56 protein-coding genes and 1 tRNA gene (1 of these 57 running past the window's edge) are annotated in these 57,671 nt (G+C 45.4%); 28 read left to right on the plus strand and 29 right to left on the minus strand.

Annotated features, from left to right (window positions below):
• Positions 1 to 475: TetR/AcrR family transcriptional regulator (locus tag LGT40_RS08955; protein WP_226343193.1), on the plus strand; the 475-nt coding region annotated here is incomplete at its 5' end.
• Between the two features lie 144 nt (positions 476 to 619).
• The gene (locus LGT40_RS08960; protein ID WP_226075572.1) at positions 620 to 967 is read left to right on the plus strand and encodes a hypothetical protein; all 348 of its coding nucleotides are present in this window, start codon (positions 620 to 622) and stop codon (positions 965 to 967) included.
• 72 nt (positions 968 to 1,039) lie between these two features.
• On the opposite strand, the gene LGT40_RS08965 is transcribed toward LGT40_RS08960, so the two are convergent.
• Positions 1,040 to 3,154, minus strand: a complete 2,115-nt coding sequence (locus LGT40_RS08965) for a TonB-dependent siderophore receptor (protein ID WP_226075575.1) — start codon at positions 3,152 to 3,154, stop codon at positions 1,040 to 1,042.
• Positions 3,155 to 3,457: 303 nt separating this feature from the next.
• Between LGT40_RS08965 and bfr the strand changes: the two genes are divergently transcribed.
• Both bfr and LGT40_RS08975 read left to right on the plus strand, forming a co-directional pair.
• Positions 3,458 to 3,937, plus strand: a complete 480-nt coding sequence (gene bfr, locus LGT40_RS08970) for a bacterioferritin (protein WP_226075577.1) — start codon at positions 3,458 to 3,460, stop codon at positions 3,935 to 3,937.
• Between the two features lie 109 nt (positions 3,938 to 4,046).
• Positions 4,047 to 4,349, plus strand: coding sequence for a YMGG-like glycine zipper-containing protein (locus LGT40_RS08975; protein WP_226075579.1), 303 nt, complete (start codon positions 4,047 to 4,049; stop codon positions 4,347 to 4,349).
• A 73-nt stretch (positions 4,350 to 4,422) separates the two neighbouring features.
• On the opposite strand, the gene LGT40_RS08980 is transcribed toward LGT40_RS08975, so the two are convergent.
• The 18 genes from LGT40_RS08980 to mnmG all read right to left on the minus strand — a co-directional run bounded on the left by LGT40_RS08980 (position 4,423) and on the right by mnmG (position 21,517).
• Positions 4,423 to 4,899 (minus strand): cupin domain-containing protein, encoded by a 477-nt coding sequence (locus LGT40_RS08980; protein WP_226075582.1) that lies wholly within the window; start codon positions 4,897 to 4,899, stop codon positions 4,423 to 4,425.
• Between the two features lie 848 nt (positions 4,900 to 5,747).
• Positions 5,748 to 6,392 carry a hypothetical protein gene (locus tag LGT40_RS08985; protein WP_226075584.1) on the minus strand — a complete coding sequence of 215 codons (645 nt, stop codon included), beginning with the start codon at positions 6,390 to 6,392 and terminating at the stop codon, positions 5,748 to 5,750.
• Positions 6,393 to 6,424: 32 nt separating this feature from the next.
• Positions 6,425 to 6,574, minus strand: a complete 150-nt coding sequence (locus tag LGT40_RS08990; RefSeq protein WP_226075586.1) for a hypothetical protein — start codon at positions 6,572 to 6,574, stop codon at positions 6,425 to 6,427.
• Between the two features lie 14 nt (positions 6,575 to 6,588).
• Entirely contained in the window at positions 6,589 to 7,956 is a 1,368-nt protein-coding gene (gene glmU / locus LGT40_RS08995) for a bifunctional UDP-N-acetylglucosamine diphosphorylase/glucosamine-1-phosphate N-acetyltransferase GlmU (protein WP_226075588.1), read from the minus strand.
• A 95-nt stretch (positions 7,957 to 8,051) separates the two neighbouring features.
• Complete coding sequence (locus LGT40_RS09000) at positions 8,052 to 8,474, minus strand: F0F1 ATP synthase subunit epsilon (RefSeq protein ID WP_226075600.1); 423 nt, start codon at positions 8,472 to 8,474, stop codon at positions 8,052 to 8,054.
• An 18-nt stretch (positions 8,475 to 8,492) separates the two neighbouring features.
• Entirely contained in the window at positions 8,493 to 9,869 is a 1,377-nt protein-coding gene (gene atpD, locus LGT40_RS09005) for a F0F1 ATP synthase subunit beta (protein ID WP_226075603.1), read from the minus strand.
• Positions 9,870 to 9,919: 50 nt separating this feature from the next.
• Positions 9,920 to 10,786 carry a F0F1 ATP synthase subunit gamma gene (gene atpG / locus LGT40_RS09010; protein WP_226075606.1) on the minus strand — a complete coding sequence of 289 codons (867 nt, stop codon included), beginning with the start codon at positions 10,784 to 10,786 and terminating at the stop codon, positions 9,920 to 9,922.
• Between the two features lie 14 nt (positions 10,787 to 10,800).
• Positions 10,801 to 12,342, minus strand: a complete 1,542-nt coding sequence (atpA, locus tag LGT40_RS09015; protein ID WP_226075607.1) for a F0F1 ATP synthase subunit alpha — start codon at positions 12,340 to 12,342, stop codon at positions 10,801 to 10,803.
• A 24-nt stretch (positions 12,343 to 12,366) separates the two neighbouring features.
• Entirely contained in the window at positions 12,367 to 12,897 is a 531-nt protein-coding gene (locus LGT40_RS09020) for a F0F1 ATP synthase subunit delta (RefSeq protein WP_226075610.1), read from the minus strand.
• 12 nt (positions 12,898 to 12,909) lie between these two features.
• The gene (locus tag LGT40_RS09025) at positions 12,910 to 13,380 is read right to left on the minus strand and encodes a F0F1 ATP synthase subunit B (protein ID WP_226075612.1); all 471 of its coding nucleotides are present in this window, start codon (positions 13,378 to 13,380) and stop codon (positions 12,910 to 12,912) included.
• A gap of 45 nt (positions 13,381 to 13,425) precedes the next feature.
• Entirely contained in the window at positions 13,426 to 13,659 is a 234-nt protein-coding gene (gene atpE / locus LGT40_RS09030; RefSeq protein WP_007144166.1) for a F0F1 ATP synthase subunit C, read from the minus strand.
• Between the two features lie 57 nt (positions 13,660 to 13,716).
• Positions 13,717 to 14,616, minus strand: a complete 900-nt coding sequence (gene atpB, locus LGT40_RS09035) for a F0F1 ATP synthase subunit A (RefSeq protein WP_226075614.1) — start codon at positions 14,614 to 14,616, stop codon at positions 13,717 to 13,719.
• A gap of 7 nt (positions 14,617 to 14,623) precedes the next feature.
• The gene (locus LGT40_RS09040; RefSeq protein WP_226075628.1) at positions 14,624 to 14,998 is read right to left on the minus strand and encodes an ATP synthase subunit I; all 375 of its coding nucleotides are present in this window, start codon (positions 14,996 to 14,998) and stop codon (positions 14,624 to 14,626) included.
• Positions 14,999 to 15,240: 242 nt separating this feature from the next.
• Positions 15,241 to 17,103 carry a methyl-accepting chemotaxis protein gene (locus LGT40_RS16365; RefSeq protein WP_285229316.1) on the minus strand — a complete coding sequence of 621 codons (1,863 nt, stop codon included), beginning with the start codon at positions 17,101 to 17,103 and terminating at the stop codon, positions 15,241 to 15,243.
• Between the two features lie 234 nt (positions 17,104 to 17,337).
• Positions 17,338 to 18,201, minus strand: a complete 864-nt coding sequence (locus tag LGT40_RS09055; RefSeq protein WP_226075631.1) for a ParB/RepB/Spo0J family partition protein — start codon at positions 18,199 to 18,201, stop codon at positions 17,338 to 17,340.
• An 18-nt stretch (positions 18,202 to 18,219) separates the two neighbouring features.
• Positions 18,220 to 19,002, minus strand: a complete 783-nt coding sequence (locus tag LGT40_RS09060) for a ParA family protein (protein WP_226075635.1) — start codon at positions 19,000 to 19,002, stop codon at positions 18,220 to 18,222.
• A gap of 5 nt (positions 19,003 to 19,007) precedes the next feature.
• A complete protein-coding gene (gene rsmG / locus LGT40_RS09065) occupies positions 19,008 to 19,634 on the minus strand; it encodes a 16S rRNA (guanine(527)-N(7))-methyltransferase RsmG (protein WP_226075638.1) in 627 nt (208 codons plus the stop codon).
• The gene (mnmG, locus tag LGT40_RS09070; protein ID WP_226075641.1) at positions 19,634 to 21,517 is read right to left on the minus strand and encodes a tRNA uridine-5-carboxymethylaminomethyl(34) synthesis enzyme MnmG; all 1,884 of its coding nucleotides are present in this window, start codon (positions 21,515 to 21,517) and stop codon (positions 19,634 to 19,636) included. The genes rsmG and mnmG overlap by 1 nt, the downstream gene beginning before the upstream one ends.
• Positions 21,518 to 21,671: 154 nt before the next feature.
• On the opposite strand from mnmG, the gene LGT40_RS09075 reads away from it, so the two are divergent.
• The gene (locus tag LGT40_RS09075) at positions 21,672 to 22,031 is read left to right on the plus strand and encodes a diacylglycerol kinase (protein ID WP_226075645.1); all 360 of its coding nucleotides are present in this window, start codon (positions 21,672 to 21,674) and stop codon (positions 22,029 to 22,031) included.
• 37 nt (positions 22,032 to 22,068) lie between these two features.
• Here the strand turns inward: LGT40_RS09075 and lgt are convergent, their stop codons facing one another.
• Positions 22,069 to 22,842 carry a prolipoprotein diacylglyceryl transferase gene (gene lgt, locus LGT40_RS09080; protein ID WP_226075649.1) on the minus strand — a complete coding sequence of 258 codons (774 nt, stop codon included), beginning with the start codon at positions 22,840 to 22,842 and terminating at the stop codon, positions 22,069 to 22,071.
• Between the two features lie 288 nt (positions 22,843 to 23,130).
• Between lgt and LGT40_RS09085 the strand changes: the two genes are divergently transcribed.
• Genes LGT40_RS09085 through LGT40_RS09095 form a run of 3 tightly spaced genes read left to right on the plus strand, consistent with a single transcriptional unit; the run spans position 23,131 to position 25,551 of the window.
• Positions 23,131 to 23,859: a TorF family putative porin gene (locus LGT40_RS09085; RefSeq protein ID WP_226075653.1), complete on the plus strand. Its 729-nt coding sequence runs from the start codon at positions 23,131 to 23,133 to the stop codon at positions 23,857 to 23,859.
• A gap of 60 nt (positions 23,860 to 23,919) precedes the next feature.
• Complete coding sequence (locus tag LGT40_RS09090) at positions 23,920 to 24,258, plus strand: P-II family nitrogen regulator (RefSeq protein ID WP_226075668.1); 339 nt, start codon at positions 23,920 to 23,922, stop codon at positions 24,256 to 24,258.
• An 18-nt stretch (positions 24,259 to 24,276) separates the two neighbouring features.
• Positions 24,277 to 25,551, plus strand: a complete 1,275-nt coding sequence (locus LGT40_RS09095) for an ammonium transporter (RefSeq protein ID WP_226075670.1) — start codon at positions 24,277 to 24,279, stop codon at positions 25,549 to 25,551.
• A 100-nt stretch (positions 25,552 to 25,651) separates the two neighbouring features.
• On the opposite strand, the gene hemE is transcribed toward LGT40_RS09095, so the two are convergent.
• The 3 genes from hemE to gltB form a co-directional block, all read right to left on the minus strand.
• A complete protein-coding gene (hemE, locus tag LGT40_RS09100; RefSeq protein ID WP_226075671.1) occupies positions 25,652 to 26,716 on the minus strand; it encodes a uroporphyrinogen decarboxylase in 1,065 nt (354 codons plus the stop codon).
• Positions 26,717 to 26,846: 130 nt separating this feature from the next.
• On the minus strand, positions 26,847 to 28,253 hold the full coding sequence (locus LGT40_RS09105; RefSeq protein ID WP_226075672.1) for an FAD-dependent oxidoreductase: 1,407 nt from the start codon (positions 28,251 to 28,253) through the stop codon (positions 26,847 to 26,849).
• Between the two features lie 24 nt (positions 28,254 to 28,277).
• The gene (gene gltB, locus LGT40_RS09110) at positions 28,278 to 32,768 is read right to left on the minus strand and encodes a glutamate synthase large subunit (protein ID WP_226075673.1); all 4,491 of its coding nucleotides are present in this window, start codon (positions 32,766 to 32,768) and stop codon (positions 28,278 to 28,280) included.
• A gap of 232 nt (positions 32,769 to 33,000) precedes the next feature.
• On the opposite strand from gltB, the gene purE reads away from it, so the two are divergent.
• Genes purE through LGT40_RS09125 form a run of 3 tightly spaced genes read left to right on the plus strand, consistent with a single transcriptional unit; the run spans position 33,001 to position 34,914 of the window.
• Positions 33,001 to 33,495, plus strand: coding sequence for a 5-(carboxyamino)imidazole ribonucleotide mutase (gene purE / locus LGT40_RS09115; protein ID WP_226075674.1), 495 nt, complete (start codon positions 33,001 to 33,003; stop codon positions 33,493 to 33,495).
• A gap of 13 nt (positions 33,496 to 33,508) precedes the next feature.
• Complete coding sequence (locus LGT40_RS09120; protein ID WP_226075675.1) at positions 33,509 to 34,639, plus strand: 5-(carboxyamino)imidazole ribonucleotide synthase; 1,131 nt, start codon at positions 33,509 to 33,511, stop codon at positions 34,637 to 34,639.
• Positions 34,639 to 34,914, plus strand: a complete 276-nt coding sequence (locus tag LGT40_RS09125; RefSeq protein ID WP_226075682.1) for an Rdx family protein — start codon at positions 34,639 to 34,641, stop codon at positions 34,912 to 34,914. Before LGT40_RS09120 ends, LGT40_RS09125 begins: the two co-directional genes overlap by 1 nt.
• 60 nt (positions 34,915 to 34,974) lie before the next feature.
• Here the strand turns inward: LGT40_RS09125 and topA are convergent, their stop codons facing one another.
• The 4 genes from topA to LGT40_RS09145 all read right to left on the minus strand — a co-directional run bounded on the left by topA (position 34,975) and on the right by LGT40_RS09145 (position 40,004).
• The gene (topA, locus tag LGT40_RS09130) at positions 34,975 to 37,257 is read right to left on the minus strand and encodes a type I DNA topoisomerase (protein ID WP_226075686.1); all 2,283 of its coding nucleotides are present in this window, start codon (positions 37,255 to 37,257) and stop codon (positions 34,975 to 34,977) included.
• A gap of 84 nt (positions 37,258 to 37,341) precedes the next feature.
• Positions 37,342 to 37,809 (minus strand): Smg family protein, encoded by a 468-nt coding sequence (locus LGT40_RS09135; RefSeq protein ID WP_226075689.1) that lies wholly within the window; start codon positions 37,807 to 37,809, stop codon positions 37,342 to 37,344.
• An 11-nt stretch (positions 37,810 to 37,820) separates the two neighbouring features.
• A complete protein-coding gene (gene dprA / locus LGT40_RS09140) occupies positions 37,821 to 38,954 on the minus strand; it encodes a DNA-processing protein DprA (RefSeq protein ID WP_226075692.1) in 1,134 nt (377 codons plus the stop codon).
• Positions 38,955 to 38,969: 15 nt separating this feature from the next.
• On the minus strand, positions 38,970 to 40,004 hold the full coding sequence (locus LGT40_RS09145; protein WP_432758073.1) for a LysM peptidoglycan-binding domain-containing protein: 1,035 nt from the start codon (positions 40,002 to 40,004) through the stop codon (positions 38,970 to 38,972).
• A 186-nt stretch (positions 40,005 to 40,190) separates the two neighbouring features.
• Here LGT40_RS09145 and LGT40_RS09150 point away from each other — a divergent pair, with 186 nt between their 5' ends.
• From LGT40_RS09150 to LGT40_RS09225, 16 genes are all read left to right on the plus strand, one after another.
• A complete protein-coding gene (locus LGT40_RS09150; protein ID WP_226075697.1) occupies positions 40,191 to 40,508 on the plus strand; it encodes a c-type cytochrome in 318 nt (105 codons plus the stop codon).
• Positions 40,509 to 40,548: 40 nt separating this feature from the next.
• Positions 40,549 to 41,052 (plus strand): peptide deformylase, encoded by a 504-nt coding sequence (gene def / locus LGT40_RS09155; protein ID WP_226075700.1) that lies wholly within the window; start codon positions 40,549 to 40,551, stop codon positions 41,050 to 41,052.
• Between the two features lie 8 nt (positions 41,053 to 41,060).
• Entirely contained in the window at positions 41,061 to 41,990 is a 930-nt protein-coding gene (gene fmt, locus LGT40_RS09160) for a methionyl-tRNA formyltransferase (RefSeq protein ID WP_226075702.1), read from the plus strand.
• Positions 41,983 to 43,290, plus strand: coding sequence for a 16S rRNA (cytosine(967)-C(5))-methyltransferase RsmB (gene rsmB, locus LGT40_RS09165; protein ID WP_226075705.1), 1,308 nt, complete (start codon positions 41,983 to 41,985; stop codon positions 43,288 to 43,290). Before fmt ends, rsmB begins: the two co-directional genes overlap by 8 nt.
• Positions 43,268 to 43,849, plus strand: a complete 582-nt coding sequence (locus LGT40_RS09170; protein ID WP_226075720.1) for a DUF4390 domain-containing protein — start codon at positions 43,268 to 43,270, stop codon at positions 43,847 to 43,849. Before rsmB ends, LGT40_RS09170 begins: the two co-directional genes overlap by 23 nt.
• A complete protein-coding gene (locus LGT40_RS09175) occupies positions 43,834 to 45,993 on the plus strand; it encodes a sensor histidine kinase (protein ID WP_226075723.1) in 2,160 nt (719 codons plus the stop codon). Before LGT40_RS09170 ends, LGT40_RS09175 begins: the two co-directional genes overlap by 16 nt.
• A 2-nt stretch (positions 45,994 to 45,995) precedes the next feature.
• Positions 45,996 to 47,270, plus strand: a complete 1,275-nt coding sequence (locus LGT40_RS09180) for a sigma-54-dependent transcriptional regulator (RefSeq protein WP_226075727.1) — start codon at positions 45,996 to 45,998, stop codon at positions 47,268 to 47,270.
• A gap of 9 nt (positions 47,271 to 47,279) precedes the next feature.
• A complete protein-coding gene (gene trkA / locus LGT40_RS09185; protein ID WP_226075729.1) occupies positions 47,280 to 48,653 on the plus strand; it encodes a Trk system potassium transporter TrkA in 1,374 nt (457 codons plus the stop codon).
• Positions 48,654 to 48,658: 5 nt separating this feature from the next.
• A complete protein-coding gene (locus LGT40_RS09190; RefSeq protein WP_226075732.1) occupies positions 48,659 to 49,216 on the plus strand; it encodes a YqgE/AlgH family protein in 558 nt (185 codons plus the stop codon).
• Entirely contained in the window at positions 49,213 to 49,632 is a 420-nt protein-coding gene (gene ruvX, locus LGT40_RS09195; protein WP_226075735.1) for a Holliday junction resolvase RuvX, read from the plus strand. Before LGT40_RS09190 ends, ruvX begins: the two co-directional genes overlap by 4 nt.
• A complete protein-coding gene (gene pyrR, locus LGT40_RS09200) occupies positions 49,629 to 50,159 on the plus strand; it encodes a bifunctional pyr operon transcriptional regulator/uracil phosphoribosyltransferase PyrR (RefSeq protein WP_226075738.1) in 531 nt (176 codons plus the stop codon). The genes ruvX and pyrR overlap by 4 nt, the downstream gene beginning before the upstream one ends.
• Positions 50,149 to 51,120: an aspartate carbamoyltransferase catalytic subunit gene (locus tag LGT40_RS09205; protein ID WP_226075745.1), complete on the plus strand. Its 972-nt coding sequence runs from the start codon at positions 50,149 to 50,151 to the stop codon at positions 51,118 to 51,120. Before pyrR ends, LGT40_RS09205 begins: the two co-directional genes overlap by 11 nt.
• Positions 51,120 to 52,403, plus strand: a complete 1,284-nt coding sequence (locus tag LGT40_RS09210; RefSeq protein WP_226075748.1) for a dihydroorotase — start codon at positions 51,120 to 51,122, stop codon at positions 52,401 to 52,403. Before LGT40_RS09205 ends, LGT40_RS09210 begins: the two co-directional genes overlap by 1 nt.
• A gap of 18 nt (positions 52,404 to 52,421) precedes the next feature.
• Positions 52,422 to 52,598: a DUF3012 domain-containing protein gene (locus LGT40_RS09215; protein ID WP_226075750.1), complete on the plus strand. Its 177-nt coding sequence runs from the start codon at positions 52,422 to 52,424 to the stop codon at positions 52,596 to 52,598.
• 5 nt (positions 52,599 to 52,603) lie between these two features.
• The gene (locus LGT40_RS09220; RefSeq protein ID WP_226075751.1) at positions 52,604 to 53,359 is read left to right on the plus strand and encodes an HAD family hydrolase; all 756 of its coding nucleotides are present in this window, start codon (positions 52,604 to 52,606) and stop codon (positions 53,357 to 53,359) included.
• A 336-nt stretch (positions 53,360 to 53,695) separates the two neighbouring features.
• Entirely contained in the window at positions 53,696 to 53,953 is a 258-nt protein-coding gene (locus LGT40_RS09225; RefSeq protein WP_226075753.1) for a hypothetical protein, read from the plus strand.
• A gap of 61 nt (positions 53,954 to 54,014) precedes the next feature.
• Here the strand turns inward: LGT40_RS09225 and LGT40_RS09230 are convergent.
• Positions 54,015 to 54,091, minus strand: a tRNA-Asp gene (locus tag LGT40_RS09230).
• A 223-nt stretch (positions 54,092 to 54,314) separates the two neighbouring features.
• Positions 54,315 to 55,154 (minus strand): plastocyanin/azurin family copper-binding protein, encoded by an 840-nt coding sequence (locus tag LGT40_RS09235; RefSeq protein WP_226075755.1) that lies wholly within the window; start codon positions 55,152 to 55,154, stop codon positions 54,315 to 54,317.
• Positions 55,155 to 55,693: 539 nt separating this feature from the next.
• Here LGT40_RS09235 and LGT40_RS09240 point away from each other — a divergent pair.
• A protein-coding gene (locus LGT40_RS09240) for a TonB-dependent receptor family protein (RefSeq protein WP_226075758.1) crosses the window boundary here: on the plus strand, positions 55,694 to 57,671 show its 5' portion. Its footprint extends 191 nt past the window's final position; only the first 1,978 of its 2,169 coding nucleotides appear in the window; its start codon is at positions 55,694 to 55,696; its stop codon lies beyond the right edge, outside the window.

A 57,671-nucleotide genomic window follows, 5' to 3' on the forward strand; every position in this document is an offset into this window, starting at 1 on the left:
AAAAAAAACGCTTTATCACCACTTTGCGAGTAAAGATGAATTGATACATGCAGTGGTGGAATATCGTGATGAGAATTTTTATCGATGGCTAGCAACGAGATTGGATGAAGTTAAACCCGGCTATGATGGACTGAATGAATTATTCGATGCGCTAGACGACTGGATAAATAATCGAGTGACTTTGTTAACGGACTTTCATGGTTGCTTCTTTATTAACGCCTGTGCTGAATTTAATGATCCCAACCATCCAGTGCATCAACTATGTCAGCAACATAAAAAAAGAATCAACGACATGATTGAAAAACAGATTCGAGCCCTCGGCATAATCGAACCGGCCATTCTTCCAGTAACCGAGTCACTTAGCCTGCTAAAAGAAGGGGCGATTGTGATGGCGCATGTTCAAGGAAATTTAGCAGCAGCGCAGAAAGCCAAAGATATGGCCTGGATTCTCTTGGCCGCCTACCTCCTTAAATGAAAAAGTTTTAATTATGCAAAAAATCGGCGTTTTAATTATATAGACCTTTTTTACATGTTTTTACATAGCTTTTTCTAAACTTACACTTAAAAAGAGTAGGCTGCTTAACAGTGACAGGCCTTATAAAAAAGTGAGGTAAAAACAATGTTAAATTCCAAGGTTACCAAATCATCAATAATATTGATGTTGTCATTATTTTTCAGCGGTTTTCTGGCCAACCAGGCAAAAGCAGATGTCAAAATAAACATCGGGTTAGGTTATCCAATAGGTTATATGGATCACCATCACAACGGTTATGTAGTGCAATATCATGCTCCAAGATTTAACTACAACAGACATTATTATCAACATCCAAAAAAGTACTACTCAAAACATAAACACCATCATTCAAAGTCCTATCGCGGACACGATAAACACCGGGATCATTATCGCTATGAATCCCGCGGCGATCACCGTGACTATGGGCATCGGGATCATCGTTATTACCGATAACTGAGCTCACCTCTCTCTCAGGCACAGATGTTTTTATATAAAAAGCCCCTTTCGGGGCTTTTTTTATATTATTTAGAAACTGTATCGCACGTTGGCTGTGATATTACGACGCTCGCCATATCCACAATCACGCCCAACACCCCGACACCAAGAAATATATTCTTCATCGGTCAAATTCTTAACATCTACCGTGAAGTCCCAGTTTTGATAACCATAACCAATCATCGCATCGTAAAGCGTCTCGGATGGTATTTTCGGACCAGCCCCCGTCCCATAATCAGATCCTACGTTATCACCGATGTAACGAACGCCTGCTCCAACACGCCAATTGTTATTCAAATAGTATTTATTCCACCAGGACGCAACTCTCTCAGAAACATAGGCTAAACGTTCACCTGTCTGACCATTGTCTGCATCCATATCAGTGTAACTAAATTGGGTTTCAAATTGATCCCAACGCTTATTGACCTGCAACTCCCAACCATCAATGACCGCACCGGTCTGTTCAACACCGTCAGGAATATCCCCTGGCTGTACACGGTTGGTTTGTAGAATATCAAAATAAGCAGCCGTAACAGCAAAGCTTTTATCATTAGATAAGTATTTGAAACCGTATTCACGCTGTTTTCCTGTAGTTGGCTTCAACGTAGTTTCTTCACTTGTACCTAGATTCATCGTGAAAGCTTCTGAGTAACTGGCGTAGGGAGAAAACCCATTTTCAAAGCGATACATGATACCGATTCGACCTGATGTTTCATTTTCATCGCTAGTAACATTGTCGCCGACTTCAGCAAGCAAGGTGTTTTTTGCCCAATCACGTCGTAGCGCAGCAGAAACTACTATGGGGCCTATTTCCATATGATCTGCGAGGTAAAAGCCAACCTGCCTAATTTGATTATCATTGGGATTAGTCGGATCAAGAATACTGGGATCAAAGTTGCCATATACCGGATTGTAAAGATTTATAGAGCTTCCAATAGTAGATGCAGAATTATCTGTTTCCCAAAGAGCATCTTGGCGATCAACACCGATGGCCACATTGTGCTGGGTGACACCTAAATCAAACTGTCCCTGAAGACGTGCATCTAAATTAAAAATACGTGTTTCTCTATCGGCAGTCGTAATAAAACGACCGATATTTCCAGCACTGTCAATTCCAGGAAAGCGGGTGTCAGGTGCAGTTGTATAGTGCTCTCGTGTGCTGGTACTAGACTCAGTGTATCGAGCCGTTGTTGAGAAAGACCATATTTTATTGAAGTTGTGATCAAACATAAGTGTAACTTCTGTCTTCTCACGGTCATATTTATCCCAACCAGGTTCACCAACAAAAGTTTCTGAACCAACATAACCCAACGGTCCTCGGTCCAATGTTCCTGCTTGTGGGAGGAACTGGGCAGACACCTGACCTGTATTCATCTGCCTGTTAAAGAGTACCGTAAAGCTGGTATCTTCCGTTGGTTTCCATGTCAAAGAAGGCGAAATAAAAAAGCCATCGTCATCAACATAGTCAACTTGCGTCTGGCTATCACGTTCCAGACCAACGACTCGATAGAGTAACTTTCCGTCTTCGGTCGCAGGCCCAGTTACATCGAAAGCAATTTGCTTACGGTGAAACGAACCATATTGCGCCCAGATTTCGCCCTGCTGTTCATCTTTAGGCAGTTTGGAAACTGAGTTAAGAATCCCCCCTAATTCACCCTGCCCGTAAAGCACCGCCGAAGGTCCTTTTAGAACCTCAATACTCTCAAGTGCGTATACATTAGGCCTGACCGTGTTATAGAAACCATATAGCTGGCGAAGCCCATCAACATATTGTGATGGATCAATCCCACGGACCTTTGCCGAGTCTCCACGCGTATCCAAACCAAAGCCCCCAGCATATACACCTGAGCTATATAGAAGTGCATCCTGAATCGTTTTGGCTCCTGTATCTCGGATAAAATTTTCATCAACCACCGACATTGAGTAAGGCTGATCTACCAAAGGAATATTTAATTTACCCACATTCGGTTCTTTCTCAAGCTCGATGTAGCCAAGTTCGTCAGTTGCCGTAGTGGTAACTTCAACCGTTGGTAAATCAAGCGATTTTTCTTCGGTTTCTTCTGCAATGGCGTTTGGTGCAAAAACAAACATAGCCAATACGGCGGGTGCACAAAATAGTCGGAGATTTTGAACAGGTGAATACATTACAATTTCCAGAGTAAATTAAATACAAGCTAAATGAGAGTGATTTAGATTTACATAATGTAAAGAAATGTAACTAGCCTGTCAATTTAAGAGCTCACGAGCTTTTAACCGAGATAAGTATTTGAGTAGAAGATTTCTGTAATGTCCTGATATCTATTACACCACAGATTATTAAACTCTTATTTGCCATAAACCCAATAACGCGATAATGGCAAAATCCGTGACAACTGACCGCAGATAATGCAAGCTTAACAGCATTAATACATGCTCTGAGCTCAAACGGGCAACAAAAGGATAACGCTTATGAAAGGCAGCCAACAAGTCATCGATTTGCTTAATAAACTCCTTGCTGGTGAATTGACCGCAATGGACCAGTATTTCATCCATTCCAGAATGTATGAAGATTGGGGCCTGAAACGACTGTATAACCGTATTTCTCATGAAATGCAGGATGAAACCGACCATGCGGATCAAATGATCAAACGTATTTTGTTTCTGGAAGGCTTTCCTGACCTCTCGCATCGCGAACCTTTAAACGTGGGTCACACCGTACCGGAAATGCTACAAAACGATCTGGATTTGGAATATGCCGTTGTCAAGAATCTCCGCGAGGGTATTGCACTTTGTGAGGCAGAAAATGATTATGAAACGCGGCAAATGTTACTTAGACAACTCGAAGATACAGAATTGGACCACACGCACTGGCTGGAACAACAGCTAGGCTTGATAGATAAAATGGGTTTGAGAAATTACCTGCAAGCTATGACATTAGCTGAAGCATAGACATTTCATTACTGAGATTCACATAAAAGTCTTATCTTCATTTTCAACTTCATTACATAATCACAGTAGTTAGTAAGCTAATAAACCATAATAAAAAAGGAAGTAACAAATGAAATTAACGTATTTACTTTTAGGGCTTGTATTGTCATCTTCAATTGCCATTGCTGATGGTGGATCATCCACAGTAGATGCAGCCATTGGTGGTGCGCTTGGTGGAGCGATTGGTGCAGCTGTCGGCAATGAAGTTGGCGGCAGAGAAGGTGCGATTATTGGTGGCGGTCTGGGCGGAGCAACAGGCGCTGCCGTTGCGACTCATGATGATAATAATCATGGTTCACACAGAACTTATGTTGAACCTCGTTCTTCACAAGGTTTTTGCCCTCCCGGCCAAGCCAAAAAAGGTAATTGCTAACCTCATTATCTATTCCTGAGCATGCGCTCCACCAATAAATTCCCGGTTGGAGCGCAGATCAGAAAAATAAGGTTTAGTTTCGAGGATCATCCTCTGGATTAATGTAGGTAATATCCCAAGGTCCGGTAGCAATCAACTCCACAATGGTCTCCTCCTCCGAGGTCCATACATAGTGAGCATGGCCCGCTGGTAACACAAAGCTGTCACCTACGTTCAACACCTCACCATTTTCCTTATCAAACGTCTCCCCCATGCCATTGCCTAATTGGCCTTTCAACACGGTAATTACTTCAGTGTATGGATGTGTATGTGCAGGTATTGGATAGTTAGGCGGAAATTTCAACCAGGCGATAAACACCCCTGCTTTGGTCGGGTCACCCACCAAAATCACGCTTTCGGCCCCTTCTGGCAAAATCGCCTCAGGCTGCCAATTTACCTCATCAGCACGAAATGACTGCATTTTATCCGCCGTCATCCGTTCAATTTGGTCTTGAGCAAATGCTGTGGCGGTGAAGGTAAACAACATCGAAATGATTAAAAAGATTCTCACAATAATGTCCTTTTAAGATTGATGGTAAATCCGATTTTCTGGAAATCATTCAATATTAGGCTTTGTGATAAGCACAGTCGCTCAGTATTAATCCGAATTTATTTAGGAATTTTCCTGAAATGTTGATTATGAATTCAGCTACAAATTTGTAGGTTGGTCTGAATGCAATGAAGCACAACGATTCAAGATATTTGGGTCTAAAGGTTTCGCCCTATTGGGCGAGTTCATTTTCTTTGTTTGCCCAAAGAAAACGAACCAAAAGAAAAGGCACCCCTTGTGCTGGCCTGCGGCTTCACTGCGTTGCGTTTTTTGTCAGGGAGACTCACCAAACTCGCTTCGCTCAGACAGGTAAGTCTCCCTGACAAAAAGCCGCTACTCGTCAACACAAAAGGGGGTTAGGGAGTGGCTTTAAGTTGGGCTAAATGCAATGAAGCCCAACAATCTTTACAAGAGTGTTATGTTGTGCTTCGCAAGCTCAGCACCAACCTACTGACCGTATTTAATCCCGTCTATTGCCGCCAAAAATTACCCTTGTTTTATGGATGAAGTGGTCGAGTGTTTGAGCGCAGCGAGTTTTCGACCACGCCATAAAACAAGGGTAATTTTTGGAATTAAGGCAATATCGGGTGCCCTTTTCTTTGGTTCGTTTCTTTTGGGCAAACAAAAGAAATGAACTCGGGCTTTAGTCCGAAATTGCTAAGTTGGAAGTCACAATACAAGTTATTGGGCGATCCTGGGGTAACCCATGTAGTTGAATTAAACAGTTACCGATGTATTTGGGTTGAGGTATTAAATTTAACGTTGGGTTTCGTAGTTCAAACCAACCTATGGGCTAACTGCTTGGCATTCTATGTCGTTGGTTTAAAAGATGATAACCAGTTAATGTAATTGTCTCTATTAGGCATCAGGCCAAGATTTTCTGGTGTAGTAAAGTCAACCTCATGGATTACAAATTTCTTCAAAAACTTATTATCAGCTTTAACCTTTAATCCTGTTGCTATCAAATCTTCACATATAATTTGACTGAAAAAAATTATGTCATCAACATATTCCATAATCCCATGAAGGGAATCAGCATATTCACTGTATGTATTTCCGTTTTCCATTTTTAGACCGAAATATAAATATGCTTCTTCAGTTTTATCCGTTCGGGGTTCCCTGAAAACTTCTATTAAATTACGTCTTTTTTCCAACATCCTTTTTAGTCCTGAATTTGATGCATCTAAAAATGCAACGGCACTCAATGACCTACTTGTAGAAGTAACCTTATTGAAGAGGATGTTGTTTAGGATTTTGATGGGTAGTGGTGGCGCATCAAAATCACGGAGATCAGCATTATATCTAAATATTTCCCCCGTCTTTATTTGCCCAGCAGTCCTTCTTTTCTCGAAATTTTCAAAGTTCGATAAATCTTGTTCAAATTGATTGTAGATAGGCTGAATCAATTGTGACTTTATCGTTAACGCCATATTACTGACAGTAAAACTAGTCATAATTCCAGCATTTATGTTTCTTATTTCGCGCCTTATGTCTTCGTTTTTTTTGACTTCAAAATAACTTTTTGTGCTGCACTTGCACCAAAATATGCACCTGCCATGGCCCCCAATAAAGCCACCATAAAATCTGAGTTAAAAAAACTTATCGACCATCCCCATAGTTCATTAATTTTTTCCATATGATACGGATCCATTATTGACTCTTCTTAACCGGCCTAACCCACCCCTTAACCGTCTTCTGCTCCGACTTAGTCAAAGTCAACGCATCTCCAGGAACTGTTTTCCGAATAGTAGACCCCGCCCCAATCGTAGCCCCATCCTCAACCGTCACCGGCGCAACCAGTTGCGTATCTGAACCAACAAACACCCGATCACCAATCACCGTACGATGTTTATTAGCGCCATCATAATTACAGGTAATGGTACCAGCACCAATATTCACATCAGCGCCCATATCGGTATCACCGATATAGCTAAGGTGATTGATTTTGGAGCCCAGTCCGATATTGGCATTTTTGATTTCTACGAAGTTACCGACTCTGGCTTTGGCAGCAAGCTTGGTGCCGGGACGCAGTCTGGCAAAAGGCCCAACTGAGCAGTTAGTACCCACTTCAGCAGTTTCGATAATGCTGTTGGGCAGGATTTCTGCCCCTTCATGGAGAACACTATTAATTATTATGCAGTTGGCACCGATGCTGACGTTATCGGCAATAGTGTTATTGCCTTCGAAAATGACGTTGATATCGATGGTGATATCCTGCCCGGCTTTGATATCACCGCGGATATCCACTCGTGCCGGATCACGGAAAGTGACGCCTGACATCATCAACTTTGTTGCTTTGAGTTGCTGATAGTAACTTTCAACCTCGGCCAGTTGCACGCGATTATTGATACCGGCCACTTCCATTTCATCTTCACAGGTTATTGAGTTGATTTCGATGCCCTGATTAACCGCTTTGGCAATCAGATCGGTCAGATAATATTCGCCCTGGGCATTGTTATTATCAAGCTGGGATAAGGCTTCGGTGAGCCATTTAGCCGGAATGCACATAATGCCGGTATTGATTTCATTGATCAGTTTGGTTTCTTCATCGGCATCTTTTTCTTCGGTGATGCACAGCATATTGTCATCGTAATCACGCACAATACGGCCATAGCCGGTGGGATCTTCCAATATTGCTGTCAGTACTTTCAGGCTATTGTTATCCCCTGATTCAATCAAATCCTGCAGAGTTTCCGTTGTGATTAACGGCACATCACCGTATAGCACCAGTACCTGTTCACTGTCAGAAAAACTGGCTTTAGCCTGCTCTACAGCGTGACCAGTGCCTTTCTGTTCATGTTGCATGACCACATCGATTTGCTGGTTTTGCAGATACGGCACGACTTCGTCTGCACCATTGCCACATACCACGGCTAACTGGCTTGGAGAAAGCTGTTTAGCGGTATCGATAACATGTTGTAACATGGGTTTTCCTGCCAGGGTGTGCATCACCTTGGGTTTGGCGGATTTCATGCGTGTGCCTTTACCGGCAGCGAGAATAATAATAGCCAGAGACATAAAAGATTCCTTGTATCAGCTCTGTAGTTTAGCAAAGACCTGCAAACAAAAAAGGCCGTCCGAAGACAGCCTTTTCTGGGTCATCACTTTCGTGATTAATGCTTACGTGTTTTACGTGCTCTTTCAATGGCGCGTAATTGAGCCATTGCTTCTGCCAGTTGAACTTGTGCTTCCGCAAAGTCCATTTTGGCAGTTTTATCGTTGAGCGCTTTTTCGGCTGCTGCTTTGGCTTCCAATGCAGCGGCTTCATTAACGTCATCAGCGCGTAATGCGGTATCAGCCAGAATAGTGACGATGTGTGGCTGAACTTCTAAAATGCCACCGGAAATATAAAACTGCTCTTCTTTACCATCTTTCAGTAACCGTACTTCACCCGCTTTTAAACGTGTCAGCAATGGAGCATGACGCGGATAAATCCCCACTTCACCCTCTTGTGCCGAGGCAATTACCGCTTCTACCGATCCAGAATAAATGGATTCTTCAGCACTTACGATGTCAACATGAATTGTCATAGCCATCAGCTACCTCCCTAGAGATTAGTACTTTTTGGCTTTCTCAATCGCTTCATCAATGGTGCCAACCATGTAGAACGCTTGTTCTGGCAGTGAATCATATTCACCATCCAGAATGCCACGGAAACCAGCCAAGGTATCTTTCAGTGAAACGTATTTACCAGGTGCACCGGTGAATACTTCAGCAACGAAGAAAGGCTGTGACATGAAACGCTGAATTTTACGAGCACGTGATACAGACAGTTTGTCTTCTTCAGACAACTCATCCATACCCAGGATCGCGATGATATCTTTCAGTTCTTTATAACGTTGCAGCGTGTTTTGAACACCACGAGCAATTTCATAATGATCGTTACCAACAACCAACGGATCCAGCTGACGTGAAGTTGAATCCAGCGGGTCAATCGCAGGGTAGATACCCAATTCAGCAATTGAACGTGACAATACAACTGTCGCATCCAAGTGAGCGAAGGTGGTTGCAGGAGATGGGTCAGTCAAGTCATCCGCAGGTACATATACCGCTTGGATAGACGTGATAGAGCCTACTTTGGTAGAAGTAATACGTTCTTGCAGAACACCCATTTCTTCGGCCAGTGTTGGCTGATAGCCTACCGCTGAAGGCATACGGCCTAACAGAGCTGATACTTCAGTACCGGCCAGTGTGTAACGGTAAATGTTATCAACGAAGAACAAGACGTCACGACCTTCGTCACGGAAGTATTCCGCCATGGTCAGACCAGTCAACGCTACACGCAGACGGTTACCTGGTGGCTCATTCATCTGACCGTAAACCAGTGATACTTTGTCGATTACGTTTGAATCGGTCATTTCGTGATAGAAGTCGTTACCCTCACGAGTACGCTCACCTACACCAGCGAATACAGAGAAACCACTGTGCTCGATAGCGATGTTACGGATAAGCTCCATCATGTTGACGGTTTTACCTACACCGGCACCACCAAACAGACCGACTTTACCACCCTTAGCGAACGGGCAAACCAGGTCGATTACTTTGATACCGGTTTCCAGCAATTCATTACTGGCAGACAGTTCATCAAATGAAGGTGCTTTACGGTGGATACCCCAACGCTCTTCTTCACCGATGTCGCCTTTCTCGTCGATTGGGTTACCCAATACGTCCATGATACGACCCAGGGTTTTCTGACCGACTGGAACACTGATCGCTTTGCCAGTGTTACTGACTGCCAGGCTGCGTTTCAGACCATCAGTGGTACCCATAGCGATTGCACGAACAACACCATCACCTAATTGTTGTTGTACTTCCAGGGTCAAACCAACTTCTTCAACCATTAAGGCATCGTAGACTTTTGGCAGACTGTCGCGGGGAAATTCCACGTCAACGACCGCACCGATAATTTGTACAATCTTTCCAGAGCTCATCTTGCTTCCTCTTTCAAATAAGTTCGGGCTGCTCAGCCCTTTTAATTCAGTTAGACCGCAGCGGCACCCGCAACAATCTCAGAGATTTCCTGTGTAATCGCAGCCTGGCGAGCTTTGTTGTAAACCAGTTGCAGGTCATCAATAAGATCGCCGGCATTGTCAGACGCATTTTTCATCGCAATCATGCGTGATGCTTGTTCAGAAGCAATGTTTTCAACTACGCCTTGATAAACCACTGACTCGATGTAACGGACCAGCAAATCATCCAAAACTTCTTTCGCATCCGGCTCGTAAATGTAATCCCAGTGATGAGACATTTCCTGGCTTGGTTCACCTGGTGTCGCAGGCAACAAACGAATAAATTTGTCTTCCTGCGTCATGGTGTTCACAAACTGGTTATAAACGAGGTACAGACTGTCGATTTGACCAGACTCATAAGCATCCAACATCACTTTGATACTACCGATTAGCTCGTGTACCCGTGGTGCATCGCCTAATTGAGTCACTTGCGCAACCATATTGACCGGCAAGCGGCTGAAGAATGCGGAGGCTTTTTGGCCAATTGCACAGATATCTACCTGCAAACCTTTATCTGACTTGGATTTGATTTCATGCAGTACTTCTTTGAACAGGTTATTGTTCAAGCCACCGCATAAACCACGATCCGAAGAAACCACGATATAACCTACACGTTGTTTTTCTTCACGATCCTGCAAATAAGGATGTCTGTATTCCGGGTTGGCAAAAGCCAAATGCTGAATAACATTTAAGATCTTGTCAGCATAAGGACGGGTTGCCGCCATGCGTTCTTGAGCCTTACGCATTTTACTTGCAGCCACCATTTCCATCGCAGAAGTGATCTTCTGCGTGCTCTTGATGCTTGCTATCTGCGTACGTATCTCTTTACCGCTAGCCATGAATTATGCCTCGCTTACCAGCTGCCGTTGGCTTTGAATTTTTCAATCGCGCTGCGCATTTGGCCAGCGATATTGTCATCAAAATTACCAGTGGTGTTGATAGTGTTCATCAGGTCAGCATGCTGTGAACGCATGGTTGACAACAATGACGCTTCAAAAGAACCGACTTTGCTGACGTCAACATCATCCAGGAAGCCTTCGTTGGCTGAGAATAATGAAATCGCCATTTCAGCAATCGATAATGGTTGATATTGTTTTTGCTTCATCAACTCAGTAACACGTTGACCACGGCTGATTTGTGCACGGGTTGCTTCATCAAGGTCAGAAGCAAACTGAGCAAATGCTGCCAATTCACGGTACTGAGCCAAGTCAAGACGAATACCACCGCCCAATTTCTTAATGATCTTGGTTTGAGCTGCACCACCAACACGTGATACCGACAAACCAGCGTTAATCGCAGGACGAATACCGGCGTTAAACAAGTCAGTTTCCAGGAAGATCTGACCGTCGGTAATCGAAATTACGTTAGTTGGTACGAAAGCAGAAACGTCACCAGCCTGGGTTTCGATAATCGGTAACGCCGTTAAAGAACCGGTTTTACCTTTTACTTCACCGTTAGTGATTTTTTCTACATAATCTTCGTTTACACGTGCCGCACGTTCCAGCAGACGAGAGTGAAGGTAGAAAACGTCACCAGGATAAGCTTCACGACCTGGTGGACGACGTAACAACAGAGAGACTTGGCGGTAAGCCCAGGCTTGCTTGGTTAAGTCATCATAAATGATTAATGCATCTTCACCTTTATCACGGAAGTATTCGCCCATTGAGCAACCCGCATAAGGTGCAATAAATTGCAGCGCAGCTGAATCTGATGCAGAAGCGGCGACGATGATGGTGTGACCCAATGCATCGTGTTCTTCCAGTTTACGAACAACGTTCGCAATAGAAGATGCTTTTTGACCAATTGCTACATAGATACATTTAACGCCTGTACCTTTTTGATTGATGATGGCATCAACGGCAATCGCTGTTTTACCTGTTTGACGGTCACCGATGATCAACTCACGCTGACCACGACCAACTGGAATCATCGCATCGATAGATTTCAGACCAGTCTGCAGTGGTTGGTCGACTGATTTACGTGCGATAACGCCTGGTGCAACTTTCTCGATTGGAGAAGTGCCACTGGCTTGAATATCGCCTTTACCGTCAATGGGTTTACCCAGTGAGTCAACAACACGTCCTAACAGGCCTTCACCTACTGGAACTTCCAGAATGCGGCCAGTACATTTGACTTTGTCGCCTTCGGAAATGTGTTGGTAAGCACCCAGAACAACGGCACCGACTGAGTCACGTTCCAAGTTAAGAGCCATACCGAAAGTATTGCCTGGAAACTCAAGCATTTCCCCGGACATGACATCGGCAAGACCATGAATACGCACGATACCATCGGTTACACCGACTACGGTGCCTTCTGTTCGTGCTTCAGTAGCCCCGTCAAAGCTTTCAATTCGCTTTTTAATCAGGTCACTGATTTCTGCTGAATTCAGTTGCATCTCTGTTTCCTCTTTACGGGCCGCTTAGCTTATCGCGCTGGCCAGTCTGTTCAATTTACCTAAGGCAGATCCATCGATTACCAGATCGCCTGCCCGAATGATTGCGCCGCCCAGCAGACTTTCGTCTACGCTTTCGCTAAGGGTAATTTCTTTACCCAGACGTTTTTTAAGTGCAGCGGCAATCTTACTTTTTTGTTCATCTGTCAATGGCCGCGCGGTGATCACATCGGCTGACAGCATTTGTTCCGCATCAGCGCGTAACTGTTCATAAAGCTCTGCAATTTCCGGCAACAACAGCAATCGATTATTTTCTGCCAGAAGCAGCAGAAAACTACGAGCGTCAGTGCTTAACTCACCAGTAATATCAGCAAGCAGATTGACCGCTTGCTCATCACTGACCGCCGGGCTCACCAAAATGGCTTGCACTTCGTCTGTAGCAGCGCTTTGCGCCAGTACATTGAGCAGCTCAGACCATGCCTGCATGTCGCCTTTTTCTTGTGCAATCGCAAATACGGCTGATGCGTAGGGGCGAGCGATGGTTATTGATTCTGCCATCCTATGATTCCTCTAGATTTGGCTGACCAACTCATCGAGCAGGTCGGTGTGGGCTTTGTCATCAATCTCACGACTAAGGATTTTGCCAGCACCTGCCAGTGCAACTGAAGCAACTTGCGCTCTCAGTTCATCACGGGCACGGTTCGCTTCCTGCTCAATCTCTGCACGGGCAGAAGAGAGAATACGCTCACCTTCAGTACGTGCAGTGCCTTTGGCTTCATCGACAATTTCATTTCCACGGCGTTGAGCCTGAGAAACGATTTCGCTTGCCTGATCTTTGGCTTCATGAATCACTTGTTGGGCGCGTTTTTCCGCCAACTCTTGTTCATGACGACCACGTTCTGCCGCAGCCAGACCATCAGCGATTTTCTTTTTGCGTTCTTCCAACGCCTGCATGATAGGCGGCCAGACGTACTTCATGCAGAATGCGACGAAAATCGCAAAGGCAATTAGCTGGCCTATCAAGGTTGCATTGATATTCATGCCTGTACCTCTTGTTTATCGCTATTGGGAGTTGAGTTAATAATCTTAACCAGCTACCGCGAACAGTACATACATAGCCAAACCAACAGCGATCATTGGTACCGCGTCAACCAGACCAGCAACCAGGAAGAACTGTGTACGCAGCATTGGTACTAATTCAGGTTGGCGAGCAGCTGCTTCCAGGAAACGACCACCCAGCAGACCAACACCAATGGCCGCACCCAGAGCACCCAGACCGATCATCAGTGCACCAGCAATATAAACTAAACCCATATCCATTTTTCTCTCCTACAAACGTCTAAAGACTAAAAAAATAAAGTTACAACTCAATCAAACTCAATGATGTTCCTGATGTGCCATATCCATATATACCGTTGTCAGCACCATAAAGATGAATGCCTGCAGCGTAATAATCAGAATATGGAAAATCGCCCAGCCAATCTGTAACAGACCGGCAAAAGAACCCAGAACCAGACCGGCACCGTACATGGTAGCGATCAAAATGAACACCATCTCACCCGCATACATGTTGCCGAACAACCGTAATGCCAGTGAAAATGGTTTTGCAATCAGAGTGACAGTTTCCAGCACAAGGTTAATTGGCAGTGCCCATTTACCAAATGGCTGTAAAGTCAACTCACCAATAAAACCACCGGCGCCTTTGACTTTGAAACTGTAGTAAAGCATGAGTAAGAAAACGAATAATGCCATACCGAGAGTGGCATTCGGATCGGTTGTTGGCACGATCTTGAAGAAGACATCGTGTGGATCCACGCCGAACACTGCTGATGCGCCGTGAGCAACAGCTAAAGGAATAAGATCAACTGGAATCAAGTCCATCAGGTTCATCAGGAAAATCCAGACGAAGATGGTTAATGCCATGGGGGCAACTAATGTATTTTTGCCACCACTGAAGGAGCCACGAACTGAATCATCAATAAACTCAATGATCCATTCTGCGAAATTCTGTGTATTGGTTGGTACGCCAGCGGAAATTTTCTTGGCAACACTGCGGAAGAACCACATCATTAAACCGCCAAGGAGAATCGACATAAACATGGTGTCGACATTGATAGACCAAAAACCCATTTGGGCTGCTTCGCCAGAAGACATTGCAAAGCCGTAATCACCAGTTGGAGTCCAGACACCGGGCTCTAACTCTTCATGTTTCGGACCAAAAGTCAGATTCTGAAGGTGATGCTTGATGTATCCTGAAGTTGTTAATTCTTCCGCCATGTTTGTCTCAAGCCTGTTTCATATTTCCAAACAATAAAACCACTTGTATTGCGACGAAGCCGAGCAAGAGCGGTAACGCGGTAAATTTAAACACCGCGAAGCCAACAACAAACATGGCCAAGGTAAAAACCCATCGTTCTGCAATACACCTGTATACGCCACCGAGATTTTTTGCCGGATTGGCACCAGCCTTTATGACTGTTCTCAGTAAATGCCATTTCAGCAACAGTGTGTTGCACACACTGATCATGCCCCCAAAGCATACGGCTATGGCGACATCCTTGCCATATAACCATGAGACACAAGCCACAATAATAATTAGTGCTATAAACTGTGTTTTTAGCAGCTGATTTACGGGCCTAACTCTGGTTAGTTGCTCCATTTTTATCCGCTGGATCTTAAGTTTTGCTTTAAGCAAATCAGGGAATTATATAGACCTACCCTTTGCATGGTCAACGACTATCTCGCTTAATTTATTTTAGGCAGAGGAAAATTGCAGATTTATGTATTGATGTAATGTGAAATTTTTATTTATGAAAGAATCCATTTTGGATTCTGGTTTTGCGCCAACTCAACCGTGAGTTTCTCCCGTAAAGAATATTAATTTTATCTCAATTACAGGGCTTATCCAGCCTTTAATGAATTATTGCGGCTCGGCAGTTCAAGCGATTTAGGTTGCAGATCAAATTTAAGACAATGTGCGTAATATAATTTTTTAAGTTCGGCTTCACCCGCCAGATTACCCGGTTCGTCACGATAACTATGGCTGCCATTCACCGCTGTTCCTTGCCATTTTTGTTCTATCTGTTGCCGTTCAGGCTGCTGTTTGAACCAGGCAATAAATGCATTCGCTTTTGCTAACAGACGGTAACTGGATGCCCAGGCATTCACCGCCATGGTGTAATAATAGGGCTGTGGAGCAATATTACCGGGCAGAATTTCAATTTTGCCATACCAGGGACTGGCAGGATTTTCGCAGGCCCAGTAATAGATAGGTAAATCCACACCAAACGCATCAACTACCCCATCCGCTAAACAATTATGAATTCGTGTCTGGTCTGAATAGGCGATTAAATTTTCTAACTGGGTTTTGCCACCTGGTTTGGTGTCATTACTACTCCAGCGAAGTCCTTTGTCTTCAAGCACTTGAAATGCGGCAGGATCGTTGATAATTCCCACCACTTTGCCATGCAGATCTTCAAGTCGACTGATATTGCTGTCACCTTTTCTTCTTGCCAGCACCCAATGCAGATAGGTATAAGCTTCTGAATAAGCGACGTTATCGTATTCAGCAGACGGCGGTAGAGCACTGATAACAATATCTGCCGGTGGCTCGCCATACTTTTTGCCTGCGGTGAGTAACTCTGTACACATATCCCAAGGCGCTTCAATAAACTCACACTCGACGCCCAGAAAACGAGCAAAGGCTTTAGCGTAATCTACATCCAGCCCTTTAAGTGGCTCACTTAGTTTTTCCCGAAACGATAAACCCACGAAATTGGGCTCAATGGCGACTCTGAGTTTGCCGCGTTGTAAAATATCGTCAAGCTGATCATGAGCTGCATCGGGGACCAGATATAGACGCTTCAACGTGCTATCCATTGCTTTGACCGCCAAGTCAATATTTGCTGCCTGAAGATCAATTTTTTCCAATCCTTTAGAGGTATCTTCAACAACTTCATTAATCATGGTGTTTTTACTGTGAATACGTTGCATAACACCATTGCTCAAACCGAGCGTTTCAAATATTACCGCTGTATTTTCCATCACCGCAGTTAATTGTTCACTGATTGAGTGAAAGAGCTCTGTTAATTGGCCAGTCGCTGATTGAATAACATCAACAAAACTGTTCAGCCTTTCTGCATTGGTTCGGCTGATGTTGTCGAGTTCGGCATTAACTTGCGTGAAATCGAGCTGTTTTGCTGCCTGTTGTGCCTGATCCATAGTCACCGCTGCCAGTCGGCGAACCTCATCAGCAACAACCGCAAATCCTCGACCGTGCTCCCCAGCCCGAGCGGCTTCAATTGCTGCATTCAACGCCAACATATTAACGCCTTTACCTATTTCCAGAATGCCATCCAGTACATCCGTGACGTTATGAGATTTTTCATTCAGAGTATTTGAAATCTGATCCATCGCTCGTCCAACGGCTGTATTAACATCTTTCACCTCGATATCAATTTGTGCTTGGAGGGCTCCTACCGTGGAGTTTGAACTGCTTAAGTAGGAATTAGCCTGTTTTAATTCCGTATCCAGCTTGACTGTCCGTTGGCCGATTTCAGATAGAAAGCTTTGTTGTGCTTCAAGTGCGCGAAAAATTTGCCGGGAAAGCTGTGCAGTTTGACTACTGATGAGCTGAATTGAGCGGTAAAAACGTTTTTCATCTTCCGAAAATTGCTTGGCAGGTTCCATCTGCTGTTCTGATATAGCCGACGGGGAGGTCTGGAGGATTTCCTGGGTATTGAATATTCTGTTCAACAATCTCATTGCTGATCCCATCTCATTGAGTTCAACGGGGATATGCAATTGTTAGTCCAGCACATACTTAACCTTCTAAGCATGCTGATAAAATGATTTAGTGAATTGTTTTTAAAAAGAAATAATACGTAAGTGGAGCGTGAGAACTTTTTGTTTCAGAACTTAGGTAAACACTATTGCACCAGAGTGAAACAGATCTTTCACTCATTCTGTGCAAATGAAATTATGTGCGATCGACGAAGCTTAGACGCCTATCTGCTTGATTAAACGTTTCAACTCATCAACATTGGAATAATCAAAAACCAGCTTACCTTTGCCATTAGCCCGGTGTTTGATACTAAACCCCTTGCCCAGTTTTTCTGATATACGTTGCTCAATTTTTTCGATTTCTTCCAGCGATGGCTGAGCCACCTCTTGCTTTTCTGCAGACGACGGTTTTAACAACCGGCGGATAAGCTGTTCTGTTTCCCGAACTGAGAGGCCCTTTTCCACTATTTGTAAGGCGGCTTCTGACTGGCTTGCACCCTCGAGGGCGAGTAATGTTCTTGCATGACCCATTTCCAGATCACAGTTTTCCAGCAATTTTTTTACGTCATCATTCAAATTACGCAGACGCAGTAAATTGGTAATCGTAGCGCGAGATTTGCCCACGGCCTCGGCAGTTTGCTGATGGGTTAATTCAAATTCTTCACGTAGCCGATGCAAGGCATTGGCCTCTTCCATCGGATTGAGGTTTTCGCGCTGGATGTTTTCAATCAGCGCCATCGCAATGGCATTACGGTCTGAAACATCTTTAATTAATACTGGAACACTTTCCAGCCCGGCCAGCTTGGAGGCCCGCCAACGGCGTTCACCGGCGATAATTTCGTAATGCCCACCTTCAATTGGTCTGACAACAATCGGTTGCACCAGACCTTGAGAGCGGATGGAGTCAGCAAGTTCTTCAAGGGATTCCTGAGACATATCCATGCGCGGCTGATATTTGCCGGGCTGAATCATATCCAGCGGGAAATGTTGCAAGCTGTCATTCAGGCTGTTTTCATCCTGATTGACGTCACCTAACAGTGCATCAAGTCCTCTGCCTAATCCTCTTTTCTTACTTACCATATTAGGAATACCTGTGTATTAGCTTGCTGTTGTTGCTTTTTTATCACGTCGCATCAATTCACTGGCTAAAGCCATATACGCAATTGAACCTCGTGAAGTTCGGTCATAATTTAACACAGGTAGACCATGGCTGGGCGCTTCAGCTAAACGAACATTACGTGGAATAATCGAATGAAAGACTTTGCCCTGGAAATGACTGATTAACTGGCGGGAAACCTGGTTGGCAAGATTGTTACGTGCATCAAACATGGTACGAACCATTCCGGTCACTTCCAGAGCCGGGTTGGCACGCTGTTTGACCCGCTCAATAGTTCGCAACAGAGAGGTCAGTCCTTCCAGAGCGTAATATTCACACTGAATCGGGATCAAAACCCCTTTGGAAGCCACCAGCGCGTTGACTGTTAACATACTTAACGATGGCGGACAGTCGATCAGAATAAAATCATACTTTTCTTTGCTGGATTCCAGTGCCAGCCGTAAGCGATGTTCGCGCAGCTTGATCTCCAATAGCTGCACTTCTGCTGCGGTCAAATCAGTATTGGTGGGCATGACATCAAAGGCCAAACCTTCCGGTCGAATGATGGCATCACTGGCTTTGGCTTCTGCCATAATGACTTCATAACTGCTGGTTTCGATGGCATCTTTATCAATGCCACAACCGGTAGTAGCGTTACCTTGCGGATCCAAATCAATCATCAACACTTTTTTGCCTGAGTCGGCAAGTGACGCTGCCAGATTCACTGTGGTGGTCGTTTTACCGACACCGCCCTTCTGATTGGTAACCGCAAATATATTTCCCACTGACGTTAATCCTTAATCAGTCTTACCAGATGCCTTTCAGCCTGATCTCCCGGGACATTAAGAGCAATTACATCCTTCAATGTAAAACCACTTCCAACAGCGGCCAACTCCTGTTCCGGGTATACGCCTTTCATTAAAACCAGGCTGCCCGCATCATCGCAGTGTCTCGCTGCTAAATCAATAATCTCGGCAATGGTAGCGAAAGCTCGAGCAGTAATTACGTCAAATTTTGGCAGGGTAACTTGTTCAACTCGGCCATGTACTACCGTGACATTATTCAATTTCAACTCGGCTTTCACTTGTTGTAAAAAACGTGTTTTTTTGATGTTGCTATCAAGCAGCGTCACGGCCATTTGCGGAAAACAGATCGCTAAAGGGATTCCCGGCAGGCCTGCGCCACTTCCAACATCCAGCAAGTTATTACACTGCAAATAGGGAATCAGCGACAGACTATCCATAATGTGTCTTGTCAGCATGGTTTGCGGATCACGCACGGAAGTCAGGTTATAAACCTTATTCCATTTATGCAGCAGGGCCAGATAGTCCAGTAATAGAGTATGTTGTTCTTCAGAAAGATCTAATTGCAGTTGGGCACAGCCCTGATCGAGCTGTGCCTTTAAATCGGTTCCCATCAGCTCGCTTCACTCCAGCCTGACCGTTTCAGATGAACCAGTAGCAACGAGACTGCAGCAGGTGTCACCCCGGAAATCCGGGCCGCCTGCCCCAAACTTTGCGGTTTGGCATTTTGTAATTTTTCTCTCACTTCATTGGATAAACCACGGACATTGTGGTAATCCAAATCGGCCGGCAATGTCGTACTTTCATTACGTTGCAGACGATTAACTTCATTTTGCTGGCGATTGATATAGCCTGCGTACTTCACCTGAATCATGACCTGCTCAGCCACATCGTCAGCAACCGACTGATCTTCGCCTAATAATGTCATCAACCCTTGATAATCGACGCTAGGACGACGTAATAATTCAATGGCCGTGCTGCTTTTGGCCAGGGGTTCACCGAGCACCGAAATAGCGCGTTGCTGATCAATTTTCTCTGGTGATACGCGAGTGGCATTCAAACGAGTATTTTCTTTATCAATAGCTTCCAGTTTTTCACTGAATACGGCCCAACGCTCATCATCGACAATACCTAACTGGCGACCAATTGGTGTCAGACGAGAATCAGCATTATCTTCACGTAACATCAAACGATATTCCGCCCGACTGGTAAACATACGATAAGGTTCTTTGGTACCGGAAGTAATCAAGTCATCAATTAAGACACCCATATAGGCTTCATCACGGCGTGGATACCAGGGCTCCAGCTCACGTGCTTGTAAACCGGCGTTTAGACCAGCGATCAACCCTTGAGCTGCTGCTTCTTCATAACCGGTTGTACCGTTGATCTGTCCGGCAAAGAACAGGCCCGGCATATGTTTGGTTTCCAGCCACGGTGTTAAATCACGTGGATCAAAAAAGTCATACTCGATGGCATAACCCGGTCGGGTAATATGGGCATTTTCCAGGCCTTTCATCGAACGCACAATTTCATACTGCACATCAAACGGCAAACTGGTGGAAATACCATTGGGGTAGACTTCGTTGCAGTTCAGGCCTTCAGGCTCAAGAAAGATCTGATGGGAAATCCGATCAGCAAAACGCACGACTTTGTCTTCAATTGAAGGACAATAACGTGGGCCAATACCTTCGATCTCGCCACTGTACATAGGTGAACGATCCAGATTGTTGCGAATCACCTCATGGGTTTTTTCATTGGTATGGGTGATATAACAGGAAATCTGTTTTGGATGATGTTCACGTTTACCCAAAAACGAAAAAACCGGGGTTGGATTGTCACCTGGTTGTTCGGCTAACTGTGAGAAATCAATACTGCTGGTCGCAATACGTGGTGGAGTACCGGTTTTTAACCGATCCACTCGGAAAGGTAATGCACGCAAGCGTTCTGCTAACGCCACAGAAGCCGGATCACCCGCACGTCCTCCTTGATGACGTTGCAAACCAATATGGATAACCCCACCCAGAAAAGTGCCAACAGTCAGTACCACAGCTTTGGCACCAAAACGTAATCCTGATTGGGTCACTACACCGGCAACACGATCATTTTCCACAATCAGATCATCAACGGCTTGCTGGAATAAAAAGAGATTCGGCTGTGATTCGAGTACTTCACGAATAGCCGCTTTATAGTGAATCCGATCAGCCTGGGCACGTGTTGCCCGGACCGCGGGTCCTTTGCTGGCATTAAGGATTCTGAACTGAATACCTGCACGATCAGCGGCTTTAGCCATGATGCCACCCAGCGCATCAATTTCCTTAACCAGATGGCCCTTACCAATACCACCGATGGCCGGGTTACAGCTCATCTGCCCTAAGGTTTCAATATTCTGAGTAAGTAAAAGTGTTTTTACGCCTTGGCGAGCTGCCGCTAACGCGGCTTCGGTGCCGGCATGGCCGCCGCCAACGACAATCACGTCATATTCATCTTGAAATTGCATAACTCACCCGCGATAAAACTTGTAAAAGATTGCGAATTTTAACATGTCAGTCACAATCTTTGCCTAATATTTCAATCATTTATGGCCAGTTTCGACAAACTGAACCATCCATAGCTTAATTAAAGCTTACTTCGGCAATTGGATAGCATTAACCATGATTGAAAAAAATACCGGTATCAAGCGATTGATGTTTGCTTTAGTTTATTCTTTACAAGGACTCTACGCCGGCATTCGCTATGAATCAGCTTTCCGGCAGGAATTCATCCTATTGTTATTACTCGGAGTCGTGAGCTTTTTTCTCGACGTCACCCCTGTTGAAAGACTGGCTATGATTGCCTCTCTGGTGGCTGTCTTAATTGTTGAAGCACTCAACTCGGCAATAGAATGTGTCGTTGATCGTGTCAGTACTGATGTACACAAACTATCTGGCCGAGCGAAAGATTATGGCTCTCTGGCGGTCTTAATGACGTTATTGCTCAGTGCGGCAACCTGGTTGATGATTTTGCTGGATTAGTTTTTTAATGACTATCAGCGCCATGATGTTTAAAACATCAAGTCTTTCGTTGATAAGCCCAAACAATCATAATCACCCCAGCAACGATCATTGGCACACATAACAATTGGCCCATTGTGAACCAATCAAAGGCGAGATAGCCATATTGCGGATCGGGCACCCTAAAGAACTCTGCAATAAAACGGAAACTTCCGTAGCCCAGTAAAAACAACCCTGACACCGCCGCCCGTGGACGTTTTTTTGCTGAGAACCACCAGAGAATGATAAATAACAGTAATCCCTCAAGCAGTGCTTGATAAAGTTGCGATGGATGGCGCGCTAACGGGCCACCGGTTGGAAATATCATCGCCCAGGGCACATCAGAAACTCTCCCCCATAACTCACCATTAATGAAATTCCCTATTCGACCAAAGAACAACCCCAATGGGACCAATGGCGCAACAAAATCACTGATTTCAAAAAATGATTTTCCGGATTTACGTCCAAATAATCCGATGGCTAACAAGACACCAATTAAACCACCATGGAACGACATCCCGCCTTGCCAGATTTTAAACAGACTCAAAGGATTGTTTATCACATTTGGTAAATCATAAAAGAGCGCATAACCAATTCTGCCCCCTAAGATCACGCCAATTGCGCCATAAAAAAGCAGATCTTCAACCTGCGATTTTTCCCAACCATGATCATTGGCCCTCCATCTGGCCAACATCCACGCAGCAACAAAGCCAAACAGGTACATCAGCCCGTACCAATGTATAGCGAATGGACCTAGCTCAAGGGCAACAGGATCAATCTGGGGGTAATTCATATTGTGCTCTCATATCAAATGTTGCAGGCATCATATCAAGCCAGCTATTAATCTTCATTAACAGAATTCTGCACCATTTTTGGGCGCGGCAAATTCTTTATCGCACCAAAATAACTCTTTTAAAATTGCAAACACAGCACAAAATCAACGTAACGCATTGAAAGAAATACGTTTTTGAAAACTGGCATATAACCTGCGTTAGTTGTGGCAGTCTGAATACACGGTGTTGTAAAAAATCAACGCATCGAATTCAACAAAGACTAAAACAATTCAAACGAGGAGATATAAATGAAATTCAAAACGCTCTCAGCAATGTGTCTTGCTGCTACATCAGTTTTCGCCGCTTCATCAGCAATGGCATGGGAAAGCGAAGACGGTGCACATTCAACCAGTGCAAATGTTGGCCTGTTCAGCGACTACTTATTCAGAGGTATTTCTTTTAGCGATGACAAACCTGCTATCCAAGGTGGTTTTGACTACGCACACTCATCTGGTCTTTATTTAGGTACATGGGCTTCTAATCTTTCTATCGACGATGAAACGAATATTGAAATTGATCTCTATGGCGGTTTTGCCAATGAGTTTGGTGAAAGTGGCATCGGCTATGATGTAGGTGTGGTTCGTTATATGTATCCAGGTACTGAAAATGACGAAGAACTGGACTATAACGAATATTATGGTGGTCTTTCTTACAGCTACTTCAGTGCTACCGTGTTTTATACCAGCGACTGGGGCAATACAGGCGAAGACGAAATCTACTACAAACTGGGCTTCGATTATGACCTGCCATATGGCTTAGCGTTATCAGCACATTATGGTTACACTGATTCAGATCGTAATGATGGTACCGATTTAAGTGATAGTTATAGTGATTACGGCATTGGTTTAACCAAAGGCTTTGCTGGTCTTGATTGGTCAGTTGGTTATTATGGAACAGACAGCGATGGTGAAGATTTTGCCGTCGCGGAGAGTAATGCAGATGATCGTTTCTTAATCAGTGTTAGCTCGTCATTCTAAACACCCCAAGCAGATGGCTCTGCTAAACAGAGCCATCTTTTCTAAAGAAGGAATACGCTTATGAAACAAGTTGTAGCTATTATCAAGCCGTTCAAGCTTGATGATGTCCGCGAATCACTCTCCGAAATCGGCGTACAAGGTTTAACGGTTTCTGAAGTAAAAGGATTTGGACGTCAAAAGGGTCATACTGAGTTATACAGGGGCGCGGAGTATGTTGTGGATTTCCTGCCAAAACTGAAACTGGAAATTGCAATTGATGACGGCATTGTAGAACAAGTTATCGAGGCTATCATCAAGGGTGCTAACACTGGCAAAATCGGTGATGGCAAAATCTTCGTTTACCCACTTGAGCAAGTGGTTCGGATTCGCACTGGCGAAACCGGCCCAGACGCTCTGTAAGCTTGAGGAGACATTAACATGGAATTAGGAAATCAAATCTTCCAACTCCAGTACGCCTTAGACACCTTTTACTTTTTAGTATGTGGTGCTCTGGTTATGTGGATGGCGGCTGGCTTCTCTATGCTTGAAGCGGGTCTGGTTCGTGCTAAAAATACCACTGAAATTCTGACCAAAAACGTTATGTTGTTTGCTATTGCCTGCACATCTTATCTGGTGGTTGGCTATGACATTATGTATGGCGGCGGTTTATTCTTATCCGGAATTGACGGCGGTGAAACATTAGTTGCTGATGCATTAGCGGCTTCTGCAGAAGAAGGCTTTGAAGGCGGCGCAGTTTACTCTGCAGCATCTGACTTCTTCTTTCAGGTCGTGTTTGTTGCTACGGCAATGTCTATCGTTTCAGGTGCCGTTGCTGAACGTATGAAACTGTGGGCTTTCGCAGCGTTTGCTGTTGTAATGACTGCATTCATCTATCCAATGGAAGGTTCTTGGACTTGGGGTGGTGCTGATGTATTTGGCATGTATAACCTGGGTGACCTTGGCTTCCTTGACTTTGCTGGTTCCGGTATCGTCCACATGGCAGGTGCTGCTGCAGCATTAGCCGGTGTTATCTTACTGGGTGCTCGTAAAGGCAAATATGGTCCTAACGGTGAAGTGCGCCCGATTCCTGGTGCAAACCTGCCATTAGCAACCTTAGGTACTTTCATCCTGTGGATGGGTTGGTTCGGCTTCAATGGCGGCTCTGTACTGAAATTAGGTGATATGGCCAGTGCTAATGCGGTTGCAATGGTGTTCCTGAACACAAACGCAGCGGCTGCAGGTGGCGTTATCGCGGCCTTGATCGTGGCCAAATTACTGTTTGGTAAAGCTGACTTAACCATGATTTTAAATGGTGCATTGGCGGGCTTGGTCGCAATTACTGCGGGTCCTGATACACCTACACCATTAATGGCTACCATTATCGGTGCCGTCGGTGGTGCGATTGTTGTATTCTCAATCGTGTTCATGGATAAAGTGAAAATTGATGATCCAGTTGGTGCTATCTCTGTGCATGGTGTCGTGGGTCTGTGGGGTCTGCTTGCAGTACCATTGACAAATGCTGATGCCAGCTTTTCAGCCCAAATCATCGGTGCCGTCACTATCTTTGTTTGGGTATTTGTTGCCAGCTTCATTGTCTGGGCATTACTGAAAATGATTATGGGTCTGCGTGTTACCGAAGAAGAAGAATACGAAGGTGTAGATTTAGTGGAATGTGGTATGGAAGCATACCCAGAGTTCACTAACTCTAACTAAGTTATTCTGCTAACTGAAACAAAAAGGGCAGGTTTTTACCTGCCCTTTTTTATGGCTGAAATTTCCAAGCCAACATACATTCTTTTCGTGCTTTCAAACATTATTGATGATACTGAGCACTCTCTGCGTGGACGGCATCAACCAGAGCAGCTACATGGTCAGGATTAATGGTTGGATGAATACCATGCCCCAAGTTGAATACATGTCCACTACCATGACCATAGGCTTTGAGAATTTCTTTTACCTCAGACTTTATCCGCTCGGGTTGTGCATATAACACACAGGGATCCATATTGCCTTGTAGAGCGACTTTGTCGCCAACCTGATGACGTGCCCATGAGATATCCGTGGTCCAGTCTAATCCCAGGGCATCGGCACCCACATCAGCCATATTACTTAACCATTGGCCACCGCCTTTGGTAAACAGCGTGACCGGAACGCGTCTTCCATCATTTTCTTTGGTTAAGCCGCTGATGATCTGCTGCATGTAGGCGAGAGAAAATGCTCTGTAGTTTGGCCCGCTGAGAGCACCACCCCAAGTATCAAAAATCATAAGAGCCTGAGCGCCAGCAGCAATTTGGGCATTCAAATAAGCTGTGACAGAGTTGGCCAGTACCGATAATAAATCATGCATGACATCTGGTGTATCAAACATCATGGCTTTGATTTTCGCAAAATCCTTACTTGAACCACCTTCTACCATGTAGCAAGCCAGTGTCCAAGGACTCCCGCTAAAACCAATTAATGGCACTTTGCCATCGATTTCTCTGCGGGTCAGCCGGATGGCATCCATCACATAACCCAGACTATCTTCCATATCCGGCACGCTAAGGTTGGCGACATCCGATGCGCTACGCACTGTTTTATGAAATTTTGGCCCTTCTCCGGAAACAAAATGCAGTCCCAGCCCCATCGCATCAGGGATGGTTAGAATATCGGAAAAAATAATCGATGCATCCAGATCATAACGACGCAGGGGTTGAAGCGTTACTTCACAGGCCAATTCCGGCGTGGTGCATAACGTCATAAAGTCACCGGCTTTTTCACGAACTTGACGATATTCGGGCAAATAACGCCCTGCCTGACGCATAATCCATATAGGTGTTTTATCAACTGGCTGTTTTAATAAAGCACGCAGATAACGATCATTTTTTAATTCGGACACCGGAGTACCTTTTTGTTGTTGATGGCAAATCCCAACCTCAGAAACAAAATCGCACTGAGAGGTCTACTCAAGCGAGTATGACCAACTCAGTGCGTTTAAATTGCCACGTGTTCAGATAAAAACTGGAAACTTAAACTTCCAGATAATCCAGAATACCTTCTGCTGCCTGACGTCCTTCCCAAACCGCGGTGACCACTAAATCAGAACCGCGAACCATATCGCCTCCAGCGAAAATTTTCGGATTCGTGGTTTGATAAGCGCAAGCTCCTTCCGCTGGGGCCACCACACGACCACCATCATCAATGCTGACATTGAATTTCTCAAACCATGGCGCTGGACTTGGACGGAAACCAAATGCAATAACAACAGCATCGGCAGGAATAATTTCTTCACTACCTGCGACCGGTTCTGGTCTTCGGCGACCACGCTCATCAGGTTCACCCAGTGCCGTGGTAACGACCTTAACACCAGTGACTTTATTGCCATCACCAACAATTTCAATTGGCTGGCGATTCCACATGAATTCAACCCCTTCTTCACGTGCATTGTTTACTTCACGACGTGAGCCGGGCATATTTTCTTCATCACGGCGATAGGCACAGATAACGCTAGTTGCACCCTGACGGATGGCGGTACGGTTACAATCCATTGCGGTGTCACCACCACCCAATACAACAACACGTTTACCCTCGAGTGACACAAAATCCTCGCATGGTAAATCGAGCAATTTTCGGTTATTTGCTACTAAATAAGGCAGGGCTTCATGAACCCCTTCCATTTCTTCGCCTGGAAAGCCCCCTTTCATATAGGTATATGTACCCATACCAAGGAAAACGGCATCATACTCATCAAGCAAAGATTGGAAATCAATGTCTTTACCCACGTCGATATTTAATCTGAACTCGACACCCATGCCTTCGAGGACTTCACGACGACGTTTAACGACCCTTTTTTCAAGTTTGAACTCCGGGATACCGAAAGTCATTAAACCACCGATTTCAGGATATCGGTCATACACCACAGGAGATACACCATTACGGACCAAGATATCGGCGGCGCCAAGCCCTGCGGGGCCAGCCCCAATGATAGCTACCCGTTTGCCTGTAGGCACAACATGAGATAGATCCGGGCGCCACCCTTGATCCAAGGCTGTATCAGCAATGTACTTCTCAACTGAACCGATCGTCACAGCGCCAAAACCATCGTTTAAGGTGCATGCCCCTTCGCATAATCGATCCTGAGGACAAACCCGTCCACAAATTTCCGGCAAAGTGTTTGTTTGATGAGCTAATTCAGCAGCTTGTTCCAGATTGCCTTCGCTAATGAGTTTTAGCCAGTTCGGAATATAGTTATGGACTGGACACTTCCACTCACAGTAAGGGTTACCACATTCCAAACAGCGATCAGACTGCTCAGCAGCACGGTCATCCTCAAAATCCCCATAGATTTCACCAAATTGCTGTTTACGAACGTTTGCATCCAGTTTTTTTGGGTCAACACGACCTACATCTAAAAATTGAAATGTATTTTTTTTCATCGTTATTAGTTTTTACCAGTTGTATCAGGCCGCTTTGGTGGCAATTTTTAATAAACCATCCAATGACGCTGCTTTAGGTTTGACCAGCCAGAATTCTTTAATCGCCTGTTCAAAACGATCCAGAACCTGGTGCGCCCAGATACTACCGGTTTCACGCACGTGGTCTTCAATAAGGCCTTTAAGATGCAGAGCGGCTTCTGACATTTCGTCACCATCTATCCGCACCAATTCAACCAGCTCTTCGTTATAACGCTCAGCAAAGGTGTTATCCAAATCCAGCACATAAGCCAGACCACCGGTCATACCTGCCCCAAAGTTCAGGCCGGTTTCGCCTAATACGGCAACCACACCACCAGTCATGTATTCACAACCGTGATCACCAACACCTTCTACAACAGCGACTGCACCAGAGTTACGTACTGCAAAACGTTCACCGGCTTTACCCGCGGCATATAATTCACCACCGGTAGCACCGTATAAACAGGTGTTTCCGATAATGCTGGCATTCTGTGTTTCAAAGTCACTTTCTGGTGATGGATAAATGGTCAGCTTACCTGCTGCCATGCCTTTGCCTACATAATCATTGGCATCACCTTCCAGGCGCATTTCCAGACCACCGGCATTAAATACGCCGAAACTTTGTCCAGCAGAACCTTTCAAGTTAAGGCGAACCGGTTTATCAATCATGCCGTAATTGCCATGAAGTTTTGCAATCTCGCCCGACAGGCGTGCGCCGATAGAGCGGTTAATGTTACGAATGGTGTAATTGAATTCCCCACCGGTTTTATTGACGATGGTTTCTTTAATATCCGCTACCATCTGCTCAGCCAATTCACCTTTGTCATATGCTTCATTTTTCGGTGCCAGACAAAATTGTGGTTTATCTTTCGCCACACCGGCATCAGACAACAATGGACTCAGATCAAGACCGCGCTGCTTGTCAGTATTTCCTGGCAGGATTTCGAGTAAATCGGTACGACCGATCAAATCCTGCAGACTATGCACTCCTAATTTAGCTAACCACTCCCGGGTTTCACGTGCAACAAACTGGAAGTAGTTCATCACCATTTGTGGCAAACCGATAAAGTGTTGAGTGCGCAGTTTTTCATTTTGCGTTGCGACACCGGTCGCGCAGTTATTCAAATGACAGATCCGCAGGTATTTACAACCTAAAGCCACCATCGGTCCGGTACCAAAACCAAAACTTTCTGCCCCCAGAATAGCGGCTTTAATAACATCCAGGCCGGTTTTCAAACCACCGTCCGTCTGCAGACGCACTTTGTCGCGTAAATCATTAGCACGCAGAGTTTGATGAGCTTCACTTAAGCCAAGCTCCCAAGGACCGCCGGCATATTTAACCGAAGTCAGCGGACTGGCACCAGTACCACCGTCATAACCGGAGATGGTAATCAAATCGGCGTAGGCTTTTGCCACACCTGCTGCTACTGTTCCAACGCCAGCTTGTGATACCAGTTTTACTGATACCAATGCATCAGGGTTTACCTGTTTCAAATCAAAGATCAGCTGAGCCAGATCTTCAATTGAATAGATATCATGATGTGGTGGCGGAGAAATTAATGTTACACCTGGTACAGAATGACGCAGCGTGGCAATCATCTGATTAACTTTGCCGCCCGGTAACTGACCACCCTCACCCGGTTTAGCGCCTTGAGCGATTTTGATCTGCAGTACTTCAGCATTGACCAGATAATGCGGTGTCACACCGAAACGACCTGAGGCTATCTGTTTGATTTTGGAAACACGCTCGTTACCAAAACGATCTGGATCTTCACCACCCTCACCCGAATTCGAACGTCCGCCTAAACGGTTCATCGCAATCGCCAGCGCTTCATGCGCTTCCGGCGATAAAGCGCCTAAAGACATGCCTGCACTGTCGAAGCGTTTCAGAATAGCGCCGGTATCTTCAACGTCATCAATATTCAACGGTGTCTCGGCCAGTTTCACGTCCAGCAAATCACGCAACACCATTGCAGGTCGTTCGTTAACTAAAGCCGCATAAGCTTTGTAATCGTCGTAACTTCCACCCTGAACGGCTTTTTGTAATGTGCCAATGACATCGGGGTTATACGCATGATATTCACCACCATGGATGAATTTCAGCAAACCACCTTGTTCACGTTTTTTACGTTGATTCCAAGCCAGTTTGGACAGTTGCAACTGATCTTCATGTAACGCGTTGAAATCCGCACCGTTCACTCGGCTGGTAGTGGCTGTAAAACATTTATCGACCACTGCATCGTTCAAACCGACGATTTCAAACAATTGTGCCCCACGGTAACTGGCAATTGTTGATATCCCCATTTTTGAGGTAATTTTGAACAAGCCTTTGTTGATACCTTTACGATAATGACGGCACAACTCGGCATGTTCGATATCCCGGATCTCATTGGTAGAACGTAAATCCTGCAGACAAGCATAAGCCAGATAAGGATAAATCGCTGTCGCCCCATAGCCCAGCAACACCCCAAAATGATGGGGGTCGCGAGCTGTCGCAGTTTCAACAACAATATTGGCGTCACAACGTAAACCGGCTTTAATCAGGTATTGATGCACCGCACCTGTGGCCAGTAAAGCATGGACCGGTAAGGTTTCTTTCGAAATACCTCGATCAGTGAGAATCAATATCACATTGCCATTACGAACGGCTTGTTCAGCCTCGGCACAAATGGCATCAATCGCTTTTTCAAGACCCATTTCCGGCTGGTAATTCAATGAAATTCGATACGATTTATATTCCGGATCGTTATCACCCAGTTTCAGAATCTGTTCAAACAGATTTTCTGTCAGTACAGGTGAATCCAGTACCACGCGTTGGGCATGATCTTCACCTTCTTCAAACAGGTTTCGCTCTTTACCGATACAAGTCTCCAGCGACATCACGATATTTTCACGTAATGGATCGATGGGCGGATTTGTTACCTGAGCAAACTGCTGACGAAAATAGTCATACAAGGAACGTACTTTTTGTGACATAACCGCAAACGGACTATCATCACCCATTGAGCCTACAGCTTCTTGACCCATTTCACCCAATACACGAATGACCTGATCGCGCTCTTCAAAACTAACGCCGAACATTTTTTCATAAATATCAAGTTCATCGCCCTGAATTTCAGGCAATGTGTGCTGCTCATCTGTTTCAGTGTCCTGTAGTCGTTGCAGATTGTTATCCAACCATTCACGGTACGGTTGAGCGGTTTTAAGCATATTGTTGATATCTTCTGGCATCAACAATTCACCGGTTTGTGTGTCCACAGCCAACATTTGACCTGGTTTCAAGCGGCCTTTTTCAACCACATCTTCCGGTTGATAGTTATAAACACCGACTTCTGAGGCGAGAGTAATATGACGGTCTTTGGTAATGACATAGCGAGCTGGACGTAGCCCGTTACGATCTAATGTACATGCAGCATAACGACCATCAGTGATAACGACCCCTGCAGGACCATCCCATGGCTCCATATGCATAGAGTTAAAATCATAGAATGCCTTCAGATCAGCATCCATGGTTGGATCATTCTGCCAAGCCGGTGGAATCAGTAAACGCATTGCACGGAACATGCTCACACCACCCGCCAATAAGGCTTCAAGCATATTGTCCATACTGGACGAGTCAGAACCAGTGGTACCGACTAATGGACGGATATCTTCCATATTCTCGATTAATGAAGTGGCAAATTTTGCACCACGAGCCAAGGCCCAATTGCGATTGCCTTGAACTGTATTAATTTCACCATTGTGCGCCAAATAACGGAATGGTTGCGCCAAACGCCATTGCGGCCAGGTGTTGGTTGAGAATCGTTGATGGAAAACACAAATTGCCGTTTCCATGCGCTCATCACTGAGATCTTTGTAGAAAACCGGCAAATATGAAGGCATGACCAAGCCTTTATACGACACCACTTGTGAAGACAGACTTGGAATATAGAAATCTTTATCGTCAGTAATAGCTTTTTCAGCTTTACGGCGAGCAATATACAGATTGCGTTCGAATGTGGCATCGTCCATCGCGTCACCAGCATTCACAAAAACATGGCGCATTTTTGGCAGTAAACGTAATGCTTCTTGACCACAGGCTGTTTCAGCATCGACCGGCACTTCGCGCCAGCCTAAAACGTGTAAACCCTGTTCAGTAAGTTTTTCAGTTACCGTATCCTGTGCCAACTGTGCCTTGTTGTCGTCCTGTGACAGAAAAACCATACCGACGGCATAACGCTGGGCCAATGAAAAGCCAAGCTCTTGCGCTATCGCCCTAAAAAAGCTGTCCGGTTTCTTCAGCAATAAACCACAACCGTCGCCGGTCTTACCATCAGCACCAATCGCGCCTCGATGAGTGAGGTTACCCAGAGCTTCAATGGCTGTTTTAACAAGCCAATGACTGGGTTTACCATCCATCTGGGCAATCAGTCCGAATCCGCAGTTATCGCGCTCAAATTCAGGTCTGTATAGACCTTGTGTTAGTTCTGTTGGCTGACTCACGTCACATACCTTCATCGTTTGTTAGCGCCGTCGCAGCTCCATTCTGGTGGTTAAACCAGCACAGCTATGTCTAAACTGAGGAGCGTCGCACAAAAACACGGCAGAAAGGATCACCTAGTATAACGATTGATCCCGCACCATTCAATTCTAGCTACATCTTAGACTACATTTTTCAGCAGTAAATTTTCCTATTTTCAATAAAATAGCTAAAATGCACTGCTTTTCTGACAATACAATCGGACTAACAATGGACAAACCGCTGGTAGGTGTAGTGATGGGTAGTAACAGTGACTGGCCTGTCATGCAAAAAGCCGTGGAACAACTCGACGCTTTTGGCATTGCTTACGAAACTCAAGTTGTTTCTGCTCACCGTACACCCGATCTGCTTACCGAATATGCCAAAACCGCCAAATCGAGAGGACTGAGTTCCATTATCGCTGGTGCTGGTGGTGCCGCTCACCTACCCGGTATGCTTGCAGCGAATACTTTAGTCCCTGTTCTTGGCGTCCCGGTTCCATCACGCTATTTAAAAGGGCAGGACTCTTTATTATCAATAGTCCAAATGCCAAAAGGTATACCGGTGGCCACCTTCGCCATTGGCGAAGCGGGTGCCGCTAATGCCGCATTGTTCGCGATTGCTCAGTTAGCGATTCATGATAAGCAACTGGCGGCTAAATTAGAGCAATTTCGTAAAGATCAGCATCAGGCTGTATTGGATATGACACTTCCACCATTAGCATAAAACTGAGGACGTAATGATTTTACCAGGTGCAACATTAGGCATGTTGGGGGGCGGTCAATTGGGTCGCATGTTTACAACTGCCGCTCAGACCATGGGTTACAAAGTTATCGTGCTGGATCCTGATAAGAACAGTCCGGCTGGAATCATTGCAGATAAACACATTTGTGCCGCTTATACTGACGAATCATCCCTGGCCGAGCTGGCTCAGCAATGCTCGGCAATCACTACTGAATTTGAAAATATTCCAGCCAACACACTCGCTTTCCTTGAAAACCGTACTGTAGTTCATCCATCATCAACTGCTCTGGCCAGCACCCAGAACCGTAATGTAGAGAAAAACTTCATTCGCGCCCAAGGCATTGCGACCGTGCCATTTGTCAGTATTTATAAGCGTGATGATTTTGCCGATGTCAGCAATCAGATTCACTTTCCAGCCATTCTTAAAGTGGCCACTTTTGGCTACGACGGAAAAGGTCAAATCGTTTGTGAAGATTTACAGGCAGCCTATGAAGCATTTGATGCTCTGGGTCAAAAGGAATGTGTTCTGGAGCAGCGAATTGATCTGGAACGTGAAATTTCGGTCGTTTTGGCTCGAAGCCAAGAAGGCCACATCACTGCATTTCCAGTGGCAGAAAATGTTCATATCAATGGAATTTTACATTCCACCAGCGTACCAAGTATTGCCACAGAAGCTCAGCAACAAACCGCTGTTGAAATGGCCGGTAAAATTGCACACGGACTGAATTATGTAGGCACGATGGCTGTGGAGTTTTTTATCTCCAAACAAGGAGAGATCATTGCTAATGAGATTGCACCGCGCCCCCATAATTCCGGTCACTACACGTTAGATGCCTGCCAAACCTCACAATTTGAACAACAGGTTCGAATGTTATGTGGTCTTCCTGCAGGCAATGCCGAATTAGTCACTCCCGTGGTGATGATCAATTTACTCGGGGATGTCTGGGGGAACAGTCAACCACATTGGGACAAACTACTGACCAAACCAAATATCAAACTTCATTTGTACGGGAAAAAAGAAGCGAGAGCAGGTCGTAAGATGGGGCATTACAATGTATTGGCGGACAGTAGTGATTCTGCAATGCTAACTGCTATTGAAACATTTGCAGCCATCAAAGCCGATTAATGCATAAGGTCACGATTACGTATTGTACCCAATGTCGCTGGATGCTCAGAGCAGCGTGGATGGCCCAGGAGCTGCTGAGCACTTTTGATGGTGAACTCACCGAGTTAACGCTGAAAACAGGTACTGGTGGGATTTTTGAAGTAACCGCAGACGACCAGCTGGTTTGGTCTAGAAAACTGGAAGGACGATTTCCGGAAATCACTGAGCTAAAACAACGAGTTCGTGATGTTATTGTTCCTGATCGCGATTTAGGCCATTCTGATCGAAAAAAATAAAACGATGAAACGTGAAATATAAAAAAGGGATGCAATGCATCCCTTTTTATTCACCATAACTCAGGCACTTTCCACTTTCTCGCTGTAGCCACAATCTTTCTGCGGACAAACTTTTTCGGTGCCTTTGCTCTTGGTGGTTTTAATGGTCAATATCGGCCACTGACAATTTGGACAAGCTTCTTTAACAGGCTCATTCCATAATGCATAGTCACATGTTGGATATTCCGAGCATGAATAAAATACTTTGCCACGGCGTGACTTGCGGGTCAGAATCTCACCCTTGTTACATTTAGGACATTCCACACCAGTATTTTCAGGTTGCTCCAATGATTCGATGTGTTTGCATTTGGGGTAGCTACTACAGCCGATAAACTTACCGTACTTACCGGTCCGTACCCATAAATCTGATTCACATTTTGGACACTTGCGCCCTTCAACCACTTCCGGCTCACTGGCTGTGGTTTCTTCACCATCAATATTTCGGGTGTAATCACATTCAGGATAACCGGTACAACCAATAAATCGACCACTACGGCCCAATCTGCTGGAGAGTTTTTTGCCACATTTCGGACAATCCTCATCCAACAGTTCCTGTGTCACATCACTACGCTGGACTTCTTTATCCTTGGTTTCCACTTGTTCTTTAAAGGGACCCCAGAAATTGCGTAACAAGGGTATCCATTCGGCTTCGCCACGTGACACGGCGTCCAAATCATCTTCAAGTTTGGCGGTAAAATCATAGTCTACATAACGGGTAAAATGCTGAACCAGAAACTTACCAACCACTCGTCCCACATCGGTAGGATGAAAACGCTTGGTAATCAGTTCAACATACTCCCGCTGCAATAACGTGGAAATAATGCTCGCATAGGTTGAGGGACGACCAATATCATGTTCTTCCAGACTTCTTACCAGGCTGGCCTCACTATATCGAGGTGGCGGCTCGGTAAAGTGCTGCTCGGGACGAATGGCCACGAGATCAATAACCTCGCCCACTTCCATCGGTGGCAAGATATTTTCATCCTTATCGCCTTTAGTATCGTCTTTGCCCTCAAGATAGACACTCATAAAGCCGGGATTCACTACCGTTGAACCATTAGCTCGAAACGTATTACCTTTGCCACAACCTAAATCGACAGCAACAGTATTTAAGGTCGCATGGATCATCTGACTGGCTAAAGTACGTTGCCAGATCAGGTTATACAATTTGTATTGATCGGCGGATAAATACGCTTTCATTTCGTCCGGCGTGCGCAGGACGGAAGTCGGTCTTATCGCTTCATGCGCTTCCTGTGCATTTTTGGATTTGGTCTTATATTCTTGCGGTTTGCTGGGGACTGATTTGGCACCATAACGCTGGCCGATAAAGATACGAATTTCTTCAATGGCTTCTGCGGCAAGTGTTACTGAGTCGGTACGCATATAGGTAATCAAACCTTCTGCACCCTCACCTGTATCCACACCTTCGTATAGCTGTTGCGCCACACTCATCGTACGTTGGGCACCAAAACCTAATTTACGCGAAGCTTCCTGTTGCAAGGTAGATGTTGTAAAAGGGGCAGCTGGGTTACGTTTCCGTTGTTTCTTCTCAACATGGGTGACCAGTAACTTGCCTTCGGCCGCCTTAGTTAATGTGTTGACCACATCCTCAGCCTGCTCTGTTTTCTCAATACTGAACTGGCTGAGTTTTTCATTTTTATAGTGCGTCAGTTTTGCCTGGAACGGTGTTTTTTCAGCCGATGCATCGGCTTCGATAGTCCAGTACTCCTGAGCTTTGAAGGCTTCAATTTCCAGCTCACGCTCAACAATCATCCGCAATGCAGGACTTTGTACTCGCCCGGCAGACAAACCTCGACGTACTTTTTTCCATAACAGTGGCGAAAGTGTAAACCCCACCAGATAATCAAGTGCCCGGCGGGCTTGTTGTGCATTCACTAAATCCATCGATAGTTCTCGTGGATTTGCCACAGCATCATTGACTGCCTGCTTGGTAATTTCGTGAAAGACGACGCGGAAAACATCTTTATCCTTTAATACGCCTTTCTTTTTTAATAATTCAAATAAATGCCAGGATATGGCCTCTCCCTCACGATCCGGATCCGTTGCCAGATAGAGTGAATCAGCTTTTTTCATGGCTTTTGCGATCGCTTCGACATGCTTGCTATTGCGGTCGATTACTTGATACTTCATCGCAAAATCATTGGAGGGGTCAACAGCGCCCTCTTTTGGCAGCAAATCCCTCACATGCCCATAGGATGCTAAGACTTCGACATCTTTGCCCAGATATTTTTTAATAGTCTTGGCCTTGGCCGGTGACTCAACTATGACGAGTTTATTTCCCATATAATCCTGTACCAAAAATAGACGCTCTAAATGACACTGCCCGTGTAAAACGGGCAGTGTTATAAACAATAAGAGCGGTCAAATTCAGTGAATAACCGCCTCCAAATCTTCAAACACCAAATCTTCCATCCAGGCGTAAGCAACTTCTCTACCCGGCTGATAAAACAACACCATGAGTACGACCCATTTGAGCTGTTCCAGATCAATTTCTTCACTTTCCAGTGCCAGCACACGCTCAATAACAACTTCGCGGGTTTCGACATCCAAAACCCCTACCTGTTCCAGAAACAATAAATAGCCACGACAGTGAATGTCCAGACGTTCTATTTCGCTGTCACTGAAAACACGGATATGTGTATTGGGATTGTCTGTCTGCGGTGCCACTACAGTCATGTTATCGAGCCAATCGAGTGCTTTGTGTATTTCAAGTTCCTGAAAGCCTACCTGCTCTAATTCAAGTTCCAGGACATCTTTATCAGGTTGGTTGCTATCTTCCGTATCGATATAGTTTTCGAACAGATAGAGCAACACGTCAATTACATTTTCTTTCATCGGCTTCTCTGTTATGGGCCTGGTCCGATTCCGGTCCGGACATAACGTCCTCCGGGTAAGGTAGCAACCTGACCTTGCAGCTCCAGTAATAACAGCATGGATGAAACGGCATCAGCCGTCAATCCGCTTTTGTCAATAAGCATATCGATATGAATGGGGTCATATCCTAAAAATTCAAACAATTGCTGATAATCGTTATCTAATTCTTTTGTGTTGAAATCAGTTTGCGAAAACACTGTTTGCGCTTCTGATTGCGGCACAACACCTGCCATTGCCCCAAGTTCTTCAATAATATCATTGGCCGTTTCAACTAATTTCGCGCCTTCCCGGATCAATTGATGACAACCACGTGATAATGGGTTATGAATCGAGCCGGGGATAGCAAACACTTCTCTTCCCTGCTCCATCGCCATTCTTGCCGTAATTAATGAACCACTTTTTACAGCGGCCTCCACCACCAGGGTACCCAAACTTAGACCACTGATAATACGATTACGTCGAGGGAAATTTTCAGCTTTAGGGGAAGTCCCTAACGGAAACTCGGAAACAATCGCGCCATTTTCTGCAATATGATGAGCCAAATCTCGATGCGCTGCCGGATAAACCCGATCCAGCCCTGTACCAATAACAGCAATGGTTTTCCCCGCCCCGGCTAACGCCCCCTTATGTGCCGCTGCATCAATACCGGTTGCCAGACCGCTGGTAATTACGATATCGCCCTGTGCCAGATACCGGGCAAAGTCAAAAGCCGTATCACGGCCAGAAGCCGATGGATTACGACTGCCTACCACAGCCAGCTGCCATTTACTGAGTAAATGGATATCACCCTGGACAAACAGCAAAGCTGGCGGATCGGATATTTGTTGAAGCAATTCCGGATACAATGGATGTTGTTGATCAATGACATGCCGATTATCCGCCGATAACCACTGCAAATCCTGTTCGACTTGATCCCAATCCGGCGTTTGCAGTAACGACACAATTTTCGGATCGATACCTTTCAACAAACGGGGTTCACGAAAAATATCGGCTGGAGAGTTTACTTGACCAACAAGTTTACTAAAGGTCGCCGGTCCAACGCCGGGAATACGCTGCAGAGCCAGCTGACATGCTAATGACAGTTGCGAAGCGGAAAATCTATGCAAACTTTTGAGTTTCCCTTATTGAGCGGAGCGCACCTTGTCGAACAGATGCATGGATGTAGTGGCTTTCATCACGATCGCGTAACTCACTTTTTCATACAATTTGAATACCATGGCTTCACCCGCATGTTCGTCAGGCAATGTAACGGTCGCATCACGGTCGGCACTGACCGCATCCCGAATGGTTTTACCCGCCTTATAAACAGACAAAACATGGCCATTTTCCAGTCCATCCTGACTACCAATATTTAATACAACTATTTGATACTGACCTACTTGAGAAACGCCATCAAACACCGAAATAATAATGCCTTCCATGGGTTGTGTAGGTGCCCTTGGGAAGAAATTGAGATCGAAGTTTTCCTCTTCCACAGGAAGTAGTTTATCGCCAACCATCACTTCGCGACTGGTATAGGTTAAATTCAACGTCGACACTTCACCCGGTTGAGTAACTACCGCATCGCCTGAATAAATTGCTTCAACACCCAGCTCTTCACCAGTATCAGGGTCAAAATAGATTTTTCCTCCACGGAACACACTGAAAGCATTGCCTTCAGGTTCGGTGGTGATGCCTCGAGCATAAATATCATCTCCAGCACCAGACAAAAGTCTTTCATCAGTGGTCGCCACAATGTAGGGCGCGGCATCCAGCACTTCCACGCCGACCACTCGTGGTTTTGTCAAAAAGGGACGGATAATGGACAAAGGAATGGTGTTGATCGCTTCATCAATGCGAACCTCACGCATTTCAGGTGAAAGCTTGAAGGTTTGTTGACCACGATTTAACTCTAAGACCGGTCTACCATCGCGGTAGACCAATGTTAATTCATCACCAGGGTAAATCAGGTGAGGATTTTCAACCTGCGGATTAACTTGCCAGATTTCTGGCCAATGCCAGGGATATTGAAGAAATTTCGCTGATATATCCCAAAGTGTATCGCCTTTAACTACCACATAGCGTTCTGGATGATTTGGATTAAGAGCCACCTCGTTTGCCAGCAAAGCAGAACTCATCAACAGGGCCATTAAACCCAAACAGATGTGACGTATCATCATAAAATCCTCATGGACGCTACAGGGCAGCCATATCCCTGGACAGACAGCAACGGCTCATAGTGTCTAATAAGCGTTTACACTAATCAAGTAATCTGGCAACAAACTTGGTTTATAATGTGTCGATATCTCGACTGGTTAAACTTTTTTGTCGCTCACAGAGCCACAACATGAAGGACAACAATAATGAAATTAACAGCTTCCTTTATCGTCGGTATGACCATGATAAGCATGAGTTCAATCTCTATTGCTGCTGGTGACGTGGCTAAAGGCAAAGCAAAGTCTGCTGTCTGTTCGACTTGTCATGGTGCCGAGGGCATTGCCATTATGCCAACCTACCCCAACCTTGCCGGGCAAAATGCAGAATACCTTGAATCAGCACTTAAAGCATATCGAGATAAACAACGCCAGGGTGGTATGGCTGGCATCATGCAAATGCAGGCTGCCAATCTGTCTGACGACGATATCGCTAATCTCGCTGCTTATTACTCAAGTTTGAAATAAATAAACTGCTGATCCAATTATTTATAGCAGGATACTGAACATGGCTTTATTAAATATTTTACATTTCCCCGATCCCCGGTTGCGCCTTAAAGCGCTGCCAGTGGAACAAGTCACGGATGAAATCCGCCAGCTGGCCCAAAACATGTTGGAAACAATGTACGACGCTCCGGGCATTGGTTTGGCGGCAACGCAAGTTAACGAACAGAAACGTATCATCGTTATTGATGTTTCTGAAGATAAAAGCAGTCCACTTTTTTTGATCAATCCTGAGCTCTTAGCATCGCAAGGTGAGCGGGAATTTGAAGAAGGCTGCCTTTCTGTACCGGAAGCATATGAAACGGTCACTCGTGCAGACACCATTCGAGTGCGCGCCTTGAACCTGCAAGGTGACAGCTTTGAAATGGATGCTGATGGTATTCTGGCAACCTGCATTCAACATGAAATCGATCATCTCGAAGGCAAGTTATTTGTTGATTATCTAAGCAATCTTAAACGTCAACGCATCAAAAAACGGCTGGAGAAACACCAGAAACAAAAACTTTAAGGAAATCCATGCGCATCATTTTTGCCGGCACTCCGGACTTTGCAGCAACGACACTTGCTGCCCTACTGACTACCGATCATGAAATCTGCGCCGTCTACTCTCAACCGGATCGTCCTGCCGGTCGCGGTCGCAAACTGACTGCCAGTCCAGTTAAGCAACTTGCTCTACAACATCAGATTCCTGTCGAACAACCAGTCAACTTCAAAGCTGAAGCCGATCGGTTAAAACTTGCAGAATACCAAGCCGATCTCATGATTGTTGTGGCTTATGGCTTATTGTTACCACAAGTCGTTTTGGACACGCCGCGACTGGGTTGCATCAATGTGCATGCCTCCTTATTGCCCCGCTGGCGTGGAGCAGCGCCGATACAACGTGCCATTCTGGCTGGCGACCAGACCACTGGCGTTTGCATTATGCAAATGGATGCCGGGCTGGATACCGGCCCGGTTATTCAGCGCGCTGAAATTGCCATTGAATCGGATGACACCGGGCAGCAACTGCATGACAAACTGGCTCAACTCGGTGCCACTACTTTATTGGGCGCGCTGCAGGATTTTGAACAACGTCAATCTCAAGCTATCCCGCAAACTGATGCGGACAGCTGTTATGCCGCTAAATTATTGAAAACGGAAGCCAATATCGACTGGTCACAATCCGCTCAACAAATTGACCGACAAATACGTGCGTTTAATTCCTGGCCTGTGGCACAAACAAACTGGCAGGACACGATATTGAGGATCTGGGGTGCCCGTTTGATTGATGCAAATGAAGATGCCTCTCCCGGCACAATTGTGGCGGTTAACCGCGAGGGAATTGATGTCGCGACTGGAGATGGCGCCATACGCTTGCTCTCAATTCAGTCTCCCGGAAAAAAAGCCATGCCCGTGAATGATTTTCTGAATGCTCATCCGTTAAAGGCGGGCGACCATTTTGGCTAAAAAGAAATTACTTTGTGCACGTAGCGCTGCCGCCTTGGTTATTTTACGAGTTACCCAGGGACAATCGTTAACGACCGCATCCATTGATATCAGCAGACAACTTGATGAAACACAACGCGGATTATTTCAACAACTCTGCTACGGTGTAATCCGCTGGTATCCATCTCTGCAGGCAATCAGTAAGCACTTACTCTCAAAGCCCTTAAAAGCTAAAGATGCGGATATTAATGCGTTGCTGTTGATTGGAATCTACCAACTCCGCGCATTACGCATTCCAGATCATGCAGCTCTTTCTGAAACAGTGAACGCAAGTAAACTGCTGAACAAACAATGGGCAACGGGGCTGCTTAATGCGTGTTTGCGAAATTATCAACGTCAACAAGATACCGTCGAAAAGTCCATCGCGGAGCTCGATGTCAGTCGCTATGCTCATCCAGCCTGGTTGATCGAAAGATATCAGACTGATTGGCCGGATTATTGGCAAACGATTTTGACGGCCAATAATCAACAACCGCCGATGATGTTACGAGTGAATAGTCGGGAATACTCTCGAGAAGACTATCTTGCTTTATTAGCGAAAGCCGATATATCCGCTCAAGCGATTGAAAGCTGTCCCCAAGGCATATTGCTGGAACAGGCTTGTGATGTTTATGCCCTGCCTGGCTTTGTGGACGGGGCCGTCTCGGTTCAGGATGGCGCCGCACAACAAGTGGTTGACCTGCTCGATTTACAACCCGGCCAGCGCATTCTCGATGCCTGCGCGGCTCCGGGTGGTAAAACCTGCCATATTCTGGAAAGATTTTCAAAAAATGAAATGACAGCGTTGGATATCAGTGCGGAACGGCTCAAACAGGTAGAAGAAAACCTTTCGCGCTTACATTTAACGGCAAATTGTCTGACGGCAGATGCCAGCATCCCACAAAATTGGTGGAATGGTGAACAATTTGACCGTATATTAATTGATGCACCCTGTACTGGCAGTGGCGTCATCCGTCGGCATCCAGATATCAAGCTGCTGAGAAAACCAGAGGATATTGAACAGCTAGCTCAACAACAACGTGCTTTGCTGGATAATTTATGGCCATTACTGAAACCCAATGGCTTATTGGTATACACCACCTGCTCTGCATTTAAGCAGGAAAACGAATTACAAATAGAAGCATTTTTGCATCGACAGCCTGACGCTATGGAGCAGCTTCCAGTGAAGGTTCCAGCACGAAGAGCAGGCTTCGGCTATCAATTGCTACCGGGAGATAACGATCTGGATGGTTTCTATTATGCCTGCTTACGTCGCCGTTAAACGTCTTCTGACGTCTATTGTTTTTGTGTTTGTGTCTGTGCAAACCGTGCAGGCCGAGGCATTTCGAATTGAAGAAGCCCATACCTCTCCCGCAGGGAATGGCTACTTGCTCAATGCCACCATCAGTTACCCGCTAAACCCGCGGGTCAAAGAGGCGCTTTATAACGGCGTGCCCATCACCTTTGTCCAGGAAATTCAGCTGATACGGATTTATCCTCTTCTGGGAGATTGGTGGCAATGGCGCAGTACACTCTGGTCAACAGAATTACACTACATCTTGCGCTATCACGATCTTTCACAGCAGTATTTATTGCATTCTATGGAAACCAAAACCCATCGTAATTTTCCAACGATGGAAAGTGCTTTAAGCAGCATGGGAGAAATCAAAGATTTCAGTCTCCCGCCACAGCACACTCTCGATACGAATAATTTAATTTTGCGATTAAGCAGCCAGATTGATCTTAATGCATTGCCTTCACCCATGCGTCCGGGGGCTTTTCTATCTAGTAAATGGGATCTGGCCAGCGATTGGTATGAGGTGGCATGGCCTTCCAATTAATCAGAGGACTCAGTTCAGGAACCGCACCCTATTTTTCACTGGCCTTGTTGTTATTACTGCTGGCCTATTTGTTAAGTGCTGCGACTCAGGACACCTCCCGCCTCAATGATTTATTTCTTTACATTTTTGGGCTGGGTCTGGTCTGTATGCTATTGCTGGCGGGCATCCTGGCTCGAGGTTTATACCGACTTTACCGGGATTTTAAAAGAAAGGCTCCGGGCTCCCGGCTAACACTGAAACTGGTCAGCTTATTTGTCCTGTTAATTGTCGGATCAACCAGCATCGTTTATGGCTTCTCGGTTCACTTCCTGCAACGTGGAATCAATAGCTGGTTCGATGTTAAAGTGGAACAGGCTTTGGAAGATTCGCTGGAGCTGAGCCGTAACGCATTTGGCATTCGCATGCGAACCTTGCTGCGTCAGACCAGGATGATGGCGGGAGTTCTCTCGGAGCTTCCTGATGCGCGCCTCACGAATAGTCTTCGAGAACTGGTGCAATTAAGCGGTGCATTGGATATCAGTGTCTGGAATATGAGTGGCCAGCTGGTCGTTTCGAGTATCGAAAACCCGGCTATTTTTCTTCCTGAAGCACCTGATGAGTCCATTGTTCGACGACTGCAGCAAGGCGAAGATTATATCGGTCTGGATCCTGCAGCAAATGATGAGCTGGAGTTACGTGCAGCCGTCATGTTACCCCGCAAGTCGATTCTGGCAGAAGAGCGATTTTTACATGTCGCCTTCCCCGTCAATGAGCACCTCAGCTCATTGGGAAAAAACGTTCAGGATGCTTACACTGACTACAAAGAGCTCAGTTATTTGCGTAAACCCTTGGTGACTATATTTACCTTGACCTTAAGCCTGATTGTTTTCCTGACCATGCTGGCTTCTATCTGGTTTGCAGTATGGATTTCCCGCCGCATGGTGCAACCATTGCAAGAGCTGGCGGCCGGTACGCAGGCTGTCGCTTCGGGCAACTACAATATGCAGCTAACCCCTTCCGGACATGATGAAATAGGCTTTTTAGTACGCTCATTCAATCAAATGACCCAGCGCCTGACTCAGGCCCGAAATGCCTCGGACAGAAGTCATCGCCTACTTGAACAACAGACCAGCTATCTGACGACTGTATTAGGCAGCTTGTCCAGTGGTGTTATTACCATTGATAACGATCTGTATCTGCGAACGGCAAATGTCGCCAGCAGCAAAATTCTCGGGGTGAATTTACAGCAACGCCTGGAGAGTTCTCTGGATACTCTGGGGAAACTCAATGATAACCTGCACAGTTTTTCATTGTTAATACAAAACTATACTTTCAAAGCCGTTGCCTGGCAGCAACAAATCGAACTTAACCAACCCAAAGGCCGACAAACCCTGATGTGCCACGGCACCCCTCTACCGGCTGAAACGGGCTGGGTCATTGTGTTTGACGACATCACCGCCTTACTGCAAGCACAACGTAATGCAGCCTGGGGTGAAGTAGCCAGACGATTGGCTCATGAAATCAAGAATCCATTGACTCCTATACAATTATCTGCCGAACGTTTACAACATAAATATGCCTCACTGGTACCACCGGATCAAACCGAGACATTACAAAAACTCACTGATACTATCGTGCAGCAGGTAGAAGCCATGAAAGACATGGTTAATGAGTTTTCGGATTATGCACGCAGTCCCGGATTACAATTAGAAAAAGTATCGATTGGAGAGTTGCTGCGAGAAGTATTGACGCTATATCAAAGTCACTCTAATCATCAATTCACCTTACTGAACAGTCCGACTGAAATTCGGATCAAAGTGGATAAAAACCGGATGCGTCAGGTATTTCACAACTTGCTGAAAAATGCCATTGAAGCCAGCGAGGAAGCCGAAAAACCGGTAGACATTGTCATCAGTTATCAGATAGTTGTGCAGCAACATATGCCCTGGTTGGAAATCATCATTAATGATCAGGGGCCCGGGTTCCCGCAAGAGATGATAGATAAATTGTTTGAACCCTATGCGACTACCAAAATCAAAGGCACAGGACTGGGTCTGGCGATTGTCAAAAAAATCATCGAAGAACATGGCGGGGATGTTTGGGCAGAAAACCTTAACCCCGAAGGAGCAGGTATAATAATCCGGCTACCACTGGAGGAAGATTAGGCGTGAGTACTGAAAAACCACTTATTTTAGTTGTAGACGATGAGCCCGATATTCGTGAGCTTATCAAAGATATTCTCGAAGATGAGGCCTATAGGGTTGTCACCGCGAGTAATGGAGAAGAGGCGCGCCTGGTTTTTACACAAAATCAACCTCAACTGGTCTTGTTGGATATCTGGATGCCAGACGTTGACGGTATTAGCCTGCTCAAGGAATTTAAACAACAAAATGCTGGCGTAACAATCGTGATGATGTCTGGCCATGGCACTATCGAAACCGCCGTGGAAGCCACTCGCTCAGGGGCAACCGACTTTATTGAAAAACCGTTATCGATGGCGAAGTTATTACGTGCTGTAGAGTTAGCCATTGAAAACCGAGCCAAACAAGCGGCTCAGCGTCATGAGTTTGCCCTGGAACCTGTCGGTAAAAGCGCCAAATTAACCCAGCTTCGTGAACAGGCCGAGAGGGTTGCTGGTCATGAAATGCCGATTTTACTCATGGGCGAAGGCGGTACAGGTAAACATTGTTTTGCCTACTACTTGCATAGATTAGGTCTTTATAGTGGCGGTAAATTTATCGAGGTCAGCCCGGAAAGCTTTCCGCTGGATAGCCATAAACTGGTCTCACTGGCACAAAATAATACCCTGTACATTAACGATGTAGCGCTGCTCAGTGATGAGGCACAAGCCCTGCTGCAGCACTTGCTGGAAAGTGGTCGGATGAAAGACTGTCAGTTGATCTGTGCAACGCAACTGGGGTTGGATAAAGTGATAGCTCGCGGCGATTTTAGTGAAGGTTTGTTTTATCAACTGAATACCATCACTCTGCAAATACCGTCTCTGCGCGATCATGTTGAAGATATCCCTGAACTCGTTCATTTCTTTGTTGATCAACAAACTACCCAGGCCGATCTGCCTTATCGTCGCTTCACTGTTGCCGCCCAAAATCGTCTGCGAAACTACGCATGGCCAGGCAATGTGTTGGAACTAAAAAATGTCATCCAACGTCTGCTGGTATTAGGTGATTCTGATGATATTGATGTCGATGATGTGGAGTCTGCACTTCAAGCCGAGCAACCACCTCAGGCAGATGATGTAACCGGTATTAATTTTGATCAGCCGTTACGCGAAGCACGTGAGCAGTTTGAACGAATTTATTTGCTGCAAAAACTACAGGAAACCGATGGTAACGTGGGCAAAGCCGCAAAATTAGCGGGTATGGAGCGCACCCATCTTTATCGAAAACTACGAGCACTTGGCATTGATAGTAAACAAGTTTAAGGATTTGCAATGAAGATTCTGATCCTCGGTGCCGGTCAGGTTGGCGCCTCGGTCGCCGCGACTCTCGCTCGTGAAGATGATGACGTGACGCTGGTGGATACCGATGCCAATAGTTTACATAAGCTTCAGGACCACTATGATATCCGGACAATTCAAGGCCTTGCTTCACATCCCGATGTGCTTGAGCGGGCCGGTGCAGCGGATGCTGATTTAGTGCTGGCTGTCACTAATAGTGATGAAACCAATATGGTGGCCTGCCAGATTTGTCATACGTTGTATAACACACCAACCAAAATTGCTCGGATTCGCGCTCAGGAATATCTCACCAAACCGAAGTTATTCAATAATGATGCCTTTTCAATTGATGTATTAATCAGCCCAGAACAATTAGTCACGGATTATATCCAAAGATTGATTAGCCACCCGAATGCGCTGCAGGTTCTGGATTTTGCTGATGGCTTGGTGCAACTGGTCGCGGTAAGAGCTTTTCATGGCGGCCCGTTAGTCGGTAATCCTTTACGTGATTTACGCAAACATATTCCAAAAACCGAAACCCGGGTAGCCGCAATATTCCGTAATGGAAAGGCAATCCTGCCTGAAGCTGAAACGGTCATCGAAGCGGATGATGAGGTCTTTTTCATTGCCGCCAGCAAAGATATCCGTTCCGTCATGGCGGAATTACGCCGGCTGGAAAAACCCTATAAACGCATAATGCTGGCCGGTGGTGGTAACATTGGTATTCGCCTCGCCAGAGCGTTGGAAAACGATTATCAAATCAAAATAATCGAAGCGAATAGCGATCGCGCCGATTACTTATCCGAGGAGCTATCCAAAAGTATCGTGTTATTAGGTGATGTCGCCAATGAAGAATTATTGCTGGAAGAAGAAATTGATAATGTTGATTTATTCTGTGCGCTGACCAATGACGACGAGGCGAATATTCTGTCCGCCATGCTGGCAAAGCGGCTGGGCGCTCGTAAAGTTTTATCGTTAATCAATCGAGCCGCTTATGTGGATTTGGTCGAAAGCGGCACCATCGATATCGCTTTATCTCCCCAACAGGCGACTATCGGTAGTTTACTGGCACACATTCGCCGAGGTGATATCGTGGCAGTGCATTCGTTGCGGCGGGGTGCTGCTGAGGCCTTGGAAGCCATTGCGCATGGTGATAAAGGCTCCTCCATGGTGGTTGGTAGACGCATTGATGAAATTGATTTGCCGCCAGGCACCTCTATTGGTGCAATTGTTCGAGGTGAAGAAGTTATTATCGCGCATCGAAATACCATGGTCGAAGCAGAGGATCACGTTATTTTATTTTTAACCAATAAGCGTTACATCAAAGAGGTCGAACGCTTATTCCAGGTCGGATTCACCTTTTTCTAGTCTTTATGACCTACTCGCTAAAACATCATTTTCTTATCGCCATGCCTACATTGATAGACAGTTTTTTCTATCATTCGGTGGTATATCTGTGTGAGCACGATGACGAAGGAGCGATGGGTTTAATCATTAATCGTCCTACCCGAATCATGATGCAGGAGCTGCTCAATCACCTGCAAATCACAAATACATCTGAATGGGCCAGTAAGACGGCTGTGTTATTCGGTGGGCCGGTGCAGAAGGATCAGGGAATGGTGGTTCATAATGGCGGCGAACAATGGAAAAATACCCTGAAAATAACGGACGATACCTTTTTAACGACTTCCAGTGATATTTTGCAATCATTGGGCACAGATAAGGGCCCGCCGAATTCTATTGTGACGCTGGGCTATGCCGCCTGGGATGCGGGACAATTGGAACAGGAAATCGCCGATAATAGCTGGTTGACCGTCGCGGCGACACCCGAGCTGCTTTATCAGACCCCTGCTGAAGAGCGCTGGCAGGCCGCTGCAAAATTACTGGGCATCGATATCAATCTGATGTCTAATACCACAGGCCACGCATGAGTTCTGAAAAAAATATTCTCGGCTTTGATTTTGGTATGAAAAGTATTGGTGTGGCGGTTGGACATCAGCTCACCAATACCGCCAGAGGCATCGAGGCTTTAACTGCCCGTGACGGGATTCCCGACTGGGAAGTTATCGCCAAAATTGTTGCCGAATGGCAACCTGGTCTAATCGTTGTAGGATTGCCGCTGAATATGGATGGCACAGAACAATTAATGACCGCTGCCGCCAGAAAATTTGGCAATCGCATGAACAATCGTTTTAATATTCCAGTGGTCTGGCAGGATGAGCGACTCACTACCTTTGAAGCGCTCGACCAAATGGGAATTCGCAGTAAAATGCAGTCCGATAAACGTAGTGATGTCGATAAACTTTCGGCTCAAATTATTCTTCAATCATGGTTGGACCTACAATGACAATGCCCAAAACCACAGCGGAAATTCAAAACCTGCTCGAAGAAATGGCTGAAACCATACGTGAGGAGCTCTCTGATAAAGACCCGCTACTGGTGGGTATTCATACTGGTGGCGTATGGGTTGCCAAAGCATTGCAAAAAATTCTGGGTGAAGACTTTTTTGATGCCCCTCTGGGCACCTTGAATATTGCTTATTATCGTGATGATTTCACCCGGATTGGCATGCATCCACAAGTCTCTCCCTCCGATCTGCCTTTTGAAGTTGATAATCGTCATCTGGTTTTGGTAGATGATATTTTTTACAGTGGTCGTACCACGCGGGCCGCACTGAATGAAATCTTTGATTATGGAAGACCTGCCAGCGTGACATTGGCCGTACTGATCGAGCGTGATGGGCGTGAATTACCGATCCGACCAGATATTGTCGGTGCCTCGGTCATTCTGCCACGTAACCAACATTTAAAACTTCGTAACAAAGAGGGTTTGCAATTGGAGATCCGTGCAGCAGGTGCATTGCATGCCGAGTAATCAACTGACTGAGAATGGCCAGCTACGGCATTTTCTAACAATTGAAGGTTTAAAACGACCACTATTAACAGAAATCATGGACCGGGCTGAACAGTTTTCCAGTATCAGTCACCGCCAGGTCAAGAAAGTCCCATTATTACGTGGGAAAACGATTATTAATTTATTTTTTGAAAACAGTACCCGCACTCGTTCGACATTTGAGTTAGCAGCCAAACGGCTTTCTGCTGATGTGATGAACTTTAATATCAGCACTTCCGCAACCTCAAAAGGCGAAAGTCTGCTCGATACCCTGCATAACCTTGAAGCCATGCACACCGACATGTTTGTAGTTCGTCACGATCAAAGTGGCGCCGCAGAATTTATCGCACAGCATGTGGCACCGCATGTCAGTGTGATAAATGCGGGGGATGGTTGTCATGCCCACCCCACCCAGGCGATGCTGGATATGTTTACGATTCGCCGTCATAAACGGGATTTCGCCAATCTGCGCGTTGCTATCATCGGTGATATTTTGCATTCACGGGTTGCCCGTTCACAAATTCAGGCTTTAGCGACACTCGGCGTAGGTGAAATTCGGGTTATTGGTCCCCAAACGCTACTGCCTCGAGAGAGCCATACCCTGGGTGTGCATGTATATCACGATATGGCCACGGGCCTTAAAGATGTGGATGTGGTGATTACCTTACGTCTGCAACTTGAGCGTATGCAGGGTGCATTATTACCCAGTGCTCGTGAATATTTCCGCTGTTACGGATTGACCGAAGAAAAGCTCAAGTATGCCAAACCGGATGCCATTGTCATGCATCCTGGTCCTATTAATCGTGGTGTGGAAATAGCTTCTTCGGTAGCGGACGGTCCACAGTCAGTGATACTGGAACAAGTTACACACGGTATTGCCATTCGAATGGCGGTAATGTCGATGGCCCTGGCCAGCCAATCAGAACAGGCAGAGATCGAATAATGAAGATTTGTATTCAAAATGGTCGCGTCATTGACCCTGCCAGCCAACTGGATATTGATCATAATATCTACATCGAAGATGGACGTATTGTCGCTATTGCGGAAGATTTGCCAGAGTTTGACGCCGATATTGAAATTGATGCGTATAACAAAATAATATGCCCCGGTTTGGTTGATTTAAGTGCGCGATTACGTGAGCCGGGCCAGGAACATACCGCGACTATTGAGAGTGAAACCCGGGCTGCTGCAGCGGGTGGCATAACAACACTAGCCGTCCCGCCGGATACCGATCCGGTTATCGATACTCCTGCTGTGGTGGAATTAATTGAAGATCGTGCAAAAAAAGCCGGTCGGACGATGGTGCTAACTGTTGGTGCATTGACCCAAAAATTAAATGGCGAATTATTAGCCGAAATGGCCGCACTCAAAGCGGCAGGTTGTGTCGGTGTCAGCAATGGCATAACCGAAATAAAAAATACGGTGGTTTGGCGACGCGCACTGGAATACGCAGCGACGCTGGATTTAACCGTGTTTATTAATCCAGCGGATCCGTGGTTGCAAAAACAAGGTTGCGTCCACGAGGGGACTGTTAGCGCAAGACTCGGATTATCCGGTATCCCGGAAAGTGCAGAAATCATTGCTGTCAGTCGAGACTTGATACTTATTGAACAAACCGGAGTACGCGCTCACTTTCATAGTATATCCACCGGCAAAGCAGTTAAATTAATTCGTGAAGCCCAGGAGCGAGGTTTGCCAGTTACCGCAGATGTCAGTGCACACCATCTGCATTTATGTGAACATGATTTGGGCAACTACGATAGTTTTAGCCATGTGATGCCACCATTACGTGGCGTGCGGGATCGAGAACAGTTAAAGCAAGGTTTACGTGATGGTGTTATTCAGGCGGTTTCCTCTCATCATCAACCGTTGGATGCTGATGCGAAGCTTGGGCCGTTTGCTGAAACCACACCCGGAATCTCGGCTTTGGAGACCCTGTTACCACTGACATTTAAGTTAGTCGAAGACGATGAAATCAGCCTGCATCAGGCTATTGCCAGCTTAACTTGTCAACCTGCAGCCATTCTGGGAATTGATGCTGGACAACTCAAAGTCGGCGCCAGTGCTGATATCTGTATTATCGATGCCGATGTGCAATATGACTGTACACCCTCAGCATTTATCAGTGCCGGTAAAAACAGTCCATTTGGCGGATGGTTATTTCAACATCAGGTCAGCCATACGCTGTTTCAAGGTAAGGTTGTTTATCAACGTCCGGACAGATAACCAAAAGGAGTTTTCAAAATGACTATCACGCGTAATGGATTTAAATTATTGGCTCTGCTGGCCGTTGTCTTCGTATTTTCAGCCTGTGCTCCCGAAGTCGGTTCAGATGAGTGGTGTGTGCATATGAAGGAAAAACCGAAAGGTGACTGGACAGCAAACGAAGCGGGAGATTATGCCGAGCATTGCCTGCTCTGATTGATATGACAGAATCACTCTTTGCCCTCGATTTTGATGGTGTCATTTGCGATAGTGCCTTAGAAACCGGCTTAAGTGGCTGGCAGGTTGCCTCACGCATCTGGGGAGAAATGCCAGAACAAATGCCCGAACAGATCATGACAGATTTTCGTCAAATCAGGCCCGTTATGGAAACGGGGTTCGAGGCGATATTAATTTGTCGACTTTTATTTGAAGGGCTACAGCCTGCTCTGCTAATGGACGATTTTGCCAGTCAGCTCAAAAGCCTGATGGCACGCGAATATCTTGACGTTGCGGATTTGAAGAAAAAGTTTGGAGAGTATCGGGACAATTGGATTGAGACGGATCTTGTTGGCTGGATTGGCATGAATCCACTTTATCCTGGTGTCACTGATTTATTACAAACTATTCCGCTTAAGCAACGATATATTATTACCACCAAACAGGAACGTTTCGTTATTGAAATTTTGGCAGCTAATCAGATCGAAATTCTGCCGGATCAGGTTTATGGACTGGAACGTCAACTGAAAAAACCACAAATCCTGGATGATTTACAGCAATTAAATCCTCACGCAACCATTTTATTTGTTGAAGATCGTCTGCCAACCCTGCTGGATGTCATTGAGACCCCTTCACTTTCCGTTCTGAATTTGTATTTTGCGACGTGGGGCTACAACACTCAAACAGATAAACAGCTTGCTCTACACCATCCCAGAATAATCAGTTTAGATACCCCGGCTTTACTTAAACTGGCGCATTGAGGTGATAAACTGCGTTAACAACCAGCGTTTTGGATAATGGCTCCTAAAGCAGCTCTTATTATTGCTAATTCCAGCTTTTTCAGGAGAATGATCTGGAAGCCTCGAAGGCTCTCGGGAAATTCAAATGTTCAATCCATAAGAAGATGAAATCGCTGCTTTACTCTCTGTTTGTCTGATGGGCCAAAACAAGCTCTTGAGCACACCATGAAAAACATATTTTGTTTGGCCTGGCCTTGTTGCTGACGATGGGGATTTATTGGATTGATTGCCACGATCGAACCTGTTTGGTTAGGAACCAGCATGTTGATAGACATGGTTCAATAACGCGATTTATTGGTGAATTATATTGAGCTTGGGCGACATAAAAATGCTCATTTAACCGAGGTAGTCAGTGCAGCATTCAGCCTGAATGCTTACGCCCCATATTGTGACTACTTTAAGCACCGTGATGGGAATGATCCAGCTTCCCTGGAGTATTGCGGAGGTTTGGAAATATTACAACCACGCGATTGCTGTGGTTTGGAGATTAAGCTTTTCGATGCCGGTGAGTTTATTACTGGCTCCTCTGGTTTATCACCTGTTTCACTCTATTAAAGATCGAAACAAATTAGATAACCAGACAGCATTAACTAGATGGGAAGGTCTTCCAAAAAAATGGCGGAGCGGACGGGACTCGAACCCGCGACCTCCGGCGTGACAGGCCAGCATTCTAACCAACTGAACTACCGCTCCGCGACCTGATGGTTTAACAACAACCGGTCAGGAAGCGTGCAAGAATACAGCAAAAAATTAAAAGGTGTTAGTGTTGATCAGAAAAAATTCTGTGCCACATGCTAAGTGTTTGAAATTAAGTCTATTAGATGGTTTTACCGATTGTAGAATTTACAATCTGGCGATGATTTACGGGCAAAAAAATCCCCCGAAAGCCAGTTAACTGGCTGACGGGGGAGTTTAATTACATTGCTTCGGCTGCTTGGACCGCTTTATTTACCAGACGTTTTGCTGCACCCTTGGCTCCAGAATTTTTAATTTGCTCCAGATTAACCGGTTTCCCGACAATGATGGCACCACCCATGCCTGCACCGAAATGTGGGGTACATTTATAAATATAGATGCCTTCTTGAGTAAAGGTACGGCTGAAGTTTTCACTCATTTCAGACATCCACATTTCTGCACCTTCAGGAATCAAACCTTCAATCGATTCCGTATTATGTGTGCTCATATTGGTCCAGGATACGGAATCACCCGGCGCAATCGTCAAGACCAAAGGCTCATAAATCAAACCTTGTGCGGTCACGGTATGATTTTTTGACTCAACGGTAGCTGGCTCAGCAACTTCGGCTGGTTCTTCAGTAATACCGGCTTCTTTTTCGACTTCCTGTAATCTTGCTTCAGCATCAGCACGGCCTTCTGCTGCTGAATTTTCTGCAGCAGCAATTGCTTCATCCGCACGATCACTTACTGTTTTACTGGTTTCCTTTGCCGTTTCGATGGCAGATTCCACGGCTTCATTCGTGTTATTCAACACCTCTTCCTCGGTGTTGCTTTCTAATGCTTCCGCCTCCTGCTGAGCTGCCTGAGAAACTTGCTCACTGGCGGTTGTCGTCTCTTCAACCTGTGTGGTTTCATCGGTTGATTCAACAGCTTCTGACATCTTTTCAAGCACCTGCTCAGGTGAGCTAGGACGATCATAATGCTCACTGGTACCGGAAATAAACGATGAAACGGCTGCCACTACAAACACCGCTATAGCAATAATAATAGCTGCGGTAATAATAGATCGAGAATGACGCATTAGACTCTCCAAGTGATTAAATTTTTACTGATCATACCATCACCTTATGGCTATATATAAGCTGTTCAGCGTATTTGTTTGATTTAGGACAAGTTCACTCGCCTCTTCATTTGATTGAATTCTTTTGGGTAACTTTTAAAAAAGGTATTACTCCCATCAATTTTGTGCGCATCTTCCTGCTTTTTTGCTAAAAATTGGACTCAAAAGTCCAGTTTCGTTGTATTTAAACAACATTTTTTCTAAATTTTTTTCATTCAAACAACAGTTTATGAAAATGTTTGTATACAGCCAGAGCATTGGCTGCTTTAAACCTAACTAAAAACCAGCTATCCAGAAGCGCTCTTTAGTCAACCTATTAACGTTAAATCAAAAACGGATCAATTTGGTCTATTTCAGCCAAATACAAAGCTTCTTTATCCAAATCACGCGTAAACACTGGGCTAAGCACCTATCACACCCCAGCTTTAGGAATTTTTCCTATATGAAGCTGAAAAACCTGAAGCTAGCCTTCATGAGCTTTTTACGCACAGGAGAGAGAAATGAAATTAAAACCAAAACTCATTAGTACAGCGATAATGTCTTCGCTGATGCTGATGCCCTATGCCGTTTTGGCAGAGGAAGATGCCGTTGATACCGGCAAGATGACTGTTACGGGTATTTTGCCTGATCGCTTAGAAGCGGTTCCAGGGTCTTTTAGTATTATTGATGAAGAGTATTTAGAAGAACGCCGTCCTATTTCTAACATTGAAAGATTACGTACCGTTCCTGGCGTTAACGTGGTTCCAGATGGCAGCATGGGCTTTGATACTAATATCGGTATCCGTGGACAAAATCCACGCCGAAGTGCCAAGTCGATGATTATGGAAGATGGTATGCATTTACAGCTGGCACCCTATGCGGATCCTGTAGTGCATTACACCACCCCATCGCAAGCCGTTAATCGTATTGAGGTCATTAAAGGTGCTAATCAAATCCTTTATGGACCACAAACACTTGGCGGTGCGGTGAATTTTGTCACCAAACCCGTTCCACGTAATGGTGAAGTTGAAGGAAGTGTCACCTCGGCCTTTGGCAACCAAGGTTATCGTATGCTGAACGGCAGCGTTGGTTTTGGTAATGAAGTCGGCGGCGTCATGTTTGATTTCAACCAGAACAAGGGGGACGGTGTTTATGACGATGCTGAATTTGATGTCAAAGACTACCGTTTTAAAGGCGAGCTGGATATTACCGATCGTCAAACTCTTGGCTTGAAATTAGTCCACACCCGTGACCGTCGTAATCAGACCGAAGCCTATTTAACACCGTTTGAATATGATCAAGACCCTTATTCACATCCGTCCATTGAAAACGATGAATGGGAACAAGATCGTGATGTCGTTCAGTTACAGCATATTTTCAGGGTTAATGATAACTTCAAACTGAGCTCTCAGGCTTATTACACTGATACATTCCGCAATGGTCTGCGTAGTACAGAAGAGAATGAAGGAGACCTTGATGTTAACGGTAACATTACTTCTATTTTCAGAAACTGTCCTGATGAAGGTGGTGAAGGTATCCCGGCTGGTAATGTAACCAACCCTGGCCAATGTGCTGGCCGCCATGCTCCACGACAGTATTACACTCGAGGAATAGAGACACGTGGTGATTTGTCTCATAGCCTGTTTGGCCTTGAGCATGACACTATCTTCGGCGTGCGTTATCACGAAGAAAACGTGCATCGTCAGGAAATTCTGGCACAGAGTGTTGCTGAACGTGAAGACTATGATTTGGCATTACTGAATAATCCAGGTGATGTGGAAGAAGCCTTTATTAAAACCAATGCACTGTCTTATTACATGCAAAACACCACCTATGTTGGTAACTGGTCTTTCACTCCGAGTTTCCGGGTAGAAGATGTGCGTACCAGCGAAAAATTCTTTGAAGGTGGGGTTCAAGAAAATCGTGAAAGCCTGTCATATACCGAGTTCCTGCCAAGTTTTGGCATAACCTGGAATGGCATTGCTAACACAACGGTTTTTGCCGGTGTTCATAAAGGCATTGCACCAGCACGAGCTGACCGTGAATTTAGTGAAGATGGCGGCCGGGCTGAGCCAGAGGAAAGCACCTTGTATGAGGTAGGTCTACGTAGCACATATTTCAAAGGTATCAGCTTTGAAACAGCGCTGTTCCATAACGATATCAAAAATACATTGATTGATTTTGGTGATACGTTTGATAACAGTGGTGACAGCAAGCAAAGCGGTATTGAAGTAGCAGGTCGCATTGACTTTGGCGATATTTACGGCTGGACAAATAATATTTATTTATCCGGTGCATATACCAACCTTTGGACTGCCGAGTATGAAGATGGTCCTGATCCGACAATTAACGGAAACAGAATGCAATATGCACCTGAACATCTGTTAAACGTTGATCTTGGCTATGAACATCAAAGTGGCGTACATGCCCGTATCGGCGTACAACATGTCAGCAAACAATTTGTTGATGATGGAAATACACGGGTAGAAGATGTGAGCG

The organism is Methylophaga pinxianii, assembly GCF_020447225.1.
Classification (GTDB): Bacteria; Pseudomonadota; Gammaproteobacteria; order Nitrosococcales; family Methylophagaceae; genus Methylophaga; species Methylophaga pinxianii.

What these genes read in the sequence shown, in the direction of transcription:
- fmt (WP_226075702.1), top strand. Translation starts at nt 41,061, where the DNA reads ATGCGCATCATTTTTGCCGGCACTCCGGACTTTGCAGCAACGACACTT.
- bfr (WP_226075577.1), top strand. Translation starts at nt 3,458, where the DNA reads ATGAAAGGCAGCCAACAAGTCATCGATTTGCTTAATAAACTCCTTGCT.
- atpD (WP_226075603.1), bottom strand. Translation starts at nt 9,869, where the DNA reads ATGAGCTCTGGAAAGATTGTACAAATTATCGGTGCGGTCGTTGACGTG.
- LGT40_RS09135 (WP_226075689.1), bottom strand. Translation starts at nt 37,809, where the DNA reads ATGAAAGAAAATGTAATTGACGTGTTGCTCTATCTGTTCGAAAACTAT.
- LGT40_RS09105 (WP_226075672.1), bottom strand. Translation starts at nt 28,253, where the DNA reads ATGAAAAAAAATACATTTCAATTTTTAGATGTAGGTCGTGTTGACCCA.
- LGT40_RS09175 (WP_226075723.1), top strand. Translation starts at nt 43,834, where the DNA reads ATGGCCTTCCAATTAATCAGAGGACTCAGTTCAGGAACCGCACCCTAT.
- LGT40_RS09190 (WP_226075732.1), top strand. Translation starts at nt 48,659, where the DNA reads ATGACCTACTCGCTAAAACATCATTTTCTTATCGCCATGCCTACATTG.
- mnmG (WP_226075641.1), bottom strand. Translation starts at nt 21,517, where the DNA reads ATGCAATTTCAAGATGAATATGACGTGATTGTCGTTGGCGGCGGCCAT.
- LGT40_RS09075 (WP_226075645.1), top strand. Translation starts at nt 21,672, where the DNA reads ATGATTGAAAAAAATACCGGTATCAAGCGATTGATGTTTGCTTTAGTT.
- LGT40_RS16365 (WP_285229316.1), bottom strand. Translation starts at nt 17,103, where the DNA reads ATGAGATTGTTGAACAGAATATTCAATACCCAGGAAATCCTCCAGACC.
- trkA (WP_226075729.1), top strand. Translation starts at nt 47,280, where the DNA reads ATGAAGATTCTGATCCTCGGTGCCGGTCAGGTTGGCGCCTCGGTCGCC.
- LGT40_RS09150 (WP_226075697.1), top strand. Translation starts at nt 40,191, where the DNA reads ATGAAATTAACAGCTTCCTTTATCGTCGGTATGACCATGATAAGCATG.
- glmU (WP_226075588.1), bottom strand. Translation starts at nt 7,956, where the DNA reads ATGTCTCTGGCTATTATTATTCTCGCTGCCGGTAAAGGCACACGCATG.
- LGT40_RS09120 (WP_226075675.1), top strand. Translation starts at nt 33,509, where the DNA reads ATGATTTTACCAGGTGCAACATTAGGCATGTTGGGGGGCGGTCAATTG.
- purE (WP_226075674.1), top strand. Translation starts at nt 33,001, where the DNA reads ATGGACAAACCGCTGGTAGGTGTAGTGATGGGTAGTAACAGTGACTGG.
- LGT40_RS09205 (WP_226075745.1), top strand. Translation starts at nt 50,149, where the DNA reads ATGCCGAGTAATCAACTGACTGAGAATGGCCAGCTACGGCATTTTCTA.
- atpE (WP_007144166.1), bottom strand. Translation starts at nt 13,659, where the DNA reads ATGGATATGGGTTTAGTTTATATTGCTGGTGCACTGATGATCGGTCTG.
- gltB (WP_226075673.1), bottom strand. Translation starts at nt 32,768, where the DNA reads ATGAAGGTATGTGACGTGAGTCAGCCAACAGAACTAACACAAGGTCTA.
- LGT40_RS09215 (WP_226075750.1), top strand. Translation starts at nt 52,422, where the DNA reads ATGACTATCACGCGTAATGGATTTAAATTATTGGCTCTGCTGGCCGTT.
- LGT40_RS09055 (WP_226075631.1), bottom strand. Translation starts at nt 18,201, where the DNA reads ATGGTAAGTAAGAAAAGAGGATTAGGCAGAGGACTTGATGCACTGTTA.
- LGT40_RS09025 (WP_226075612.1), bottom strand. Translation starts at nt 13,380, where the DNA reads ATGAATATCAATGCAACCTTGATAGGCCAGCTAATTGCCTTTGCGATT.
- atpB (WP_226075614.1), bottom strand. Translation starts at nt 14,616, where the DNA reads ATGGCGGAAGAATTAACAACTTCAGGATACATCAAGCATCACCTTCAG.
- LGT40_RS09125 (WP_226075682.1), top strand. Translation starts at nt 34,639, where the DNA reads ATGCATAAGGTCACGATTACGTATTGTACCCAATGTCGCTGGATGCTC.
- LGT40_RS09170 (WP_226075720.1), top strand. Translation starts at nt 43,268, where the DNA reads ATGCCTGCTTACGTCGCCGTTAAACGTCTTCTGACGTCTATTGTTTTT.
- def (WP_226075700.1), top strand. Translation starts at nt 40,549, where the DNA reads ATGGCTTTATTAAATATTTTACATTTCCCCGATCCCCGGTTGCGCCTT.
- LGT40_RS09235 (WP_226075755.1), bottom strand. Translation starts at nt 55,154, where the DNA reads ATGCGTCATTCTCGATCTATTATTACCGCAGCTATTATTATTGCTATA.
- LGT40_RS08990 (WP_226075586.1), bottom strand. Translation starts at nt 6,574, where the DNA reads ATGGAAAAAATTAATGAACTATGGGGATGGTCGATAAGTTTTTTTAAC.
- atpA (WP_226075607.1), bottom strand. Translation starts at nt 12,342, where the DNA reads ATGCAACTGAATTCAGCAGAAATCAGTGACCTGATTAAAAAGCGAATT.
- LGT40_RS08975 (WP_226075579.1), top strand. Translation starts at nt 4,047, where the DNA reads ATGAAATTAACGTATTTACTTTTAGGGCTTGTATTGTCATCTTCAATT.
- ruvX (WP_226075735.1), top strand. Translation starts at nt 49,213, where the DNA reads ATGAGTTCTGAAAAAAATATTCTCGGCTTTGATTTTGGTATGAAAAGT.
- atpG (WP_226075606.1), bottom strand. Translation starts at nt 10,786, where the DNA reads ATGGCTAGCGGTAAAGAGATACGTACGCAGATAGCAAGCATCAAGAGC.
- LGT40_RS09040 (WP_226075628.1), bottom strand. Translation starts at nt 14,998, where the DNA reads ATGGAGCAACTAACCAGAGTTAGGCCCGTAAATCAGCTGCTAAAAACA.
- LGT40_RS08965 (WP_226075575.1), bottom strand. Translation starts at nt 3,154, where the DNA reads ATGTATTCACCTGTTCAAAATCTCCGACTATTTTGTGCACCCGCCGTA.
- LGT40_RS09000 (WP_226075600.1), bottom strand. Translation starts at nt 8,474, where the DNA reads ATGGCTATGACAATTCATGTTGACATCGTAAGTGCTGAAGAATCCATT.
- LGT40_RS08985 (WP_226075584.1), bottom strand. Translation starts at nt 6,392, where the DNA reads ATGACTAGTTTTACTGTCAGTAATATGGCGTTAACGATAAAGTCACAA.
- LGT40_RS09210 (WP_226075748.1), top strand. Translation starts at nt 51,120, where the DNA reads ATGAAGATTTGTATTCAAAATGGTCGCGTCATTGACCCTGCCAGCCAA.
- LGT40_RS09020 (WP_226075610.1), bottom strand. Translation starts at nt 12,897, where the DNA reads ATGGCAGAATCAATAACCATCGCTCGCCCCTACGCATCAGCCGTATTT.
- LGT40_RS08960 (WP_226075572.1), top strand. Translation starts at nt 620, where the DNA reads ATGTTAAATTCCAAGGTTACCAAATCATCAATAATATTGATGTTGTCA.
- LGT40_RS09085 (WP_226075653.1), top strand. Translation starts at nt 23,131, where the DNA reads ATGAAATTCAAAACGCTCTCAGCAATGTGTCTTGCTGCTACATCAGTT.
- LGT40_RS09220 (WP_226075751.1), top strand. Translation starts at nt 52,604, where the DNA reads ATGACAGAATCACTCTTTGCCCTCGATTTTGATGGTGTCATTTGCGAT.
- lgt (WP_226075649.1), bottom strand. Translation starts at nt 22,842, where the DNA reads ATGAATTACCCCCAGATTGATCCTGTTGCCCTTGAGCTAGGTCCATTC.
- LGT40_RS09090 (WP_226075668.1), top strand. Translation starts at nt 23,920, where the DNA reads ATGAAACAAGTTGTAGCTATTATCAAGCCGTTCAAGCTTGATGATGTC.
- LGT40_RS09095 (WP_226075670.1), top strand. Translation starts at nt 24,277, where the DNA reads ATGGAATTAGGAAATCAAATCTTCCAACTCCAGTACGCCTTAGACACC.
- pyrR (WP_226075738.1), top strand. Translation starts at nt 49,629, where the DNA reads ATGACAATGCCCAAAACCACAGCGGAAATTCAAAACCTGCTCGAAGAA.
- rsmG (WP_226075638.1), bottom strand. Translation starts at nt 19,634, where the DNA reads ATGGGAACCGATTTAAAGGCACAGCTCGATCAGGGCTGTGCCCAACTG.
- LGT40_RS09145 (WP_432758073.1), bottom strand. Translation starts at nt 40,004, where the DNA reads ATGATACGTCACATCTGTTTGGGTTTAATGGCCCTGTTGATGAGTTCT.
- topA (WP_226075686.1), bottom strand. Translation starts at nt 37,257, where the DNA reads ATGGGAAATAAACTCGTCATAGTTGAGTCACCGGCCAAGGCCAAGACT.